Below are 57,671 nucleotides of genomic sequence, written 5' to 3'. Positions count from 1 at the left end.
TCGGACCGCTGACGGCGGAGGGCCTCACGATCACCGTCACCGATCTGGTGTCGGCGCCGTACATCGAGATCACCCTCGCGATGATGCGGAGCTTCGGCGTCGAGGTCACCCGCGGCGGCCCCGGCGACACCGTCTTCACGGTGCCGCCCGGCGGCTACCGGGCCACCACGTACGCCATCGAGCCCGACGCCTCAACTGCCGGCTACTTCTTCGCGGCGGCGGCGCTCACGGGCCGCGAGGTGACCGTCCCCGGCCTCGGACAGGGCGCCCTCCAGGGGGATCTGGGCTTCGTCGACGTGCTGCGCCGCATGGGCGCGGAGGTGCACATGACGGCCGACGCCACCACGGTCCGCTCCACCGGCCGGCTCCGCGGCCTCACCGTCAACATGCGCGACATCTCCGACACCATGCCGACGCTCGCCGCGATCGCCCCCTTCGCCTCGGGGCCCGTCCGCATCGAGGACGTCGGCAACACCCGCGTCAAGGAGTGCGACCGGCTGGAGGCGTGCGCCGGGAACCTGCGGCGCATGGGCATCACGGTCACGACCGGACCGGACTGGATCGAGATCCAGCCGGGCACCCCGCGCCCCACGGAGATCACGACCCACGGCGACCACCGCATCGTCATGTCCTTCGCCGTCACCGCTCTGCGGACGCCCGGTATCACGTACGACGATCCGGGCTGCGTACGCAAGACGTTCCCCCGGTTCCACGAGGTCTTCGCCGGGTTCGCCGACCTCCTGAACGGATAGGGCTCCGGGCCGGAACGGCCTCCGGGCACGAGCCGGTGCGGGGCGGCTAGGCTGCGCGGCATGATGTCCGCCTCCGACGTACTGTCCGTCCTTTCCGTGGCACGCGAGGCCGGGGCGGATGTGGTGATCGCCGGCGGCTGGGGTGTCGACGCGCTGCTCGGCGAGGAGACCCGCGGCCACAAGGATCTCGATCTTCTGCACCGCCGCGAGCAGGAACCCGCTCTCGTCGCCGCCCTGACGGCGGCCGGATACGAGGAGACGCTCGACTGGCGCCCCGCACGGTTCGTCCTCAGCCACCCGTCCGGGCCGGAATTCGACCTGCATCCCTTGCAGTTCGCCCCCGACGGGTCGGCGATCCAGTCCTCGCTCGATCCGGAGAAGCCCTTCCGCTACCCGGCGGAGTGCTTCGTCACCGGCACCATCGGGGGGACGCGGGTGCAGTGCCTCTCGGTCGCGCAGCAGGTCGAGTTCCACCAGGGATACGAGCCCGGCGAGGCGGACCTGCACGACATGGACCGGCTCCGCAGGGAGTTCGGTGTGGCCACGCATTTCTGAGCCGCCCGGCGGAGCACCGGCCCGCACGAACGACGAAGCACCAGGGAAAACGGGGACCAGGGAAATGGGGACAGGCATGTACGGGGCGACGAGACTGCGGGGCCGACGGCGCCGGCTGGCGGTGGTGGGGACGGTGGCCGCGATGGCACTGGGCATCGCCGCGTGCGGCAGTGACGACGACAGTGCGACCGGCTCCGCCGGTGCGAAGAAGGACGGCAAGGCCTCGGCGGCGCCCTCCGCGCCGACGGCACCCGACGAGGCACGCCTGAAGGCCGCGTCCTTCACCGACGGCGAGAAGGTCGGCACGTACACGGCCTCCGAGTACGTCCTCGACGGCCCGCTCGGCGACGCGTACACCGCCGTCCCCGACGGCTGCCAGCCGCTGGTCAGCCTCTCCGGCGAGGTCAGCGACCCGGACCCGGCCGCCGAGGTCCAGCGCAAGGTCGACGTCCCGGACGAGATGCTCGGAGTCACCGTCGACGTCACCCTGCGCAGCTACGCGGGCGGCGGCGCCGCCACCGTCATGAAGGCCCTCGACAAGGCCGGACGCGACTGCGCCGGCGGCTTCACCGAGCAGCGGGCCGTCGCGGCCGCGAAGTACCTGAAGGCCGAGCCCGCCAAGGCCCCCGCCTTCGCGGCCGAGGCCGACGAGGCGAAGGCGTACCGCTTCACCATCCTCGACGTGAAGGGGCAGCAGAAGCTGTACGAGTACCTCACCGTCGTACGCTCCGGCTCCACGACCCTCTCCTTCCGGGCGGAGATCACCTCCACCGAGGACATCGGCGGGGTGCCGCCCGAGGTGATGGCCGCCCAGTGGGCGAAGTTCCGCGCGGCGAAGGGCTGAGGGCTCGATGAACGAGCAGCGACCACGCGGCGCGAGGGACGCGCTGTCCGTGCACACAGCCGATGCGGTGACAATGGGGGGCATGAGCGACAGCCCCGCCCCCCTCGCCGACCCGCACCTCGTCTTCGACGCCGTGGAAGGCCGCCGGGATCTCGTCATCCTCGGCTCCACCGGGTCCATCGGCACCCAGGCCATCGACCTGGTGCTGCGCAACCCCGACCGCTTCCGTGTCACCGCGCTCTCCGCGGCGGGCGGCCGGGTCGCCCTCCTCGCCGAGCAGGCGCGCCGGCTGAGGGTGCGCACGGTCGCCGTCGCCTCTCCCGACGCGGTACCGGCCCTGCGCGAGGCCCTGCGCGAGGAGTACGGAGCGGAGGAGCAGCCTCCCGAGATCCTGGCCGGACCCGACGCCGCCACACAGCTGGCCGGCAGCGACTGCCACACCGTGCTGAACGGGATCACCGGCTCGATCGGTCTCGCCCCCACCCTGGCCGCGCTGAAGGCGGGCCGCACGCTGGCGCTCGCCAACAAGGAGTCGCTGATCGTCGGCGGCCCCCTGGTCAAGGCGCTCGCCGCCCCCGGCCAGATCATCCCGGTCGACTCCGAGCACGCCGCGCTTTTCCAGGCGCTCGCGGCCGGCAAGCGCGCCGATGTCCGCAGGCTCGTCGTCACCGCGTCCGGCGGCCCGTTCCGCGGACGTACCAGGAGCGAGCTCGCCGACGTCACACGCGAGCAGGCCCTCAACCACCCGACCTGGGCCATGGGCCCGGTCATCACGGTCAATTCGGCCACCCTGGTCAACAAGGGTCTCGAGGTCATCGAGGCGCACCTCCTCTACGACATCCCCTTCGACCGGATCGAGGTCGTGGTCCACCCCCAGTCGTACGTGCACTCCATGGTCGAGTTCACCGACGGCTCCACCCTCGCCCAGGCCACCCCGCCCGACATGCGCGGTCCGATCGCCATCGGCCTCGGCTGGCCGCAGCGCGTCCCCGACGCGGCACCCGCCTTCGACTGGACGAAGGCCTCCACATGGGAGTTCTTCCCGCTCGACACGGAGGCCTTCCCGTCCGTCGGCCTCGCACGGCACGTGGGTACGCTCGGCGGCACCGCCCCGGCGGTGTTCAACGCGGCGAACGAGGAGTGCGTGGACGCGTTCCTGGACGGGCGACTGGCGTTCAACGGCATCATGGACACGGTCACCGCGGTGGTGTCCGAGCACGGAACGCCCGCGACGGGAACTTCGCTGACGGTCGCGGACGTCCTTGAAGCGGAAGCCTGGGCCCGGACCCGGGCCCGGGAACTCTCGGCCAAGGCCACCGCGGAGGCGCGCGCATGAGTATGACGACGATCCTGCTGACGATTCTCGGCATCGCCGTCTTCGCCGTCGGCCTGCTGTTCTCCATCGCCTGGCACGAGCTGGGCCACCTGTCGACGGCGAAGCTCTTCGGTATCCGCGTCCCCCAGTACATGGTCGGCTTCGGCCCGACCGTCTGGTCGCGGAAGAAGGGCGACACGGAGTACGGGATCAAGGCCATCCCGGCCGGCGGCTACATCCGCATGATCGGGATGTTCCCGCCGGGACCGGACGGGAAGATCGAGGCACGCTCCACCTCGCCGTGGCGCGGCATGATCGAGGACGCCAGATCCGCCGCCTTCGAGGAGCTCGAACCGGGCGACGAGAAGCGTCTCTTCTACACGCGCAAGCCGTGGAAGCGCGTCATCGTCATGTTCGCCGGCCCCTTCATGAACCTGATCCTGGCCGTGGCGATCTTCCTCGGCGTGGCCATGACCTTCGGATTCCAGACGCAGACGACCGATGTCGCGGGCGTCCAGAAGTGCGTGATCTCCCAGAGCGAGAAGCGGGAGACCTGCAAGAAGTCCGACCCGGTCTCGCCCGCGCAGGCCGCCGGCCTGAAGGTGGGCGACAAGATCGTCGCCTTCAACGGCGAGAAGATCGACGAATGGTCCGTCCTCTCCGACAAGATCCGCGACACGATCGGTCCCGCCACCATCACGGTCCAGCGCGACGGGCAGGAGAAGACCCTCCACGCCGTGCTCAAGAAGAACGCCGTGCTGAAGAAGGACTCCGACGGCGAGGTGGTCCCGGGGAAGTACGTCTCCGCCGGCTACCTCGGTTTCGCGGCCCAGAGCGAGATCGTCCCGCTCTCCTTCGGTGACTCCGTCGTCCGCATGGGCGACATGATCGAGAACGGCGTCGACTCGATCATCGCCCTGCCGTCCAAGATCCCGGCCCTGTGGGACGCGGCCTTCTCGGACGGCGAGCGCGCGGACGACTCCCCGGTGGGCGTCGTCGGCGCGGCCAGGATCGGCGGCGAGGTGATGACGCTGGACGTACCGGCGCAGAACCAGGTCGCGATGATGCTGTTCCTGCTGTCCGGCTTCAACCTCTCGCTGTTCCTCTTCAACATGCTGCCGCTGCTGCCGCTCGACGGCGGCCACATCGCGGGGGCCCTGTGGGAGGCGCTGCGGCGCAACGCCGCGCGGATCTTCAAGCGCCCCGATCCCGGCCCGTTCGACGTGGCCAAGCTGATGCCGGTGGCCTACGTGGTCGCCGGGGTGTTCATCTGCTTCACCCTGCTCGTCCTGGTCGCCGACGTCGTCAACCCGGTCAAGATCTCCTGACCGGCCCGTCCTGGGGGGCGCCTGTACCCCGAGTGACGGCGGATGCGCACGGTGCGTCCGGGACCCCATGATTTGCCCGGGTTCCCGGACGCGGTGTGCTTCACGCCGTGCTCGGTGCCGTAACCTCGAAGGCCGGAGCCCGCCGACTTCGGGACCTCGATCCACACCTTGGGGATGCTCAGCGCATGACTGCGATTTCTCTCGGAATGCCCACCGTTCCGACCCAGCTCGCCGTACGGCGGGTCAGCCGCAAGATCCAGGTCGGGTCGGTGGCGGTCGGTGGGGACGCGCCGGTTTCGGTGCAGTCGATGACGACGACGCGTACGTCGGACATCGGTGCCACGCTCCAGCAGATCGCGGAGCTGACCGCCTCGGGCTGTCAGATCGTCCGCGTGGCGTGCCCGACCCAGGACGACGCGGACGCACTCGCGACGATCGCCTCGAAGTCGCAGATCCCGGTGATCGCCGACATCCACTTCCAGCCGAAGTACGTGTTCGCCGCGATCGACGCGGGCTGCGCGGCGGTCCGGGTGAACCCCGGGAACATCAAGCAGTTCGACGACAAGGTCAAGGAGATCGCGCGGGCGGCGAACGACGCCGGCACGCCGATCCGGATCGGCGTGAACGCCGGTTCGCTGGACGCGCGACTGCTGAAGAAGTACGGCAAGGCCACGCCCGAGGCGCTGGTGGAGTCGGCCCTGTGGGAGGCGTCCCTCTTCGAGGAGCACGGCTTCCGGGACATCAAGATCTCGGTCAAGCACAACGACCCCGTCGTGATGGTCAACGCCTACCGGCAGCTCGCCGCCCAGTGCGACTACCCGCTGCACCTGGGCGTGACCGAGGCCGGCCCGGCGTTCCAGGGCACCATCAAGTCGGCCGTCGCCTTCGGCGCCCTGCTGAGCGAGGGCATCGGCGACACGATCCGCGTCTCGCTGTCCGCGCCGCCGGCCGAGGAGGTCAAGGTCGGGCTCCAGATCCTGGAGTCGCTGAACCTGAAGCAGCGGCGGCTGGAGATCGTGTCCTGCCCGTCGTGCGGCCGTGCGCAGGTCGACGTGTACAAGCTGGCCGACCAGGTGAGCGCGGGGCTCGAGGGCATGGAGGTCCCGCTGCGCGTCGCCGTGATGGGCTGTGTCGTCAACGGCCCCGGCGAGGCACGCGAGGCCGACCTGGGCGTCGCCTCGGGCAACGGCAAGGGCCAGATCTTCGTCAAGGGCGAGATCATCAAGACCGTGCCCGAGTCGAAGATCGTCGAGACCCTCATCGAGGAAGCCCTCAAGATCGCCGAGCAGATGGAGAAGGACGGCATCGCCTCCGGTGAGCCCGAGGTCTCCATCAGCTGACCCCCATGCCTTCCACGACAGCGCCCCGCCGGAGCGACCCTCCGCGCGGGGCGCTGCCCGTGAGCGACGTCACCGGGGATCGCAGAGGCTGTTCACGGCCACGAGCGGCGTGCCCCAGCCTCTTTGGGTACAGTGCGGAAATCAGCAGACCGCATGGTGAGGCCCCCTCGTGTTGACGCAGACCACCACCCGGGTCCTCGAACCCAGCGACCTCGGCGCCGCCCTCGCGGTGCTGGAGAGCGAACCCGTAGCCAACGCCTTCGTGACCTCCCGGGTCCAGATCGCGGGCCTCGACCCCTGGCGCCTGGGCGGCGAGATGTGGGGCTGGTACGCCAACGGCCACCTGCGGTCGCTCTGCTACTCGGGAGCCAACCTCGTCCCGATCTGCGCCACCCCCGAGGCCGTCCGCGCCTTCGCCGACCGCGCCCGCAGGGCCGGCCGCCGCTGCTCCTCGATCGTGGGACCGGCCGGGCCCACCGCACAGCTGTGGCGGCTCCTCGAACCGGGCTGGGGCCCCGCCCGCGAGGTCCGGGCCAACCAGCCGCTCATGGTCACCGAGAGCCCGTCCGCGGACGTGGCACCCGACCCCCTGGTCCGCCGCGTCCGCAAGGACGAGATGGACGTCCTCATGCCGGCCTGCGTCGCCATGTTCACCGAAGAGGTCGGCATCTCCCCGCTCGCCGGTGACGGCGGACTCCTCTACCAGGCCCGCGTCGCCGAGCTCATCGGCGCCGGCCGCTCCTTCGCCCGGATCGACGACGGCAAGGTCGTCTTCAAGGCCGAGATCGGCGCCACCACCGCACAGGCCTGCCAGATCCAGGGAGTCTGGGTCGCCCCCGAGTACCGCGGCCGGGGTCACTCCGAGACCGGCATGGCAGCCGTCCTGCGGTACGCGCTGGCCGACGTCGCACCGATCGTCAGCCTCTACGTGAACGACTACAACACCCCCGCGCGCAAGGCGTACCGGCGCATCGGCTTCCGCGAGACCGGCGCGTTCATGAGCGTCCTGTTCTGATCCCGTCGCCGGCCCGCCCCGGCCCGTACCACGCACCCCGCCACGGACAGTAGGGTCTGCTCATGGCAGCAGCTTCCGGGGGAGGACCCCACACCACCGGCGTCCGGATCGAACCGATCGATCTCGCCGCACGCGTGGACGAGGCGCTCGCCGTGCAGGCCGTCGCCTTCGGACTCGGCCCCGAAGAGATCGAGGTACGACGCCACATCGTCCTCAGACACCTCGATCACCCCCGCGCCCGCGCGCTCGGCGCCCTGACCCCGGACGGCGGCCTCGTCGGGTTCGTCTACGGCATGCCCAACGAGCGCGGCCACTGGTGGTCCACCGTCGTCGAGCCCCACCTGCGGGCCACCGGCTCGGCGGACTGGCTCGACGACTCCTTCGTGATCACCGAACTCCACGTCCACCCGGAGTTCCAGAACCGGGGCGTCGGCCGCGGTCTCATCACCACCATCACGGACGCCGTCGACCAGCCCCGGTCGATCCTCTCCGCCATCGACACGGAGAGTCCCGCCCGCGGTCTGTACCGGTCGCTCGGCTACCGGGACCTCGCCCGGCAGGTGCATTTCCCCAGCGCTCCCATGCCGTACGCGGTCATGGGTGCACCCCTTCCGCTGCTCCGCCCCGGGCGCGCCTGACACAATCGATTTCCGCCCGCCGGTGCCGCCCGGCTAACCTCCTGCACATCACCCTTCCGAGCAGGAGTTCATCATGGCCCAGGTCCAGCGCATGTCCCGATTGATGATCAAGACACTGCGCGACGACCCGGCGGACGCCGAGACGCTCAACCACAAGCTCCTCGTCCGCGCCGGATACGTACGCCGCACGGCGGCCGGCATCTGGTCCTGGCTGCCGCTCGGCAAGAAGGTCCTGGAGAACATCACCCGCGTCGTCCGCGAGGAGATGGACGCCATCGGCGGCCAGGAGGTACTGCTCCCCGCGCTCCTGCCCAAGGAGGCGTACGAGGCGAGCGGCCGGTACGACGAGTACGGCGACCTGCTGTTCCGGCTCCAGGACCGCAAGGGCGCCGACTACCTCCTCGGCCCGACGCACGAAGAGGTCTTCACCCAGGTCGTCAAGGACATGTGCTCGTCCTACAAGGACCTGCCCGTGATCCTGTACCAGATCCAGACCAAGTACCGCGACGAGGCCCGCCCCCGCGCCGGCGTGCTGCGCGGCCGCGAGTTCCAGATGAAGGACTCGTACTCCTTCGACACCACCGACGAGGGCCTCGCCGAGGCGTACCAGCTGCACCGCGGCGCCTACATCCGGATCTTCGAGCGGCTCGGCCTCGACCACCGCATCGTCTCCGCGGTCTCCGGCGCCATGGGCGGCTCCGCCTCCGAGGAGTTCCTCGCCCCCGCGCCCGCCGGTGAGGACACCTTCGTCGACTGTCCGAACTGCGACTACGCCGCCAACACCGAGGCCGTGACGTTCAACGCCACCCCGGCCGACGGCTCGGCGACCGGCCCCGTCGAGGAGCTGGACACCCCCGACACCCCGACCATCGAGACCCTCGCCGCACACCTCGGCGTCCCGGCCTCCGCCACCCTGAAGAACCTCCTGGTCAAGGTCGACGGCGAGATCGTCGCCGTGGGCGTGCCCGGTGACCGCGAGGTCGACCTCGGCAAGCTCGGCGAGCACCTCACCCCGGCGGTCGTCGAGCTCGTCACCGCCGAGGACTTCGTGGGCCGCCCCGACCTGGTCCGCGGCTACGTCGGACCGCAGGGTCTGGAGAAGGTCCGCTACATCGCCGACCCGCGCGTCGCCGCCGGCACCGCCTGGATCACGGGTGCCAACAAGGAGGGCAAGCACGCGAAGAACGTCGTCGCCGGCCGTGACTTCGAGGTCGACGACTACCTCGACGTCGTCGTCGTCGAGGCGGGCGACCCCTGCCCCAACTGCGGCACCGGCCTCCAGGTGGACCGCGCCATCGAGATCGGCCACATCTTCCAGCTCGGCCGCAAGTACGCCGACATCTTCTCCCTCGACGTGCTCGGCCAGCAGGGCAAGCCCGTCCGCGTCACGATGGGCTCGTACGGCATCGGCGTCTCCCGCGCGGTGGCCGCACTCGCCGAGCAGACCGCCGACGACAAGGGGCTGTGCTGGCCCCGGGAGATCGCCCCGGCCGACGTGCACGTCGTCGCCGCGGGCAAGGCGCTCCAGACGGAGCTCGCCCTCGACGTCTCCGAGAAGCTGAACGCCGCCGGCCTGCGCGTCCTGGTCGACGACCGCCCGGGCATCTCGCCCGGCGTCAAGTTCACCGACTCCGAGCTCATCGGCGTCCCGAAGATCCTGGTCGCCGGCCGCCGCTCGGCCGAGGGCGTCCTGGAGCTGAAGGACCGCCGCACCGGCGAGCGCGAGGAGCTCACGGTCGACGAGGCCATCGCCCGCCTCACCGAGCAGGGCTGACCGCTCCGCGACATGGCGAAGGGCCCCGGCACGGAGATCCGTGCCGGGGCCCTTCGCCATGCGGGCTTCTACAACCAGCCCGCGAACTCCAGCGTCACTTCGCCCTCCTGGCGGCGCCCGGCCGCCAGCGCACGGGTGCCTGACTCCACCGCGCGGAACAGCGTCCAGCCGTGCAGCCGCTCCCGGTCGACATCCAGGGCGTCCGCGAGCTTCTTGATCCTGCGCCGGGCGGTCATCGCACCGCCGGGAGAGGCGATCAGGTCCTCGACCCGGTCCCGCACCAGCCGTGCCAGATCGTAGGCGCGCTCGCCGACCACCGGCTCGGGGCCGACCGTCAGCCAGGGCGCGCGTTCGCCCGAGAGCACCTTGCTCTGCCGGAAGTTGCCGTGCAGCAACAAGGTCTCGGGGGAGTGGGCGACCAGTTCCTCGCGTGCTGCCAGGGCCGCCGAGACCAGGGGCTCCAGGGCGGGATCGTCCGTCGCCGACGCCCGCATGGCCTCGATGCGGAGCCCCGTCCGCCCGGTGACCGTCTCGAAAGAGTGCTCGGGGGGCGGTTCGATCCAGAGCCGCCGCACCGTTCCGGCCGCCTCCAGGAGCGCCTTCGCCTCCGGAAGCGAGCGCAGCGACACCTCGGGATGCAGCCGTTCCAGCAGCAGCGAACCGCCCGCGGTCTCCGCCTCCGCGGCCTCGTCGGTGGCGGCGATCAGCTGGACCGCGCCCCAGCCCTTCCAGTGCGCCAGCGCCGCCCGTTCGAGCGCGGGTGCCGCGCCGGCGGGGGCGAGCTTCAGCGCTGCCGGGGTGCCGTCGGTGTCCCGTACGAGCAGGACCAGGCTGCTGCGCCCGCCCGGGGCGGCGACCCGTTCGACGGTCAACTCCCGCCCGGTCGAGGCCAGTGCCTGTTCGGTCAGCCCGGGTAGCTCCGCGAGCCAGTCCCCGGCGGCCGTATCCCCGTACGACTCGCCGAGCGCTCGCACCAGACGCTGCGGCGGTTCAAAACCCATACGTGCCGTGTTCCCTTTCAGAGGCTGCTTCAGTGCGTCGTGCCGGTTCCGGCCTGCGCGTCGGACCCGGCCTTCGCGCGGGCCCCGGTCGTCTCGTCCTGCGCACCGGTCCCGTCGGTACGGGACCCGTCCGCGGCCCGCTCGGCGAGCCCGGGAAAGGGTACGCCGCTGCCGCGCCAGCGGACCGCGCGCACCGCGGCCTCCCGCAGGGCGTCCGCCGCCGAGCGGCGCAACGGCCCCTCGGAGGCCCGTACGAGGTCGGAGTAGACATCCGCGACCCGGTCCTCCAGCACGGCGGCCAGGCGCACCGCCGCTGCGGCGTCCGGTACCGCGAACGGCAGAGCGTACGCGGGGCCCGCGGCCACCGGGTCACCGCCCAGGTCGCGCACGGTGCGCACCAGCGCGTCGCGCCGGGCGCGGTGGGCGTGGTGCGCGGCGGTGGCCTCGGCGCGGCGGGCCGCGGCGACCCGGCCGCCGGCCACTCCGTACCCGTACACGGCCGCGTGTTCGGCGGCCAGCGCCGCCTGCGCGGCCTCCAGCGTCCCGTCCTCGCTCATGCCTTCGTCTCCTTGGCCAGTTCGGTCAGCAGGTAGGCGTGGGCCGAGGCCGCCGCCGCGACCGACGCGAGCAGCCGGGCCAGCTCCGGCGGAGCCTTCATCAGGGCCTGGGTGTGCGAGGCCGCGGCACGGCGTTCCGCGGCGGCCAGCTCCCGGACCGCCGCCCGGGCGTCACCGGTGCCGGGCCGGGTCCGGACGAGGCCGAGCGCGTCGCCGGGGCCCAGGGCCGTGATGTGGGCGCGGACGGCGTCCCGCAGCGGGGTCAGCCCGGCCGCGGTCGCCGGATGGCTGCGGACGACGGTCTCGTACTGGGCGAACAGCGAGGTGCTCACGCCGCGGGCCTGCGCCCGCAGCGAGGTCTCCGCCCGGTCGGCCGACGAGCGGTCGGCCGCGGTCCGTGCGCCGGCCCGTGCGGACCCCTTGCGTCCGGCGCTCTCGTCGTCCCCGCCGCTGCCACAGCCGGCCAGCACCGCCCCCATGGCGATCGCTCCCGTCGCGGTCAGCGCGCCCCTGCGCGTCGTCCCCGTGCGCCGCACTTGTTCTCCTTCGGGCCTGGACCTGTCTTGACTGGATCTGTCCGGAAGTGATCACGCGTTGGCGAGCGTACCCGCGCCTGGGGGGCCGGCGGACAGCAACACCCCTTGGGACCGGATACCCTTTGACCAGACACGCGACGATCCCCACAACAGCACACGCGGCCGAGGAGTCACCCGGATGAGCACCACCCAGAGCGAGAGGCTGCGCGGGCTGGTCGAACCGCTCGTCAGCGCCGAGCAGCTGGATCTGGAAGAGATCGAAGTGTCCCGGGCCGGCCGCCGCCGGGTGCTGCGGATCATCGTGGACTCCGAGGAGGGCGTGGAGCTCGACGCCTGCGCGGATCTGAGCCGCGCGATCTCCGCCAGGCTCGACGAGACCGACGCGATGGGCGAGGACGAGTACGTCCTGGAGGTCAGCTCTCCCGGTGCCGACCGCCCGCTGACGGAGCACCGCCACTACGTACGTGCCACGGGCCGCCTGGCCCGGCTGACGCTCAACGAGGGCGGCGAGCTGGTGGCCCGCATCCTCGCGGTCGACGAAGAGGGCCTCGATCTCGAGGTGCCGGGCGTCAAGGGCCGCAAGCCCACGTCCCGCCGGATCGCCTTCGACGAGATCGCCCGGGCGCGCGTGGAGCTGGAATTCAACCGCAAGGACAAGAAGGAAGAGGAGGCGTAGCCGTGGACATCGATGTGAAGCTTCTGAAGGGCTTGGCGCAGGACAAGGAGATCCCGTTCGACGTGCTCGTCGAGGCGATCGAGTCGGCCCTCCTCATCGCGTACCACCGTACGGACGGCAGCCACCGCCGGGCGCGTGTGGAGCTGGACGAGCGCGGCCACGTGACCGTGTGGGCCAAGGAGGACCCGGCCGACCTCGAGGAGGGCCAGGAACCCAAGGAGTTCGACGACACCCCGTCGGGCTTCGGCCGGATCGCCGCGACCACCGCCAAGCAGGTCATCCTCCAGCGTCTGCGCGACGCCGAGGACGACCGGACGTTCGGCGAGTACGCGGGCCACGAGGGCGATGTCGTGACCGGCGTCGTCCAGCAGGGCAAGGACCCGAAGAACGTCCTGGTCGACATCGGCAAGCTGGAAGCCATCCTGCCGGTGCAGGAGCAGGTGCCGGGCGAGGAGTACACCCACGGCCTGCGGCTGCGCACCTACGTCGTCCGCGTCGCCAAGGGCGTCCGCGGTCCGTCCGTGACGCTGTCGCGGACCCACCCCAACCTCGTGAAGAAGCTCTTCGCGCTGGAGGTTCCGGAGATCGCCGACGGTTCCGTCGAGATCTGCGCGATCGCCCGCGAGGCCGGCCACCGTTCCAAGATCGCAGTCCGCTCCACCCGCTCGGGCCTGAACGCCAAGGGCGCCTGCATCGGCCCGATGGGCGGACGTGTGCGCAATGTCATGGCCGAGCTGCACGGCGAGAAGATCGACATCGTGGACTGGTCGGACGACCCGGCCGAGATGGTCGCCAACGCGCTGTCGCCCGCACGGGTGAGTGAGGTCGAGGTCGTTGACCTCGGCGCGCGTTCCGCCCGGGTCACCGTGCCCGACTACCAGCTGTCGCTGGCGATCGGCAAGGAAGGGCAGAACGCCCGTCTCGCCGCCCGTCTGACGGGCTGGCGCATCGACATCCGCCCGGACACCGAGACCGACGCCGAGCGCGACGTCGCGGACCGTGAGCGGGCCGAGCGGGCCCGGGAGCGCTCCGAGCGGCGCTGACCCGACGACGGTCCCGAAGGCCCGTCCGGACCCCCGTCCGGACCGGGCCCGACGGGACGACAAGGAATAGATCCCGGCGCCACGCCGCTGAGATCACGACAACATCCGTTCGATTTTTGCCCCAAAGGGGTGAGGTCGGTACGGGGAGGTAGACTCAAACGTGTCTGGCCGGACGCACGCCCGCGCTTGCCCCGAGCGAACCTGTGTGGGATGCCGGGAGCGAGCGGCCAAGAGCGAGCTGCTGCGCATCGTGGTGGACGGGGATGCATGCCTCCCTGATCCTCGCGGTACGCTGCCCGGCCGGGGTGCCTATGTACACCCCGTCTCCGTCTGTCTGGACCTGGCGGTTCGCCGCCGGGCCTTCCCCCGGGCCTTCAAGGCCAAGGGGCCGTTCGACCCCGCTGCGGTGCAGCGGTTCGTCGAGCGGGTGACACCGTAAGAAATTGAACGGCACGGGTCCCCGTGCGGTCAGGTACCTCGCGAGTTGGAAGTAGGTCGAGATTGCGATGAGCACTCGATGAGTACGCGATGAGTACGCCCATGAAGTAGCGACGGTCCGGCGGTAACCCGGACCTAAAAGGAGCGAAGTGGCTAAGGTCCGGGTATACGAACTCGCCAAGGAGTTCGGGGTTGAGAGCAAGGTCGTCATGGCCAAGCTCCAAGAACTCGGTGAATTCGTACGTTCGGCGTCCTCGACGATCGAGGCGCCGGTTGTACGCAAGTTGACTGACGCACTGCAGGGGCCCGGTGGCAACGCCGGCAAGTCCGCTGCAAAGCCTGGCGCGCCCCGTAAGGCCGCCCCTGTGAAGCCCGCAGCGCCCTCCCCGGCCGCTGCGGCACGTCCCGGTGCCCCGAAGCCCGGCGCACCGGCTCCCAAGCCGGCCGCTGCCGAAGCCCCGGCGAGCACCACCCCCGCTGCGCCTTCCGCGCCGTCGGCGGGCCCGCGTCCGGGTCCCAAGCCCGCGCCGAAGGCCGCCCCGGTCACCCCGGTGCCCGCAGCCGAGTTCTCGGCTCCGGCTCCGGCCCAGCCGGCAGCACCGCAGCAGCAGGCCCCGCGTCCCGCGGGTGCCACCCCGGGTCCCCGTCCCGCCGCTTCCCGTCCGGCTCCGGCCGGCGGTCAGCGCGACGGCGGCCGCGACGGTGGCCAGCGTGACGGCGGCCGCGGTGGAGAGCGTGGCGCCGAGCGCCCCGCACGCCCCGCAGGCCAGGGCGCCCCGCGCCCCGGCGGCGCCCGTCCGGCGGGTCCCCGTCCGGGCAACAACCCCTTCACCTCCGGTGGCTCGACGGGCATGGCCCGTCCGCAGTCGCCCCGTCCCGGCGGCGCCCCGCGCCCCGGTGGCGGCTCGGAGCGCCCCGGCGCCCCGCGTCCGCAGGGCGGCCCCGGCGGCGCCCCGCGCCCGCAGGGCCAGGGTGGAGCACGTCCGAGCCCGGGCGGCATGCCGCGCCCGCAGGCTCCTCGTCCCGGCGGCGCCCCCGGCGCCGGCGGTAACCGTCCCAACCCGGGCATGATGCCGCAGCGTCCCGCTGCCGGCCCGCGTCCCGGTGGTGGCCCCGGCGGTGGCCGTGGTCCCGGTGGCGGCGGCGGTCGTCCCGGCGGCGGTGGCGGCGCAGGCCGTCCCGGTGGCGGCGGCGGCTTCGCAGGCCGTCCGGCCGGTCCCGGTGGCGGTGGCGGCGGTTTCGCCGGTCGTCCCGGTGGCGGCGGTGGCGGTGGCGGCGCAGGCCGTCCCGGTGGTGGCGGCGGCTTCGGCGGTCGTCCCGGCTTCGGTGGACGTCCCGGCGGCCCCGGTGGCCGTGGTGGCACACAGGGCGCCTTCGGCCGCCCCGGCGGTCCCGCGCGTCGTGGTCGCAAGTCGAAGCGGCAGAGGCGCCAGGAGTACGAGGCCATGCAGGCCCCGTCGGTGGGCGGCGTCATGCTGCCTCGCGGCAACGGACAGGCCGTCCGGCTGTCGCGCGGTGCCTCCCTCACCGATTTCGCCGAGAAGATCAACGCCAACCCGGCGTCGCTCGTCGGCGTGATGATGAACCTCGGCGAGATGGTCACTGCCACGCAGTCCGTCTCCGACGAGACGCTGAAGCTCCTCGCGGACGAGATGAACTTCGTCCTCGAGATCGTCAGCCCCGAGGAGGAGGACCGCGAGCTGCTCGAGTCCTTCGACATCGAGTTCGGCGAGGACGAGGGCGGCGAAGAGGCCCTGGTCTCCCGTCCGCCGGTCGTGACCGTCATGGGTCACGTCGACCACGGTAAGACCCGACTGCTGGACGCGATCCGCAAGACGAACGTCATCGCGGGCGAGGCCGGCGGCATCACGCAGCACATCGGTGCGTACCAGGTCGGCGCCGAGGTCAACGGCGAGGACCGCCGTATCACCTTCATCGACACCCCGGGTCACGAGGCGTTCACCGCCATGCGTGCACGTGGTGCGAAGTCCACCGACATCGCGATCCTCGTGGTGGCGGCGAACGACGGTGTGATGCCCCAGACGATCGAGGCGCTGAACCACGCCAAGGCGGCCGACGTGCCGATCGTGGTCGCGGTCAACAAGATCGACGTCGAGGGTGCGGACCCGACGAAGGTGCGCGGTCAGCTCACCGAGTTCGGTCTGGTGGCCGAGGAGTACGGCGGCGACACGATGTTCGTCGACATCTCCGCCAAGCAGGGCCTCAACATCGAGGCTCTTCTGGAGGCCGTCGTCCTCACCGCCGACGCCTCGCTCGACCTGCGGGCCAACCCGGAGCAGGACGCTCAGGGTATTGCGATCGAGTCCCACCTCGACCGCGGCCGCGGTGCCGTTGCGACCGTCCTGGTCCAGCGAGGCACCCTGCGGGTCGGCGACACGATGGTGGTCGGCGACGCGTACGGCCGAGTCCGCGCGATGCTCGACGACAAGGGCGAGAACGTCGAGGAAGCGGGTCCCTCGACCCCCGTCCTCGTGCTGGGTCTCACCAACGTCCCGGGTGCCGGCGACAACTTCCTCGTCGTCGACGAGGACCGTACGGCCCGTCAGATCGCCGAGAAGCGTGCCGCTCGTGAGCGCAACGCCAACTTCGCCCGCAAGGGTGTCCGGTTCTCCCTGGAGAACCTGGACGAGGCGCTCAAGGCCGGTCTGGTCCAGGAGCTCAACCTCATCATCAAGGGCGACGCGTCCGGTTCGGTGGAGGCTCTCGAGTCCTCGCTGCTCCAGCTCGACGTCGGTGAAGAGGTCGACATCCGGGTCCTGCACCGCGGTGTGGGTGCGGTCACCGAGTCGGACATCGACCTGGCGACCGGCTCCGACGCCATCGTGATCGGCTTCAACGTGCGCGCCGCAGGGCGTGCCGCGCAGATGGCCGACCGCGAAGGGGTGGACGTCCGGTACTACTCGGTCATCTACCAGGCGATCGAAGAGATCGAAGCGGCCCTCAAGGGCATGCTCAAGCCGGAGTACGAAGAGGTCGAGCTCGGTACGGCGGAGATCCGCGAGATCTTCCGCTCGTCCAAGCTGGGCAACATCGCCGGTGTGCTGGTCCGGTCCGGCGAGGTCAAGCGCAACACCAAGGCGCGCCTGCTGCGCGATGGCAAGGTCATCGCGGAGAGCCTCAACATCTCCGGTCTGCGCCGCTTCAAGGACGACGTCACCGAGATCCGCGAAGGCTTCGAGGGCGGTATCAACCTCGGAAACTTCAACGACATCAAGATCGACGACGTCATCGCGACGTACGAGATGCGCGAGAAGCCGCGAGGCTGACCCGTACCTCAACAGTCGGGGCCGGTCGACGGGACGTATATCCGTCGATCGGCCCCGGCCGTTCCGTGTACGGTTCTTGTGTCCCTGCCAGTCAACGGCGGGGCGCGAACCCGAACCGGCGGGACATCCGGACACACATGTATGTGGGGACACTGTCCTTCGATCTGCTGCTCGGCGACGTACGGTCGCTGAAGGAGAAGCGCTCCATAGTCCGTCCGATCGTTGCCGAGCTCCAGCGCAAGTACGCGGTGAGCGTGGCGGAGACGGGCGGGCAGGACCTCCATCGCAGGGCCGAGATCGGCCTCGCCGTGGTCTCCGGGGAAACCGGACACCTCACAGACGTACTCGACCGGTGCGAGCGTTTGGTCGCCGGCCGGCCGGAGGTGGAGCTGCTGTCCGTACGGCGGCGGCTGCACAGCGACGAAGACGATTGAGCAAGGCGAGAAGGAGACGGACCAGTGGCCGACAACGCGCGGGCTAAGAAGCTGGCGGACCTCATCCAGGAGGTGGTCGCCGAGAAACTGCAGCGTGGAATCAAGGACCCGCGCCTGGGTACGCACGTGACCATCACGGACACCCGCGTCACCGGCGACCTGCGGGAGGCCACGGTCTTCTACACGGTCTACGGCGACGACGAGGACCGGGCGAGCGCGGCGGCCGGGCTGGAGAGCGCGAAGGGCATCCTGCGCTCCGCGGTCGGCTCGGCGGCGGGGACGAAGTTCACCCCCACGCTCTCCTTCGTGGCGGACGCGCTGCCGGAGAACGCCAAGGCGATCGAGGACCTCCTCGACCGCGCACGGGCCTCCGACGCCAAGGTGCGCGAGGCGTCCTCGGGCGCCACGTACGCGGGCGACGCGGACCCGTACCGCAAGCCGGAGGACGAGGACGAGGACTCACCTTCCGCATGACGCAGAACAAAACGCCGGACGGCCTTGTCATTGTCGACAAGCCGTCCGGCTTCACTTCGCACGACGTCGTCGCCAAGATGCGCGGCATCGCCCGGACCCGCCGGGTCGGCCACGCCGGCACGCTGGACCCGATGGCGACCGGCGTACTCGTGCTCGGCGTCGAGAAGGCCACCAAGCTCCTCGGCCATCTCGCGCTGACCGAGAAGGAGTACCTCGGTACGATCCGGCTCGGCCAGGACACCGTCACGGACGACGCGGAGGGCGAGATCACCTCGTCCACCGACGCCTCCGGTGTGACGCGCGAGGGCATCGACGCGGGCGTCGCCGCCCTGACCGGCGCCATCATGCAGGTGCCGTCCAAGGTCAGCGCCATCAAGATCGACGGCAAGCGGTCCTACGCACGGGTGCGGGGCGGCGAGGAGTTCGAGATCCCGGCCCGTCCGGTGACCATCTCGTCCTTCCACGTCTACGACGTCCGTGAGGCCGTTGCCGAGGACGGCACCCCGGTGGTCGACCTGGTCGTCTCGGTCGTCTGCTCGTCGGGTACGTACATCCGGGCCATCGCCCGCGACCTCGGGGCCGGGCTCGGCGTGGGCGGGCATCTGACCGCCCTGCGGCGTACCCGCGTCGGTCCGTACGGTCTCGACGCCGCGCGGACGCTCGACCAGCACCAGGAGGAGCTCGTCGTGATGCCGGTGGCCGAGGCCGCCGACTCGGCGTTCCCCCGCTGGGACGTCGACGAGAGGCGGGCCAAGCTGCTGCTCAACGGGGTGCGGCTCGACATGCCCGCGTATCCGCCGGGTCCGGTCGCGGTCTTCGGACCCGACGGGACGTTCCTGGTCCTCGTCGAGGAACAGCAGGGCAAGGCCAAGAGCCTCGCCGTCTTCGCCTGACGGCCGGGGCCCGTCGTGGCCCCGTCGTGTGGCCCCGCCGTGGAGCGGGCAGGGCCCCTTTGCCCGCCCCACGCCCCCCACCGGAGTCTGTCCGGCGAACGCCCCTGATTCACCCCAACGGGCAGGCGCTCGGAGTGAATCGGGGGTGCAAACGGGGCGCTTTTACCCTGATTGCTCTTCGTGCCGATCACCGTCGCCCTACGGTCGGATCATGGGATGCGGGGACCGGGCGACGCTGGTACGACTGTGCGATCCGGCGGGCCGGCCGCGGGGGACGGGCTTCGTCGCGGACGGCCGGGGAACGGTGGTGACCAGTCACGAGGCGGTCGACGGTCTCCCGTACCTCCTGCTGCACGGCGCGGACGGCCGCAACTGCCGTGTCGAGGCCCACGACGTCACCGCACTGCCGGAACTGGACCTCGCGCTCCTGCCCACCGGCGGACCGGACGCGCTCGGCGTGCCGCCGCTGCCGATCGCCCCGCGGGAACGGATCGGCGCCGGCGCCTATGTGACGATCGCCGCGCACGGTGTCCGCGAGGCACGCGTCCTCGGCGTGACCGAGGCGACGTACACCGCGGGCGGCCGCACCCACACGATCGGCCGGGCCCTGGAACTGGCCCTCGGTACGGACGGCAGCGATGCGCTCCGGCTCCGCGGCGCGGCCGTCGGCGGGCCCGTCTTCGACCCGGACAGCGGCGCTGTCATCGCGGTCCTGGGCACCGCCCTGCGCACCGGGCACGCCGCCGCCGGCTGCGCGGTGCCGCTGGCCGGCCCGGACCGCGACGGCCCGCTGGGCGCGCTGCTGCGGCGCAACGCGACGGAGGTACCCGGATACGGAACCGATCTGAACGTGGCCGGGGCGCTCCAGCTCACCGCCATGTCGGTCGGCTCCGCGGGCGGCCCGAGCGCCTGGCCCGACCCGGTGGAACGGCCCGACGCCCTCGCGGAGTTCAACGACTTCGCGGCGGTGGGCCGCGACGGGGACGAACCCGCGGTGGTCCTCGGCCTGGTCGGGGCGCCGGGCACCGGCCGCACCACGGAACTCGCCGCGCTCGCCGCCCGACGGACCCGGGGATCGGTGCCCGCGCCCACCCTGTGGCTGCGCGGCGCCGACCTGCTGGCCGACGACACCTCCGTGGCCGACGCGATCGCCCGCACACTCCGGCAGGCCGGGCGCATCGTCGCCGCCGCCGGAGCCACGGGAGACATGGCGGCCGCCACCGCCGAGCGGGTCGCCGGGCTGGCCGCGGACGCCGGCAGCCCGCTGCTCGTCCTGCTGGACGGCCCCGAGGAGATGCCGCCCGTCCTGGCGCACCGGCTGGCCCGGTGGACGGCGGGCTCGGCCGACTGGCTGCGCGCGCACGGGGCGCGCCTGGTCGTCGCCTGCCGGCCCGAGCACTGGGAGACCGCGGGCGCGCTCTGGCCGCCGGAGGCGCTGCACCGCCCGGCCCGCCCGGCCAGGCGGCTGCCCCCGGCGGTCCGCATCGGCGACCTGACCGTGGGTCAGGCCGAACGGGCCGGAGAGCGGTACGGCCTTCCGCCCGACGCGCTCGCCGTGGGCCACGACCGGCATCCGCTCACGCTGCGGCTGCTCGCCGAGGTGCGCGGGGCCCTCCCGGCGGGCGCCCCCGGACGCCCCGACACCGAAGAGGTCTTCGGCGCCCACCTGGACCTCATGTGCCTGCGCATCGCGGTCCGGATCGCCGCCCAATGGCGTCCCGCACCGCACGGCACGGCGGTGCGGCGGCTGGCGGCGCGGGTGGCGGGCCAGGTCCACGAGGCGGCCCGGCGCTGCCTGGGGCCGGGGCAGGGGGAGCTGGACCGGGCCGCGTTCGAGGAGGTCTTCCCGTGGCGCACGGGCTGGGCGTCGGCGGTGCTGGCGGAGGGCCTGCTGGTCCCGGCGGGAGCGGGCTACCGGTTCGCCCACGAGGAGCTGGGCGACTGGGTCCAGGGCGCACATCTGGACCTGGACGCGGCGCTGCGCGCCCTGGTGCACCGGTGGCATGCGGACGCGGCTGCGGGGGAGGGCACGGAGCGGGTGCCGCATCCGCGCCGGCCGGGCGTGCAGGCCGAACCTCAGGGGCCCGCGCCGGGGCAGCCGCACACACTGCCCGTGCCGCGCCACCGGATCGGCCCGGTGATCCAGGCGCTCCTCCTCCTGGGCCGCCGCCAGGGCCCGGCCGCGCTGGCGCACCGGCTGGCCGACCTGATCGAGGCGCTCGACCGGCTGTCGGCGGGGGAGACCGCCCAGGCCGTGGTGGTCGACACGGGCGCGCCCTTCCCCGACGCTCGCTGGTGGGCCGGGCATCTGCTGGCCGAGACGCTGCTGCGGGTCCCCGACGCCCGGCCGCACCTCGGGGTGCTCCGGCTGCTCGCCGGGCGGATCGTCCGCAGCTCCACCGATGCGGGCGGCTCCGGTGCGCGGGGTGCGTACGCCGAGTTCGGGCCGTGGTTCTGGCGGCGGCTGCGGCTGCCCGAGGCGGACCGGATGGATCTGTTCCGCCGGCTCGTCCCCGCCGACGGGCCGCCGCGCACCGAAACGGACGGCGACGGCGAACGATTCCTGGACGCCGTGGCCCGCCGGCTCGCCGCCCATCCGCGGACGCTCCAGCCGCTCCTGTGCGCCTGGTTCACCGACGAGCGCCCGCTCGCGGCCGATGCCGGCGTCGTCCCGCGGCCCACCGTCGCTGCGGCCGCGCAGGCACTCCTCCACGCCCGCCGGGACCTCGCCGTGGACGACCTTGCCGACGCGCTCGTCTCCTGCGGTCACCCCCGCGCCGACGAACTGCTCGCCGCGCTGGCCGAGGACGAACCGGCGGCGCTCTGCCGGGCCGTCGAACGGTGGTCGCGCGACGACGACCGCCGGGCCCGCCGGATCGCCGCGGCTTCGTACGGAGCGCTCGTCGCCCCGCAGCTGACACAGGACAGGGACCGCGCCCTGCTGCGCCGATCCGCGCTCGCCCTGCTGGCCCGCCCTGCCGACACCGATCTGCACGGCTCCGTGCTCGCCCTGCTCGTGGCCGATCCGCAGACCCGGGACCGCTATCTGCCGCAAGCCCTCCGGGCCTTCGTCGCGGACGGGCCGAAGGTGTCCGCCGCCGCGCTCGCCGTCGCGCTGCCCACCCATCCGGAGCCGGTGCTCGCCGCGTACCGGGAGCGGCTCGTACGGCCCGGGGACGGGGCGGGCGAGGCGCTCCGCGCGCTCGCCGGGATCGATGCCCCCGCGCTGGCGCTGCACACCGCGGGGCTCGTCCGCGCCTATGTCGACAGCCACCCCGCGGACACCTCGCACACCGCCGCGTACCTCGACCGCAGGCTGGAGCAGGGGCCCGCCGCCCGGGCGCTGCTGCTTCCCCTGCTGACCGGACTGCTCCGGGACCGTCCGGCGGCCCCGCCGGTCCGGGGTGCGCTCGCCGGGGTCCTCGCCTCACCCGGCAGCCCCGCGTCCCAGCCGTCGCGGGACAGCCTGCTGGAGGTGCTGCTGGACTTCGAGCAGGGCGGCGGCCACCGGGACCCGATCGTGCTGCAGGCCCTGCTGCGGGCCGCCGCGACCGGCTGCGGGGGGCGGCCACCGGTCCGCACCCGGGCGCTCGTCCACCGCACCGGGATGCTGCTGCTCCGTACCCCGGAGGGGGCCGGCCTGTTCGACCGGCTGCTGGTCGCACTCGCCCGGGACGTACCCGGGTTCGGCGCCCTGGTCGTCGAGTGGCTGGCCGACGCCCCGCAGGAGTGGGCGGCGGTCATCGGCCCGAGCGCGCGGCGCACGGTGGAGGGGTTCGAGGGCGTCCCGGGATCCCCGATGACCATGCCGATGCAGGCCGCAGGGCGTGAGCATGGCAGTCTTAGACCTGCGTAAGAGACAAACCCACGTACACAGGTTCGGGCGAGGAGCGGTCAGAGTGCAGCGCTGGCGTGGCTTGGAGGACATCCCCCAGGACTGGGGACGCAGCGTCGTCACCATCGGCTCCTATGACGGGGTGCACCGCGGACACCAGCTGATCATCGGCCGGGCCGTCGAGCGGGCCCGCGAGCTGGGGGTGCCGTCGGTCGTGGTGACGTTCGACCCGCATCCCAGCGAGGTCGTCCGCCCCGGCAGCCATCCGCCGCTGCTCGCTCCGCACCACCGCCGTGCGGAACTGATGGCCGATCTCGGCGTGGACGCGGTGCTGATCCTTCCGTTCACCACCGAGTTCTCGAAGCTCGCTCCGGCCGACTTCATCGTGAAGGTGCTCGTCGACAAGCTGCACGCCCAGCTGGTCATCGAGGGCCCCAACTTCCGGTTCGGTCACAAGGCCGCCGGAAACGTGCAGTTGCTCACCGAGCTCGGTGACACCTACGACTACCGCGTCGAGGTCATCGACCTGCGGGTGCGCGGTGAGGCCGGCGGCGGCGAGCCGTTCTCCTCGACCCTGACCCGGCGCCTGGTCGCCGAGGGGGACGTGGCCGGCGCCGCGGAGATCCTCGGCAGGCCGCACCGCGTCGAGGGCATCGTCGTCCGCGGTGCGCAGCGGGGACGTGAACTCGGCTTCCCCACCGCGAACGTGGAGACCCTGCCGCACACCGCGATCCCGGCCGACGGCGTGTACGCGGGCTGGCTGGAGGTGGACGGCGAGGCGATGCCCGCCGCGATCTCGGTCGGCACCAACCCGCAGTTCGACGGCACCGAGCGCACGGTGGAGGCGTACGCGATCGACCGCGTGGGCCTCGACCTGTACGGCCTGCACGTCGCCGTGGACTTCCTCGCGTATGTACGCGGCATGCTGAAGTTCGACTCGATCGACGACCTGCTCGTGGCGATGGCCGCCGATGTGAAGCGGTGCAGCGAGCTGATCTCCGCCTACGACCGGGGCTGAGAGCCTCTCCCGCCCCTACGGCTCCGGCCGGGACCGCCGGCACGCGGTCCCGGCCGGAGCCGTATCGGCAGGAGTCAGCTGTTGAGTTCCTCCAGCGTCTTTCCCTTGGTCTCCACGGCGAACAGCGCGATCGCCGCGCCGACCGCCGCCACACAGCCCAGCTGGGTGAAGACCATGGTGAGACCGGCGCCGGAGCTGATGATCGCGCCGACCACGATCGGTCCCAGGATGACGCCGAGCCGGTTCCACACCCCGCCGAACGACGCTCCGCGTGCCCGGCTGCGGGTCGGGTAGAGCTCGGGCGTGTAGAGGTAGAGACTCACGTTGGTGGCGAAGACGAAGAGCGTGGTGACCGAGGCCCACATCGCGACCTGGCCACCGGACGAGGCACCGGAGACGGCCAGCGAGAACAGGGCGACGGCCGCCCCGCCGAGGCCGACGGTCAGGGACACCCGGCGTCCCACCCGGTCGATGACGAGCGCGACCAGCAGACAGCCGATCAGGCCGGTCACATTGCTCAGCAGCGCGTAGTTGAGCGCGGTGCGCAGATCGAGGCCGAACTCCTTGGTGTAGAGCGAAGGCAGCCAGGTGGCGATGCCGTGGTTGACGTAGTACGCGACGAACCACAGCGCGGACACCACGGCCGTGCGCCGCAGGTAGCGGCCCGTGAAGAGATCCCGCAGCCCGCCCCGGGAGGTCTCGACGGCCGTCGCCGGGCCCGGTTCGGGGAGCGGGGCGCCGGTCGACTTCGCCACGTCCTTCTCGATCCGCGTGATGACCTGTTCGGCCTCCGTGACCCGGCCCCGGGAGAGCAGCCAGCGGGGCGACTCCGGAACCTGGCGGCGCAGGACGACGACGAGGAGGACGGGCAGGGCGCCGATCACGAACATCACCCGCCAGCCGAAGCTGGGCACCACCCAGCTTGCGACGAGCGTGGCCGTGGCGAGGCCGGCCGGGAAGATGAGTTCGTAGAGCAGCACGAACCGGCCCCGGTGATCCGCCCGGGCGATCTCGTTGATGTACGTGGCGGCGACCGGCACGACACCGCCGATGCCGAGGCCCTGAACGAACCGGAAGAGCGTGAAGAGCGCGAAGCCGGGGGAGAACGCGACGGCGAGGCTGGCCAGCGCGGTCACGGCGACACCCAGCGCGACGGTGTTCACCCGGCCGATCCGGTCGCCCAGCCAGCCGGCGACGAGGGCCCCGAGCAGCATGCCGACGGAACCGCTGGTGACGATCATCGTGCCCTGGCCGGTGCTCAGCTTCCACTGTTCGGTCAGGACGGGCAGCGCGGAGGCGGTCAGCAGCTGGTCGAACGCCTCGAAGAAGGTGACGGTTCCGATCAGTGTGCGGACCTTGATGTGCCAGCGAGAGCTCGGCAGGCGTTCGAGTCTGGCCGAGACGGAGCTCACGGCGGGGCCGTTGGCCACGATTGACATGGGGATCCTTCCGCGAACAGGAGTTGCGGTGACCCTAGGAAGAAGTGTCTTAGTGGTCAATAACTAAGTGCTTAAATGTTATGCGGGGTTTCCGGGGCCGGAGTCCGGAGACGGGCGCCGGTTGTATCGTGAACACCTCACCGCTGCGCCGGGCGTGGTGTGTCCGGAAGGAGGCGCGGGGGGCGCGGCACCGCACCGTCCTCCCATCGCACATGACTCGTAGAGCACCGGGCCGCCCCGACGCGGTCGACCTCGTCCTTGAGCAGTGGAAGCGTGAACTCCCCGCCCTGGACGCCTCACCCATGGAGGTGCTCGGCCGGCTCCATCGCAGCTTTCTGCGGTACCAGGGGCTGCTGTCCGAGCTCTTCGAATGCTTCGACCTGAACATGGCCTCCTTCGATGTGCTGGCGGCTCTGCGCAGGTCAGGGCCACCGTACCGGCAGACCGCCGGACAGCTCGCGGACATCGCGCTGGTCACCACGGGTGGCATCACGCTGCGGCTCGACCGGCTGGAGAAGGCCGGTCTGGTGACCAGGGAGCGTGACGCGAAGGACCGCAGGGTCGTGTACGCGTGCCTCACCGAGCGGGGTGCCGAGGTCGTCGACATGGTCGCCGTCGCACACTTCGCCAACGAGGAACGGATGCTCGCCGAACTCTCCGACGCCGAACGGCGCCGACTGGGCGAGCTGCTCGGCAAGCTCGAACGCTCTCTGGAGACGGCGGAACGGACACCGCCCGACCGGGCCGCGCTGATGGCGTCCGTGCGGCGGGATCCGATGCATAATCCATAGCACTCACTGTCTGAGTGCTCAGGCTTTACCCCAGGAGGACGTGCCGGAGGCCGGTGTACCGGCCCGGAGGAGGTTCGTACCGTGCGTGAGCTGCTGTCGGAACTGCGCGCCTGGGACGAGGCCGGAACGCCGTTCGCGCTGGCGACCGTCGTCTCCGTCCGCGGCAGCGCTCCACGGGCGCCCGGCGCCATGATGGCCGTGACCGCCGACGGCGCGGTGGCGGGCAGTGTCTCCGGGGGCTGCGTCGAGGGAGCGGTGTACGAGGTGGCGGGCGAGGTGCTCGTCACGGGTGCCCCACAGCTCCAGTCGTACGGGATCACCGACGACGAGGCCTTCGGCGTGGGCCTGACCTGCGGCGGAACCATCGATGTCCTGGTCGCCCCCTACACGGCGGCGGCCGACCGCTCCTGGCTCCGGGAGGTGGGGGAGACCGTCGCACGGGGCGAACCCGTCGCCGTGGCCACGGTCCTTCCGGACGGCGCCCGTGCGAGCGCGCGGCGGGTGGTCCGGGCGGACCGGGCCGAAGGGTCGTTGGGGGACGAGGGCCTCGACGCGGCCGTCACCGACGACGCCCGGGGTCTCCTCGCCCAGGGCGCGACCGGGCGGCAGTGGTACGGGATCCACGGCGAGCGCCGGATGCAGGACGTGTCCGTCTTCATCCAGACGTACGCCCCACCGCCCCGCATGATCGTCTTCGGCGCCATCGACCACGCGGCGGCCACCGCCCGTATCGGGTCCTTCCTCGGCTACCGGGTCACCGTGTGCGACGCCCGCCCGGCCTTCGCGACCCGCGAGCGCTTCCCGACCGCCGACGAGGTGGTCCGCGCCTGGCCGCACACCTATCTGTCGGACACGGACGTCGACGAGCGCACCGTCCTGTGCGTGCTCACGCACGACCCGAAATTCGATGTGCCCCTGCTGGTCGCCGCGCTGCGCACGCCGGCGGCCTACATCGGGGTGATGGGCAGCCGGCGCACCCATCGCGACCGGCTGGCACGGCTCCGGGACGAGGGCGTGGGCGACGCGGACCTCGCCCGGCTGGCCTCGCCCGTCGGGCTGGATCTCGGGGCCCGCACACCGGAGGAGACGGCCGTCTCGATCGCCGCGGAGATCATCCAGCACCGCTGGGGCGGCACGGGGCGCCCGCTCGGTGAACTCTCCGGCGCGATCCACCACCACGGCCGACGGTAGCGGGCGGGCCCCGAACCGGAGGCCCGCCCGCACTCCCTAAGTCCGCGCCACCGCCGCCGCGCTCGCCCAGTGGCACGCCACCTGCGTCTCGCCGCCGCCCGCGAGCACCGGCAGGTCCTTCGTGCGGCAGGCGTCCGCGACCCCCGCCCGCTCCGCCTCGCCCGAGGCCAGGACCTGGCAGCGCAGATGGAAGCGGCAGCCCGACGGCACCTTGGACGGGTCCGGCGGCTCACCGGTCAGCACCACCGGGTCGCCCTCGGCCTCCGGCAGCACCGACAGCAGCGCCTGGGTGTACGGATGCTGCGGAGACGTGAGGATCTGCTCCACGTCGCCCGTTTCCACGATCCGGCCGAGATACATCACCGCCACCCGGTCCGCGATGTTCCACGCGAGACCGAGGTCGTGCGTGACCACCAGCGCGGACAGGCCCAGTTCGTCCCGCAGGCGCAGCAGCAGCGCCAGGATCTCGCCGCGCACCGACGCGTCCAGCGAGGCCACCGGCTCGTCCGCCACGATGAGTTCGGGCTCCAGCACCAGTGCGCCCGCGATCACGACCCGCTGGCGCTGACCGCCCGACAGCTCGTGCGGGTAGCGGAGGAAGAACCGCTCCGGAGGCCGCAGCCCCGCCCGGGAGAGTGCGTTCGTCACGGCCTCCCGCTCGTCGCCGCCGTACCGGTGGATCCGCAGGCCCTCGGCCACCGCGTCGTACACCGTGTGCCGCGGGTTCAGCGAACCGCTGGGGTCCTGCAGCACCAGCTGGACCCGCTTGCGGTACGCCTTCAACGCCCGGCTTCCGTAGTCGAGCGGCTTCCCGTCGAAGGTGACCTGCCCGCCCGTCGGCGGGACCAGGCCGAGCAGCGACCGGGCCAGCGTCGTCTTGCCGCATCCCGACTCGCCGACCAGTGCGACGATCTCGCCAGGCCTGATGTCCAGGTCGACCCCGTCCACGGCACGGGCCGGGTCGGCGCCGTGCCTGCCGGGGAACGAGACCCGCAGATCCCGCGCACTGAGCAGGTCCGTGGTGGTGGTCATGATGTGCTCCTTGCTTCCTCGGCACCCTGCGGGGCCACGGCCCCGTCCGGCCCGACCAGCACGCAGGCGGCCTCCCGTCCGGGCCCCGCCACCCGCAGCTGCGGGTCCTGCGTGGTGCAGGAGTCCAGCGCCACCGTGCAGCGGGGATGGAACGTGCAGCCGGCCGGCAGCGCCGACGGGTCGGGCGGGTCGCCCGGCAGCCCACGGGGCGCGAACCGCGAGGCCGGGTCCCCGATCCGCGGGAAGGCACCCGACAGGGCCTTGCTGTACGGGTGGTGCGCCCGCTCGTAGACCTCGGACGCCGGGCCCTGTTCCACGACCCGTCCCGCGTACATCACCGCGAGCCGGTCGCAGGTGTCCGAGAGCACCGCGAGGTCATGACTGATCATGATCAGTCCGAGGTCCTGCTCGGAGACCAACTGTTCGATCAGCCGCAGGATCTGGGCCTGGATCATCACGTCGAGGGCCGTCGTCGGCTCGTCGGCGATGATCAGGCCCGGATCGCAGGCGAGTGCCATCGCGATCATCACGCGCTGCCGCTGCCCGCCGGAGAGCTCGTGCGGATAGGCGTCCGCCCGCGCGGCGGGCAGACCCACCTGCTCCAGCAGCTCACCGGCACGCTTGCGTGCCGCGGCCTGCGTCGTCTTCCTGTGCAGGACGATCGGCTCGGCGATCTGGTCCCCGATGCGGTGCACCGCGTTCAGCGAGTGCATCGCGCCCTGGAAGACGATGGAGGCGCCCGCCCAGCGCACGGCCCTGACCTGACCCCACTTCATGGCGAGGACGTCCTCGCCGTTCAGCAGGATCTCGCCGGTGACCTTCGTGCCCGCGGGCAGCAGCCGCAGCAGCGCGAGCGCCAGCGTGGACTTCCCGCACCCCGACTCACCGGCGATGCCGAGCTTCTTGCCCGCGTCGACCTCCAGGTTCACCCCGCGGACCGCCCGGGCCCCGCCGGCGTACGTCACCGTCAGATCGCGTACCTCGAGAAGAGGCGTCTTACGGATGCTCGTCGTGCTCAACGGGCCACCCCCAGCTTGGGATTGAGGACGGTCTCGATGGCGCGCCCGCACAGCGTGAACGCCAGGGCCACCAGGGCGATGGCGATGCCGGGCGGTGCCAGGTACCACCAGTCGCCCGCGCTCACCGCACCGGCTTCGCGCGCGTCCTGGAGCATGCCGCCCCAGGAGGTGATGGTCGGGTCACCGAGGCCGAGGAAGGCCAGCGTGGCCTCCGTCAGGATCGCGCTGGAGATGACCAGCGTGGTCTGCGCGAGCACCAGTGGCATCACGTTCGGCAGGACGTGCCGCAGCATGATGTGTCCGTGCCCGCCGCCCAGCGCGCGGGCGCGCTCGATGTAGGGGCGGGACTCCACGGCGAGGGTCTGCGCCCGCACCAGCCGGGCGGTCGTCGGCCAGGTCGTGACGCCGATCGCGATGATGACCGTCCACAGGGAGCGGTCCATCACGGTGGCGAGCGCGATGGCCAGGACCAGGGTCGGCATCACCAGGAACCAGTCGGTGACCCGCATGAGGACCGTCGAGTACCAGCCGCGGAAGTGCCCCGCGACGATCCCGACGACCGTGCCGATCGCCACGCAGAGGAAGGCCGCGAGCAGCCCCACGGTCAGCGAGACACGAGCCCCCCACACCACCAGGGCGAGGACACTGCGGCCGAACTGGTCGGTCCCGAGCGGGAACTCGGCACTCGGCGACTCCAGCGCACCGCCCGGTGCCTCGGTGACGCTCTGCGCGTTCGCGCCGGTCAGCACGGGTGCGCATACGGCGATCAGCGCGATCAGGACGAGCCCGGCAAGGCCCCACAGGCCACCGGGGTGGCTGCGGTACGCCTGCCAGAACCGGGCCACGGACCGCCGCTTGCGGGCGCGGGCCAGCGCGCCCGCGCTCTTGGTCGCCTCGGGCCCGGATTCCTCGGGTGCGGGGGCCTCGGCTCCCGGTGTGGACGCGGGCATGGATTCGGTCGTCATCGGCCCACCCGGGGATCGAGCAGCGGATACAGCAGATCGGCCAGGGTGTTCGCCAGGATCACCGCGGTGGCGAAGAGGAAGAACAGCGCCTGGACCAGCGGAAGGTCGGGGACGCTCAGCCCCTGGTAGAAGAGCCCGCCCAGACCCGGCCAGGAGAACACGGTCTCTACCAGGATCTGTCCCGCGACCACATGGCCCAGGTTGACGAACATCAGTGTGAAGGTCGGGAGCATCGCGTTGGGGACGGCGTGCCGGCGGCGGACGGTGTCGTCGCGCAGGCCTTTCGCGCGCGCCGTCGTCAGATAGTCGCTGCCCATCTCGTCGAGGAGCGAGGAGCGCATCACCAGGAGCGTCTGCGCGTAGCCGACCGCGACCAGGGTGATCACGGGGAGCACCATGTGGTGCGCGACGTCGAGCACGTACGCGAAGCCCGACTCGTTGCCCGACTCCAGCCCGCCGGTCGGGAACATACCCGGAATCGGGCCGATGCCCACCGAGAAGACGATGATCAGGAGCAGGCCGAGCCAGAACGAGGGCACGGAGTAGAGCGTGAGCGCGAGCGCGGTGTTGAAGCGGTCGCTCTTCGATCCGTTGCGCCAGGCGGTACGGGTGCCGAGCCAGATGCCCAGCGCGCTGTAGAGGACGTACGCCGTGCCGGTGAGCAGCAGCGTCGCCGGGAGCGCCTCGGTGATCTTGTCGATGACCGGGGCGTGGTACTGGAACGAGGTGCCGAAGTCACCGGTGAGCGCGTCGCCCACGTAGCTGGTGAACTGCTGCCACATCGGCTGGTCGAGACCGAGTTGGCGACGCAGCGATTCGAGCTGCTCGGCGGATACGGGCCGCCCGCCGGTCATCTGCTTCACCGGGTCGCTGGGAATCAGCCGGAAGAGGAAGAAGCTGGTGACCAGTACGGCGAACAGGGAGACGGCCGCGCCGAAGATCTTGCCGGCCACGTACGTGAGATAGGCCTTGGTGTTGCGCGCCCGTGGGCCGCGGGCGGCCGGGGGCGCGGCGGGAGCCGGGCCGTCCGTGTCCGCATCCGCCTGTTTCACGAGCGCCGGAGTGCTGTCAGCTGTCATAGGAACTCTCGTTACTCGTGCTGCACTTGGAGGGATCGGCCGGACGGGGCCCTGATGCCAGGACCCCGCCGGCGTTCGCTCTCATGCCGTCCGCGGGAACTGCCCGCGGTCCGTGGTCCTACTCGCGCTCGTCCGCGGTGGTGCGACGGCGCCGGGAGAGGAGGAACCCGCCACCGGCGAGGACCACCACGGCGACGACGATGCCGATGACGATGCCCGTGGAGGACGAGCCGGAGTCACTGTCACCGGTTCCGTCACCGCTGCCGGCCGGAACGGCCGACCACCAGCTCCAGTACCCGTCCTGGCCGTAGATGTTGCCGGCCGCCTCGGGCATGGTCGTGATCGACTTGATCTGGTCGGTGCGGTAGGCCTCGACCGCGTTCGGGTACGCGATGACGCTCATGTACCCGGAGTCGTACAGCCACGACTGCATCTGCCCGACGAGGTCCGCCCGCTTGGCGGTGTCGTACTCGGCGAGCTGCTTCTTGTACAGCTCGTCGTACGTCTTGTCGCAGATGAAGTTGTCCGTGGCAGCGCTCGCCTTGGCCTTGATCGGCAGGGCGGCGCAGGTGTGGATGCCGAGGACGAAGTCCGGGTCCGGGTTGACGGACCAGCCGTCGAAGGCGAGGTCGTACTCACCGGCGTACCAGGGCACGGAGACGTCGTCGAGGCAGTCGACCTTGAGACCGACGCCGAGCTTGCCCCACCACTCCTTGAGGTACTTGCCGATCGCCTTGTCGTTCGGGTCCGTCGCGTGGCACAGGATGCGCAGGTCGAGCGCCTTGCCGTCCTTGCCGACGCGCTTGCCGTCCTTGAGCGCGTAGCCCGCCTGGTCCAGGAGCTTTCCGGCCTTGGCGGGGTCGTACGCGAGGCTCTGGTCCGCCGACGGCTGCCAGGCGTACTCCGAGAAGCGCGGCGGAATGTACCCCTGGCCCTCGACTGCGTGGCCCTGGAAGACCTTGTCGATGATCGTCTTGCGGTCGATCGACAGGAACAGTGCCTGGCGGACCTTCTGGTCGAGCAGCGCCTTGTTGCCGTTGCCGAACTTCTTGCCGTCCTTGGTCTGCGCGCCCGGGTTGGTCGCCAGCGCGAAGAAGCGGCGCCCCGGACCCTCGTTGACCTTGATGTTCGCGTCGCCCTTGAGCGAGTTGGCCTGGGCGGGCGTCAGCGCGGGGGAGCCGGCGACGAAGGAGACCTCGCCCTTGCGGAGTGCGGCGACCGCGGCGTCCTGGTCCTTGTACGTCTTGAAGACCAGCTCGTCGAACTTGGGCTTGCCGCGCCAGAAGTCCTTGTTGGCCTTGAGCTTCACGTACTGGTCGACCTTGTAGTCGCTCAGCACGAAGGGCCCGTTGCCCACGACGGGGAAGTCCTTGTCGTTGTTGAACTTCGAGAAGTCCTTGACCTTCTCCCAGACGTGCTTGGGGACGATCGGCACATCGAGCGCGGCCATCGTGGCCTGCGGCTCCTTGAGCTCGATGACCAGCTGCGTCGGGCTGGGAGCCGTCACCTTCTTGAAGTTGGTGACGAAACTGCCGTTCGCCTGGGCGGCGGCCTCGTCCGTCATCATCTTGTTGAAGGTCCAGGCCGCGTCCTCGGCGGTGGCCTGCTTGCCGTCCGACCACTTGGAATTACTTCGAATGGTGTACGTCCACGTCAGCTTGTCGGCCGACGGCTCCCACTTCGTGGCGAGACCCGGGACGGCGTGGTTGTCCTTCGGGTCATAGTTCGTCAGGAAGTCGTACATGAGCCGGGAGACGCTGGTGCTCAGCAGCTTCTGGGCGAGGAACGGACTCAGGGAGTCGACGCTCTGCGCGACCGCGACGGTCAGTGTCTTGTTGCCGCTGTCGGCGGCCTGGGCCTGCTGGGGCGCGGCCCCGAGGGGCATGCCCGGTACGACGGCCCCTGCTGTGAGAGCAAGGGCTGCTGCGCCGGACGCCACGAGGGTACGCAGACGTGAGCGTGGCTGGGCTGAGGGTGGTGGAACTCTTTCGACCATGGTCAGGGACCTCGCGTCATGACTCGCACGGAGAAGGCGGGTTGATCTGTGGTTCGCCAGCTGGTGAAGCGAAGGTTTATCAGCGGTGGTCGAGCCGCGTCAACGGTCACCGAAACGGCGTGTGGTCTGCGGGAATGCAATGAGGGTCCACATCGTGGAAGCGATGTGGACCCTCATTGGTTCAGACCTCTGACGCCTTACTGCTGAGGCGCTGGCGGCGGCTGTGGAGGCTGCTGCTGCCACCCCGCGGGCGGGACGGGACCCTGGAGTTCGGGGTGCGCGGGCTGACCCGGCTGACCAGGCTGTCCGTCGTGCTGCTGCGGCGGTGGCGGACCGGCCTGACCGGCCGTCGACTGCGCCTGGGAGGGCAGCGACTGCTGCCAGTTCTGCCCGGCGCCGGGCGCCTGCTGCGGCTGTCCGCCGTAGGGCTGCTGCTGCGGGTACGGCTGTCCGGGCTGCTGCGGCGGCTGGGGCTGCTGGGGTGCGTACGGCTGCTGCCCGGGTGCCGGCATCTGCTGGCCGGGCATCTGCTGGCCGGGCATCGGAGGGGCGTACTGCGGCGGCGGGTTGCTGCCGCTCGACGTCCACAGCCCCTGCTGCTGCTGGGCGCGCGCGAAGTCCTCGGCGACCAGGGCGGAGAGGTGGAAGTACGCGTCCCGGGTCTTCGGGCGCATCATGTCGAGGTCGACCTCGGCACCGGCCGACAGGTGTTCGTCGAACGGGACGACGACCACGCCGCGGCAGCGCGTCTCGAAGTGCTGGACGATGTCGTCCACCTTGATCATCTTTCCGGTCTCGCGGACCCCGGAGATGACGGTCAGGGACCGCTGGACCAGCTCCGCGTACCCGTGCGCCGACAGCCAGTCCAGCGTGGTGGAGGCGCTCGACGCGCCGTCGACCGACGGGGTCGAGATGATGATCAACTGGTCGGCGAGGTCCAGCACACCGCGCATCGCGCTGTAGAGGAGCCCGGTACCCGAGTCCGTGAGGATGATCGGGTACTGCTTGCCCAGCACCTCGATCGCGCGCCGGTAGTCCTCGTCGTTGAACGTGGTCGAGACCGCCGGGTCCACGTCGTTGGCGATGATCTCCAGGCCGGAGGGCGCCTGCGAGGTGAACCGCCGGATGTCCATGTACGAGTTGAGGTGCGGGATCGCGTGGACCAGGTCACGGATGGTGGCCCCGGTCTCGCGGCGGACCCGGCGGCCGAGCGTGCCGGCGTCGGGGTTGGCGTCGATGGCGAGGATCTTGTCCTGCCGCTCGGTGGCCAGGGTCGCGCCCAGAGCGGTCGTCGTCGTGGTCTTGCCCACGCCGCCCTTGAGGCTGATCACTGCGATCCGGTAGCAGGAGAGCACCGGCGTGCGGATCAGTTCGAGCTTGCGCTGCCGCTCGATCTCCTCCTTCTTTCCGCCCAGCTTGAAGCGGGACGCGCCGGACGGGTTGCGACTGCTCTTCGCCTTCTGCTTGCCCCGGACGAGCCGGTCGGAGGAGAGCTCGACCGCGGCCGTGTAACCGAGGGGTGCGCCCGGCACGGAACGCTCGCGCTGGTCGTGGGTGACCGGCGTGGGCCAGGCGCTTCCGGCGCGGGGGTCGGCGGGCGGTACCTGGGGCGGTCCCTGCGGCGGGAGTTGCTGGTGGTGCGGCGGCTGGGGGTGCTGCTGCTGTTGGTGGTGCGGCGGCTGCTGCTGCGGGGGAATCTGGGCGGGCAGATTCGGGGTGGCCTGAGCAGGCGGCTGGGCGCCCTGAGGGAATCCGTATCCGCTCTGCGGCTGCTGCGGGGCCTGAGGCAGCTGAGGCAACTGGGATGCCTGAGGTGCCGGCGGGGGAACGGCCGCACCCTGCTGCTGCCCGGGCCACTGGTGCGCCTGAGGCGGTTGGGGCGCGGGAGCCGCGGGCGGCGGGAGCTGCGCCGGAAGTGCCGCCCCCGGCCGGTCCTGCTGGGGCTGCGGCGGCTGGGGCTGCGGAAATCCGTAGCCGCCGTCCGGTGCCGGGGCTGCCGGCCGGTCCTGCTGCGGGAAGGGGGAAGCTTGCGGGAAGGGGGAAGCCTGCGGGCTCGGGGCGGCCTGGGGGGCCGGGGCCTGCGGGAATCCGTAGCCGCCCTGCCCGGCGTCGGCCGGAGGCGTCGGGGGCCAGTGGGAAGCGGGCCGGGGTGCCTCGGGCTGCGGTGCGGCGGGCTGGAACGACGGCGGCAACGGCGGCAGTCCGCCCGGCGCCGGCGCGGGACTCCAGGGTGCGGGCGCCGCGTCCTCGGGTGCGCCGGCGGGCGGTGCGTCGAGGGGGGCCGCATCCGTGGGAGCGGGCGGGGGTACGGCGTCCGAGGGTGCCGAGTCCGCGGGTACGGCGTCGGCGGGCTCGTCGGAGTGCGGGGCGTCGTCGGAGCCGTCGTGGCTCGCGGCGCCGTCCGCCGGAGCGGCGTCGAAGGGTGCGTCGGCGTCGGCCTCGCGGGGTTCGTCCTCCGAGGCGGAGAGCGGCGGGGGGCCGGACGGCGTCGAGGACGGCGAGGAGTCCGGATCCGCGTCGGCCTCCCCGCAACCGTCCCGCACCTCGTCCGCCACGTCGTCGCTGTCACCGGCAACGGCATCGTTCGCGGCGGGCGAGGAACCGGCCGCCGGGCTGCTGTCCTCCGGCTCGGCACCGTCCTCGGCGGCGCTCTCGGCATCGGCCTTCGCCGCGGCCTCGCGCTCGGCGATCTCCCGCTTCAGCGCGGCGGACGAGAACCTCATCGTCGCGCCGCTCTCCACGTCGCCGCCCCCGAAGGGATCCGGCGCACCGCCCGCGTCCGGCGCCGGATGCTCGGCTGCGGCACCGTGGGCCGGGGCCGGGGGTGCCGGAGTCCAGTCGGGTTCGAAACCGCTCCCGGCCGGCAGTCCGGGCACGGACACCGGAGCTCCGCTGGGCGGCGGGGGCGGTGCCAGGTGCGTTCCGGCGCCGCCCGACGAGTCGCCCGGCGCATTCTGCGTGTACCAGGCGGGCGGGGTGTAGTCGATGGTGAACTCACCCGTCATCTCGGCGGGCTCCGCGTCGGACGACTCGTCGACGGGCTTGTTCCAGCCCCCGCGCATCTCGTCCCGATCGCCGTTCACTTTGCCTCCTGGTGTGGTCGAGCACCCTTGTGCCGTGGTGGGTGGGGGCGACCGTTCCCTTAGGTCCTGACCTCGTGCGAACCGCCCGGCTCTCCCCCTGGGACGCGCGTTGCCTGCCCGCAGGTTCTTCTGCCGCGCCCGGACCCACCCTAATCGCCATCGGGCTCGCCACGGCAGGCCGTACGGCACCGCGGCTGCTGTCCCGTACGTCACGTACTGCCCCCAAGTGGACTGAGTGCGGCCGGGAGTGAGGCGTAAAGCGGTCAAACATGCACATCTGCGCTGGGAAACCTGAACAATTCGTACACGTCCTGGTGGGTCGTCAGTCCATCCTGCGGGCGTCGCCCAGCAGTCCCGATTCGGCATCGGTCGCCCGGATCATCACGAACTGCCGGTCCCGCCGGGTGCACCAGAGGGTGACGCCGTCCGTCAGAGTGGACAGGGCCCGGGTGTCGTCGGGACCCAGACACATGAGATGCCCGATCTGTTCGGCTTCGTCGGGAGAGACCCGCTGAATGCCGACCACGGACGACTTCTCCATCAGTCCGGCCGCCACCGGACTCAGAAACGGCAGCAGTGTCACCACCGACTGCCACGGACCGGACGCCACCCGCCCGCGCGGTGGCCTTATGCCGCAGTCCCGCACCACGACGACCGGCGATCCGGCCGACGGGCCCTGCGGCGGCACCCGCCCCACCTCGTGCAGGGCGATGCCGGCCCCGTCACCGCCCGCGGCCCGCACCAGACCCTCCCAGGCCGGGGCCCGCCCCGTCTCGACCACGATCCGGGCGCCGGTCGCCGCCGCCCGCAGCGCCAGCACCTGCGCCGTCCAGAGCCCGCCGATCAGCGTGACGTCGTACGGAGTGGGCCGGACGATGCCCAGCACGGCGGGGCGCCCCTCGCCGTCCACGCCGACCACCACGCCGTCGTCGCCGACCGGCAGGGCGAGCGAGGCCAACTGCTCGGGGCGGACCGTGTGCCGGGGACGCCGAGGGCCGGCCGCACCGAACCCCAGCCGCCCACGGCCCCGTACGGGTACGGACATCAGCGGGTACCTCCGAGGGGCAGGGTGGCGAGCACCCCGGGCAGCTGCTCCCGGTCGAGCCGCACCAGCGAGGTCTTCACGCCGCGAGCCGTGCGCTCCAACTCATGCCGTGCGGCCAGGAGTTCCCGGTCGTCGCGGCCGGTGACGCGGACGTGGCCGGTCACCGTGACCTCCTGCCGGTCGCCGTGCCCCAGCGTGAGGCTGAACGTGGTGGCCAGGGCCGGGACCGAGGTGAGCAGCGCGACAAGCTGGGGCATCGGCGCGCCGCCCCCGCCCAGTTCCGGCCATCGGCGCACCCAATACGTGGTGTGCGGCCGGTCGTCGCACCACCAGGTGCGCGAGGTCTCCCGGGTACGGCGGGCGGGCGACCCGTCCCGGCCCGCCCGGGCGGTGACCGACGGGCTCGCGCCGGCGGATGTGGCGATCGCCGCGCCGAGTTCCTGTTCCGTGAGCACCGTCGCGGTCAGCCCCGCTCCGGCCAGCCTGCCCGCCAACTGGCCGGCCGCGCGCACCAGGCACTTCTGCGCCCCGGTGAGGCCGCCGCCCCGCGCCCGTACGGCCTCCGGACAGAGCTCCGGGGCCAGCTTCAGCGCGATCCACGTGATCCGGACCGCCGGAGAACCCGTCCTGGCCTGCAGGGGTGCGTAGTTGCGGGCCGCGACCGACTGCTCGGGCAGATGCGAGGCGGGCGCCGGCTGGGTGTGCTGCACGATCTGTGCCGACTCCAGCCGGATGCCGTCGACGTCGAGCGCGTCCCGTACGAGTGCCAGGGGAAGCGGCCTCGCGGACCGGTCCCGGCGCAGCGCCGTGCCGTCCGCGTCGATCCTGAGGACGGCCGTCAGATACGTACCGTCGCCGATCATGCCGACCGGACGCCGGTCACGCCCCACGAACGAGTGGGTACGCAGCGCCGGTTCGCACTCCGTCACGGGAGCGATGCCCGGTTCGATGCCCTCGGCCGGTTCCACCGACGCGGCTCTGCGCTGACGGGCGCGCAGCGCCAGGACCGCGTGCAGCAGCGCGGGCAGGGAGCGGCGCCGCCGACGCGCGACGGCGAACAGCACCAGCACGGCCGCCGCAACCGAGGCCGGGGCCAGCAGCAACGGCTCCACGACCCAGGCGCACAGCAGCAGCGCCCCCGCGATCTCGAACAGGACGAGTTGGTGGAGCCGCAAGGCTCCGGTCCGGCCGCCCCAACGCGCGATGCCCTGCCCCCGGCCGTCGGCCGAGGGGCCCGGCGCCGCGGTCCGAGGGCCTCCGGGAGGCCGTGTGGAGGCGGCCGGAGCCGTCCGCGTCGTGGAAGCCGTCATCGCGGCACCCCCCGTTCATCCGTCCCGGCGCCTTCCGGGCCGGCCCGTGCCAGGCTCGTCCCACCGTGGTCTCCGGTGGGGTGAATCACCCTACCCGGCCCACAACACCGTTGGATCTACAGGCATAGTAGGGAGCCGGTCCGGCATCGGGGGGTCCGGCACGGGACGCCGGCCGCGGCCGTTCCCGGTGCCGTGCGGTCGGACACGGGAGACGGACGGACTCATGGCATCGCGGCGCGACGACCTCAACGCGTACACCTTCGCGAAGCGGCGCATGGTGGCCGCATTCCTCCAGCCCTCGCCCACCGGATCCGACGAGGGCGCCCCGCGCCCGCTGCGCGCGGTCCTTCCGGGCCTCGTCGCCGGTGCCCTGATCGTTGCCGGATTCGGCGCCTACGGCATGTTCAGGCCGGCCGCCCCCAAGGACTGGGACAGCCCCGGCACCAAGGTCATCGTCGGCAAGTCGTCGACCACCCGCTACGTGGTGCTCACCACCGGCAGGGGCGCGGACCGGGAGACGCTGCTGCACCCCGTGCTGAACCTCGCCTCGGCCCGGCTGCTGCTGACCCCGCAGAACTACGGCGTCATCCAGGTCGACGACGACATCCTCGACGCGGGCAAGCCCCCGCGCGGGCCCGTACTCGGCATCCCGTACGCCCCCGACCGGCTGCCCGAGACGGAGGACGCGGGCACCGCCAAGCGCTGGGCCGTCTGTGTGCAGCCCGGCAGCAGGGGCACCAGCGTGCAGAAGGCCGCCTTCGTCCTCGCCGCACGCGACGACGCACTGACCGAGGGAGCCGGCAGGCTCACCGGCGGCCAGGTCCTCTACGTCAGGGGACAGGACCGCACCCGCTACCTCGTCGACGCCCGCGGCACGAAGTACCGCATCGACGAGACCCCCGCCGACCTCGGCCATCTCACCGGCGCCCTGGTCGGCAGCGCGCAGCCGCAGCCCGTCACCGACGACTGGCTGGCCACCCTGCACGAGGGTAGCCCCGTCGCCTTCCCCCGGATTCCCGGCACCGTCGGTGCCCCCGCGCACATCGAGGGTCACCTGTCCGCGCAGGAGAACCGCGTGGGCACGGTGCTGCGTACCAGGAACGGAGAGGGGACCGCCTACTACGTCGTCCTGGACGGCGAGGTCCGGCCGGTCTCCGAGTTCACCGCCTGGCTGATCGTCAACTCCCCGCAGACCGCGCCCCTCGACCTGGCCGGCGAGGCGCGCCCGGCCGGTCTCCAGGACTTCGTCCCCGGTTCCGAGCCCTTCGCGGGCCAGGCAGCGCACTGGCCCGCGCACCGAGCCGTCCGCGTCAACGCCACCGACGCGGGTGCCGCCGGCCGCGACACCGTCTGCAACGTGCTGCGCCGCACCGACGGCACGGGCCGCACGACGCTGAGCACCTGGGCCGGTACCGCGTTTCCCGCCTCCGTCGGGGCCGGCGGCACGAGCACATACGTCACCCCGGGCAGCGGCCTCCTCTACACCCAGGTCCGCGAAGGACAGGGCAGCCCGGACGGATCACTCTTCCTGGTGACTGACACCGGACTGCGGTACGCGGTTCAGGCGAACGGGGACAGCGACGCCGAACGGTCCGGCATCGGCACCGGCGGAGCGCAGGACGGGCAGGAGGAGCGCCCCGAACCCAGCCAGGCACAGATCAGGCTCGGATACGGGAAGGTGACACCCGTCCCCGTCCCGATCGCCTGGTCGGAGTTCCTCGCCAGGGGCCCCCGGCTCGACACCAACAGCGCCCGCAGGCCCCAGGGTTCCTGAGGGACCGGCAGAGCGGCGGAACACCAGTGGACAGACATGGGGGAGCGCACGCGATGCCGTACCGGAAATACCGGAAATGGGTCCTGCCGGCGGCGGCCGCCGCCGCGCTGGGCGCACTCGCGGCGCCGCAGGCCGCGTACGCCGTTCCCGGCCCGGGCGGTCTGCGCCTCGACGGTGTCGGTGCGTGCGACTTCCCGATGAAGGAGCAGTTCGCGGGGCGCCCGTGGCCGCTCCAGCGGGTGCTTCTCGACGAGTTGTGGCAGGACACGCGGGGCAAGGGCATCCGTGTCGCCGTCATCGACACCGGAGTGGACGACACCAACCCGCAGCTCAGGGACGCCGTGGATGCCTCCGCGGGCATCGACTACACGGGAGGCGGCGGGAGCGACGGGACCGTGGACGAGGTCGGTCACGGCACCAAGGTCGCGGGCATCATCGCCGCCCGCCCGCGCACCGGCACCGGGTTCGTCGGGCTGGCGCCCGAGGCCACCGTCATCCCGATCCGCCAGAACGACGGGCGGCGGGGCGGCCTGGACCGTGCGATGGCCGCCGCGATCGACCACGCGATCGCCAAGGGCGCCCAGGTCATCAACATCTCCCAGGACACCACCAGGCCACTGGCCGACGACTCGCTGCTCGGCCGGGCGGTGGCGCGGGCGGTCGCCGAGGACGTCGTGGTGGTCGCCGCCGCGGGCAACGACGGCATGGACGGCCGGCGGAGGATGACCTACCCCGCCGCCTTCGACGGTGTCCTCGCCGTCGCCGCGTCCGACCGCAACAACGAACGTGCGCCCTTCTCCCAGGCAGGGGAGTTCGTGGGGATCGCCGCGCCCGGGGTCGACATCGTCTCCACCGTCCCGGGCGACGGCCAGTGCACCGACAACGGCACCAGCTTCGCCGCGCCCTACGTCGCCGGAGTCGTCGCGCTGATGCGCGCCAAGTACCCGGACTGGACGGCGGCACAGATCATCGCCCGCATCGAACAGACGGCGGAACGCTCCGTCAACGGGCGTGACGCCTTCGTCGGATGGGGTGTAGTCGATCCGGTCCGCGCGCTGTCCGGTGACGACGCCCCGCAGGACGCCCCCCACCCGGACGCGGCACCCGCCGGGGCCCGGGCTCCCGAGCCCGCGCACCTGGCGATGTCGGAGACCTCGCAGCAACGCAGCAAGCGGTACGCGACCTATGCGCTGGCCTCGGCGGCCGTGCTCGTGGGTGTGGTGGCGGGCGCGGCGACCGTGGCGCGCGACCTCCGCCGACGCCGCGTTCCGCGCCACCGCTGACCCGTACGGAAGCCTCTTCCCGCCGCCGGGACGTCCTGGGGCGAGGCGCCGAAGTGGCTAGGGTGATCACGGACTTCACATGAGTGACGGGGTGTCAGGAATCGGCCGGAGGCTCCACCGAAACCGGTGCGACCACCCCTGCTCAGCTTTCCTTCGTACCCCTTCGCATCCCATCGCGCACCGAGAGAGGACCTCCGCATGACCAACCCCGCGGGCGGTTTCGGACTTGCCGACGAGCCGGTCATCCAGGCCAGGAACAAGATCGTCAAAACCGCCGAGGCGGTCTCCGCGCAGTCCAGGGAACTGGCCGACATCCTCGCGACGGCCGGGGCCGGGTGGACCGGTGCCGGCGCCTCGGGATTCACGTCCGCGCAGCTCCTGATCAACGAGGACCACGACGAGATCCGCCGGCTGCTGAACGTGCTGCTCCACGCGGTGGGCAGCACAAGGAACCTCAGCAACGCCAACGACGACGAGGTCCGCGCGGCCTTCAACGCGGTCAGGACACCGGCCTCGGCGGGCAGCGCCTCGGGCCTCGACGGCGTCTGACCCGACCCTCCCTTTCCCCGCAGCCGAGCCAGAGGAGATCCTGATGGGCCACGACCCGCACACCAAGGTCAGGTACGAAAGCGTCCAGGAGATGGCGAACCGCATCCGCGTGGTGTCACAGAACATCTGCCGCGACCTGGAGGAGATGGACGGCGCGCTCAAGGTGGTCACCGACACCTGGGACGGCGAGGCCCACACCGCCTACGTACTGCTCCAGAACAAGTACCGCGGCAAGGCGGACGACATGAAGGGCCGCCTGGAGCACGTCGCGAGGATCATCGAGAACGGCAAGGACAACTACCGCGCCACGGACCTCAGGGCCTCACGCCTGTTCACCGAGGCGTACTGAAACAACCGCGCAGGGCCGCGCACAGCAGAGGGGCACGTCCACCCGGACGTGCCCCTCTGTCATACGGGACCCAGGTTCACCGGACGTGCCCCTCGTGTCGTACATACGGGAGCGCCCTTCACCCGGACGTGCCCCTCCCGCCATACGGAGACGCACGTTCCGGTGAATGTGCCTCTTCCCGCATGCCACGCCTTCCGCGCAGGCCACGCCCTACGTGAGGTCGAACTCGCCGTCCCGGGCGCCCAGGACGAACGCACGCCACTCGGCCTCCGTGTACCGCAGCACGGTGTCCGGGTCCAGCGAGGACCTCATCGCCACGGCCCCGCCCGGCAGATGCGCGATCTCGACGCGCTCCTCCGCCTCCTCGGTCCCGGGCGCACTCAGCCATTCCACCCCCGAGATGTCGAGTGCGTACAGCTCGTCCTTCTCCGCCTGCGTGCCCATGGTCAACGGTTCCTCTCCGTACGTGGCTCTGCACGGCACCGTACAGGCACCGCAGCGGCCTTTGGCCAGGTCGCCGATTCCCCGGCGGACGGCACCTTTCTGTGCTTCCCCGGTGCCCCGCGCGCCCGCCTCATGGCCGCTCCGGAAGCCTTCCCGTCTGCACCAGGGGGTTGCCACGCCGCCTGGTGGCGAAGTACCCGCGCCCCGGCGGCATGGGATGCCCGCGGACCGCCCCGACGAGGTCGCCCTCGGCCGGACTGCCGGACAGCACGACTCCTTGGGCCCCCAGTTCCTTGATCCGCTGCATGAACGTCTCGTACATCGCACGCGACGCCCCCGCCGAACTGCGCGCGATGACGAAACGCACCCCGGTGTCCCGGGCGAACGGCAGGTACTCCGCCAACGGAGCCAGCGGACCGCCCGCGCCCGTCGCCACCAGGTCGTAGTCGTCGACGACGATGAAGATCTGCGGACCGGTCCACCAGCTCCGGTCCCGCAACTGGCGCGGCGTCACGTCCGCGGGCGGCTGCCGCCGGGCGAACACACCGGCCAGCGCCTCCATATGGGTACCCAGCGCGTCCGCCGTCGGCGCGTACTCCAGGAGATGGCTCTCCGGCAGCGCGCCCAGCAGACCCCGCCGGTAGTCCCCGACGACGAGCTTCGCCTCGTCGGGGGAGTACCGCTCCGCGATCTGCTTCGCGATCAGCCGCAGCAGATTGGTCTTGCCCGACTCGCTCTCGCCGAAGACCAGGAGGAACGGATCGGTGTCGAAGTCGACGAACACCGGCTCCAGATCCGTCTCGGCGATCCCGATCGCGATCCCGCGGTCCGGGAACTCGAACCCCTTCGGCAACCGTTCCGCGGGCAGCTTCAGCGGCAGCAGCCGTACGGAGGGTGCCGGTGCGCCCGTCCAGTTCGTCCGCACCGTACCGACGAGCGCGGCGGTCGCGTCGGCGAGGCCCGTCGCGTCGGTGACGGAGTCGATGCGCGGCAGCGCGCCCATGAAGTGCAGCTTCTCCGCCACCTGGCCGCGGCCCGGCACCCCGGCGGGCACCCGGCCGGCGACCTTCCGGTCGAACTCGGAGTCCATGACGTCACCGAGCCGCAGTTCGAGCCGCCCGAGGATCTGGTCCTTCAGCCCGGCGCGCACCTCCATGTACCGCGCGGCCGAGAGCACCACGTGGACCCCGTAACCCAGACCGCGTGCGGCGATGTCCGTGACGACCGGTTCCAGCGACTCGTACGCGGTCCGGAAACCGCCCCAGCCGTCGATGACCAGGAACACGTCCCCCCACGCCTCACCGGGAAGCTCGCCGAGCGCGCGCCTGCGCCGGTACGTGGCGACGGAGTCGATGCCCCGCGCGCGGAAGAGCTCCTCGCGCCGGGCCAGTACCCCCGCCACCTCCGCGACCGTGCGCCGCACCCGCTCCGGATCCAGCCGTGAGGCGATCTGCCCCACATGCGGCAGCTCCGCCAGCGGGGCGAGTCCGCCGCCACCGAAGTCGAGGCCGTAGAACTGCACCTCCCGCGGGGTGTGCGTGAGCGCGAACGACGCGATCAGCGTCCGCAGCAGCGTCGACTTCCCCGACTGCGGCCCGCCGACCACCATCAGATGTCCCGCAGCCCCGGAGAAGTCGCGGTACAGCACCTCGCGCCGCTGCTCGAACGGCTTGTCGACCAGGCCGAGCGGGACCGTCAGCCCACCGGGCCGGGTGTACCCCGTGGCGGTGAACCCGCGCCCCTCGGCCGGCGCGAGCCCCGGCAGCAGCTGGTCCAGCGCCGGAGCCCGGTCCAGCGGCGGCAGCCACACCTGATGCGCCGGCACCCCCCGGCCCTCCAGTCGGCGCACGACCACGTCGAGCACGGTGTCGGCGAACGCGTCCGGATGAGCCCGCACCGGCACCGCCGGCCGGACGCTCCCGCCGGGCTCCGCGCCCTCCACCGGCACCGGCATCGCACGGAACAGCGCGGCCCGCCGCGCGGCCGGCACCTGCCCCGCGGCGGGCCCCGCACCACCCCGGCGGTACGCCCCCGACACGTACGCCGCCTTGAACCGGGTCATCTCCTCCGTACCGGACTTGAGATAGCCCGAGCCCGGCACGGACGGCAGGTGGTACGCGTCCGGCACCCCCAGCGCCGTCCGCGACTCGGCGGCCGAGAAGGTCCGCAGCCCGATCCGGTACGAGAGGTACGTGTCCAGACCGCGCAGCTTTCCCTCCTCCAGCCGTTGCGAGGCCAGCAGCAGATGCACACCCAGCGAACGGCCGATGCGGCCGATCTGGATGAACATGTCGATGAAGTCGGGCTTGGCGGTGAGCAGTTCGGAGAACTCGTCGATCACCAGAACCAGCGAGGCCAGCGGCTCCAGCGCCGCCCCCGCCGCCCGGGCCTTCTCGTAGTCGTGGATGTTGGCGTAGGTGCCCGCCGAGCGCAGCAGCTCCTGCCGGCGCTGGAGCTCCCCACGGATCGCGTCGCCCATCCGGTCGACGAGGGCCAGGTCGTCGGCCAGGTTGGTGATGACCGCGGCCACGTGCGGCAGCTGCGCCATACCGCTGAACGTCGCCCCGCCCTTGAAGTCCGCGAGCACGAAGTTCAGCGTCTCGGAGGGGTGCGTGACCGCGAGCCCCAGCACCAGCGTCCGCAGCAGCTCCGACTTGCCGGAGCCCGTCGCGCCGACGCACAGCCCGTGCGGCCCCATGCCGTCCTGCGCCGCCTCCTTGAGGTCCAGCATGACCGGCAGCCCGTCCTCGCCGACCCCGATGGGCACCCGGAGCCGCTCGGAGACCGGCCGCGGCCGCCAGGTGCGCGCCACATCGACCGCGTCCGCGTCGCCGAGGTCCAGCAGCTCGGTGAAGTCCAGGTCGGACAGCAGAGGTTCGCCCTCCTTGCCGCCACCCGTCCGCAACGGCGCCAGCTGCCGCGCCAGTGCCTCGGCCACGGGCAGCGAAATGCCGTCCGGTACGCCCTCGTACGCCGCACCCCCGGCCGGCTCCAGCCGCAGCAGCCCCGGCCGCACCATCACGGTGAGCCCGCCCCGGACAACGGCGGGCTCACCCTCCACCACCTCGACGACGGTCACACCCTGCAGCCCCTCCGGCGCCGCGAGCACCGAGTCCGGCGCCACCCGGCCACCGTCCAGGACCACCACGATGTGCGGCTGGTCCGGCAGCGGCGCGCTCTCCCGGCCGAACCGCGGCCGGCCCTCCAGCCGCCCGGCCAGCAACGGCTCCAGAGCGGCCCAGTCCGCAGCGAACAGCCGCTTCGCACCGGCCCCGTCGACCTCACCGGGCACCTGCGTGTGCGGCAGCCACTTCGTCCAGTCCCAGCGCGCCACCGCGTCCGGCCCCGCCACGACCGCGACCACCAGATCATCCGGAGCGTGCAACGTCACCAACTGGGCCACCACCGCCCGCGCCAGCGACTGCGCCGACTCCGGCGGACCGCACACCGTCACCCGGTGGAACGCCCGCACCGGAAACGCCACCGGCAGGCCCTCCAGCGAGCCGTGCACCGCCAGGAACCGCCGCAGCGCCCCCGCGCACACCGGCTCCGGATCGTCGGCCGGATCGGTGTCCGGCGCCGACAGGGGCGTCGACAGCGCCTGGACCCCGAGCCCGACCCGCACCTGCCCGAAGTCCTCGTCACCGGACCGCCGTTCCCAGACCCGGACGCCCTCCGCCACCACCGACCACAGCTGCTCGGGGCCGGGATGCAGGTACCACTGCGCATCACGCTGGGCGCGCGCCGTCCGCCGCGCCGCGCGCCGAGTCTGCGCCAGGTACGCGAGGTAGTCGCGCCGGGCATCCGCCAACTGCCCCTGCGTTCCGCGCCGGTGACGGACCACCTGGGCGACCACCATGGCGAGCGTCGAGACCAGCATCAGCACACCCATGATCCGCATGAACGGCGGTGCCTGCGGCGAGAAGAAGAAGACCACCGACGAACCCATGCCGAGCACCGGCAGCACCTGCATCAGCAAGCCCTCGCGCTGCCCGCGCGGCAACGCGGGAGGGGCCTTCAACGTCAGCCCGTCCGCGGGCGGTTCCGGCGGCAGGGCCCGCGGCGGACGCTTCACGACGATCTGGCTCACCGGTGCATCAAATCCCTCGGTACGGACGGGCCGGAGGCCGGACGGACCCGCACCGGCGCCCCCGTGGCTGCCTCCGCCCACGGACTGGCCTCCGCGCGACCGCGATCCTACTTCCCGGACACCGACGCGGATTCCGGGATTCACCCGTCCCGGTAGGGTTGCGCGCGCATCGTGCGCGACCGCGAAACCGGGGGGACCGGACCGTCATCGCGCGCAGCCGCCGACCGGGGGGACCAGACACGTGAGTACGACCGCAGCGACCGGCTTCTGCCGCGTCACTGTCGTGGCGCCCGACAACCGGATCGACGTCGCGCTGCCCGAGGACCTCGCCGTCGCCGACATCTGCCCGGAGATCCTCCGCCTCACCGGCCGGACCCAGGCCGTCGCCACCCCCACCGGCCACCACCTCGTACGAGGCGACGGCACGGTCCTCGACGGCGCCCGCACCCTCGCCGCCCAGCAGGTGCTCGACGGCGAGATCCTGTCCCTGCGCCCGTTCGCCGAATCGCTGCCGCCCGCCGTGTTCGACGACGTCTCGGACGCCGTCGCCTCCGCCGTCGCCCGCGACCGCCACCTGTGGAGCGACGACCTGCTGCGCGGCGCAGGCCCGGCGGGCGCCGCACTGCTGCTCGCCCTGATGGGCTTCGTCCTCTGGTCCGCCGACCCGGTCCACCACGACATGCACAGCCTGCCCGGCGTCATCGCGGGCGCCGCCGGCGTGCTGCTCACCGCCTTCGCCGGGGTGCGCGCCCGGGTCTACGGGGACCGGGTCACGGCCGTCGCCCTCGGCCTCGGCGCGCTGCCCCTCGTCCTCATCGCCGGCTCCGGCATCATCGGCCCGGACACCGGCCAGGGTCCGGGCAGGCTTCAGCTCCTGCTCGGCTGCGTCGCCGTGCTCGTCGCCTCGGTGGTCCTGGTCGCCGTCACCCCGGGCGGCGACGCGCCGTTCGTCGCGGCGGCCCTCCTCGCCACCGCGGGCACCCTGGCCTCCTTCGCCGCGATCCTCACCGAGTCCTCGGCCGCCGCGGCGGCCGCCGTCTGCTCCCCGGCCGCCATCGGGCTCGTCGCCTTCCTGCCCGGCCTCTCGGCCCGCTTCGCCCGCCTCCCCATCGGATACGCCCCGCAGCGCACCGCCCGGGCCGGCTACGACGACCCCTTCGCCGATCCGGACGCCGGCCACCGCGACGCCCCCGTCGACGCCGCGCACATCGCGGAGCGGACGCGGCGCGGCCACGAGCTCCTCCTCGGTCTCGTCGGCGGCTGCGCGGCCCTCGTCGTCGCGTCCGCCGCGGTGCTCGGCTTCTCCGGCGACACCTGGGCCCAGCTCCTCGCCCTGGCCACGGGTGCGGCCATGCTGCTGCGGGCCCGCCTCTTCCGCTACACCTCGCAGGTCGTCTGCGTACTCGCGGCCGGCCTCGGCGCCCTCGCCCTGCTGATCACCGGACTGGCGCTGAATCCGCCCGCCGGCCCGGTGGCGGAGCTCGCCCGGTACGGGGACCGCGGCGACCTCGACCTCCGTACGGTCTGGCTCTGCGCGGCCGTCGCCGCCGGAGTGACCCTGCTGACCGCGGCCGGCCTGATCGTTCCCCGCAAGGGGCTCTCCCCGTTCTGGGGCCGGATCCTGGACCTGGCGGAGAGCGCGCTCCTGCTCTCCCTCGTCCCGCTCTGCCTGGCGGTCCTGGACGTCTTCGCGCGCGCCAGGGCTCTCACGGGCTGACGCTGTCGGGGCCGCTCCGGGCGGCTGGTAGTCTGGCTGTGGCCGTTTGTGTACGCGTTCCCGGTTGATTCTGGGGACTGCGCTCATCGGACCTTCGCTCCCGAGTCACTCAAGCTCCCCTGAGATCAAGACCAGGGGCACTCGTGGGCGCATCGAACACCAAGAGGAGTACCGCGTGCCGCTCGACGCCGCTACGAAGAAGCAGATCATGACCGAGTTCGCGCAGAAGGAGGGCGACACCGGTTCCCCCGAGGTTCAGGTCGCCATGCTTTCGCGCCGCATCTCGGACCTGACGGAGCACCTCAAGACGCACAAGCACGACCACCACTCCCGTCGTGGTCTGCTGATCCTGGTCGGCCAGCGTCGCCGCCTCCTGCAGTACCTGGCCAAGAAGGACATCCAGCGCTTCCGTGCGCTCGTCGACCGCCTCGGCATCCGCCGTGGCGCGGCCGGCGGCGCCAAGTAAGGACGCTGTGACAGGGAGCGGTTCCCACTTCTAGGGGGCCGCTCCCTTTGCCGTACGTGCGGTACCGGGGGCAACCTCAGTAACCTGGACGTACAACAACAGACGAGGAGAGGCGCGCCACGGCCGCCGCCGGTCCTCGGTAGTGGCCCCCGGGACAACGCCCGGGAGCTTCGATCGAAGACCGGCCCCGCACACACGGTGCGCTTCTCCGCACCGTCCTGCGCCACACGGGCGTCAGGACGAAAGACGACGAGTATGGAGAAATCACTAGTGGAGAACGAGACCCACTACGCCGAGGCCGTTATCGACAACGGAACCTTCGGCACCCGCACCATCCGCTTCGAGACGGGCCGCCTGGCCAAGCAGGCCGCCGGCTCCGCCGTCGCGTACCTGGACGACGACACCATGGTGCTGTCGGCCACCACCGCTTCCAAGCGGCCCAAGGACCAGCTCGACTTCTTCCCCCTCACGGTGGACGTCGAGGAGCGGCAGTACGCCGCCGGCAAGATCCCCGGCTCCTTCTTCCGCCGGGAGGGCCGTCCCTCCGAGGACGCGATCCTCACCTGCCGCCTGATCGACCGCCCGCTGCGCCCCTCCTTCAAGAAGGGCCTGCGCAACGAGATCCAGATCGTCGAGACGATCATGGCGCTCAACCCCGACCACCTGTACGACGTGGTCGCGATCAACGCCGCGTCCGCTTCCACGATCCTGGCGGGCCTGCCCTTCTCCGGCCCGATCGGCGCCACCCGCGTCGCCCTGATCAAGGGCCAGTGGGTCGCGTTCCCGACGCACACCGAGCTCGAGGACGCCGTCTTCGACATGGTCGTCGCCGGTCGCGTCCTGGAGGACGGCGACGTCGCGATCATGATGGTCGAGGCCGAGGCCACCGAGAAGACCATCCAGCTCGTCCAGGACGGCGCCGAGGCCCCGACCGAAGAGGTCGTCGCCGCCGGTCTGGAAGCCGCGAAGCCCTTCATCAAGGCGCTCTGCAAGGCCCAGTCGGACCTCGCCGCCAAGGCTGCCAAGCCCACCGGTGAGTTCCCGGTCTTCCTCGACTACCAGGACGACGTCCTGGAGGCCCTCACCAAGGCCGTCAGCACCGAGCTCGCCAAGGCGCTCACCATCGCCGGCAAGCAGGAGCGCGAGGCGGAGCTCGACCGCATCAAGGAGATCGCGGGCGAGAAGCTCCTCCCGGCCTTCGAAGGCCGCGAGAAGGAGATCTCCGGTGCCTACCGCGCGCTGACCAAGAAGCTGGTCCGCGAGCGCGTCATCAAGGACAAGGTCCGCATCGACGGCCGTGGCGTCACGGACATCCGTACGCTCGCCGCCGAGGTCGAGGCCATCCCGCGCGTGCACGGCTCGGCGCTGTTCGAGCGTGGCGAGACCCAGATCCTGGGCGTCACCACTCTCAACATGCTCCGGATGGAGCAGCAGCTGGACACCCTTTCCCCGGTGACCCGCAAGCGCTACATGCACAACTACAACTTCCCGCCGTACTCCGTCGGTGAGACCGGCCGCGTGGGCTCGCCCAAGCGCCGCGAGATCGGCCACGGTGCCCTCGCCGAGCGCGCCATCGTGCCGGTGCTGCCGTCGCGCGAGGAGTTCCCCTACGCGATCCGCCAGGTCTCCGAGGCGCTGGGCTCCAACGGCTCGACGTCCATGGGCTCGGTCTGCGCCTCCACCATGTCGCTGCTGAACGCCGGTGTGCCCCTCAAGGCCGCCGTCGCCGGTATCGCCATGGGTCTGATCTCGCAGGAGATCGACGGCAAGACCCACTACGTCGCCCTCACCGACATCCTCGGTGCCGAGGACGCGTTCGGCGACATGGACTTCAAGGTCGCCGGTACCAAGCAGTTCGTGACCGCGCTCCAGCTCGACACCAAGCTCGACGGCATCCCCGCCTCGGTCCTGGCCGCCGCGCTGAAGCAGGCCCGTGACGCACGCCTCCACATCCTCGATGTGATGAACGAGGCCATCGACGTCCCGGACGAGATGTCCCCCAACGCCCCGCGGATCATCACCGTCAAGATCCCGGTGGACAAGATCGGTGAGGTCATCGGCCCCAAGGGCAAGATGATCAACCAGATCCAGGAGGACACCGGCGCCGACATCACGATCGAGGACGACGGCACCATCTACATCGGTGCCCAGCAGGGCTCGCAGGCCGAGGCCGCGCGCGCCACGATCAACGCGATCGCCAACCCGACCATGCCGGAGGTCGGCGAGCGTTACCTGGGTACGGTCGTCAAGACCACCACCTTCGGTGCCTTCGTCTCCCTGATGCCCGGCAAGGACGGCCTGCTGCACATCTCGCAGATCCGCAAGCTCGCCGGTGGCAAGCGCGTGGAGAACGTCGAGGACGTGCTCGGCGTCGGCGCCAAGGTCCAGGTCGAGATCGCGGAGATCGACTCCCGCGGCAAGCTCTCCCTCATCCCCGTCATCGAGGGCGAAGAGGACGAGAAGAAGGACGACACCGACAAGTGACGTCCCGTAGTTCCGTGACGACGGCCCGCCCCTCCTCGGAGGGGCGGGCCGTCGCCCGTACCCAAACGCTTCTCAAGGGCACCAACGGCATCGGCACGGTCCGCCGCACGGTCCTCCCCGGCGGCCTGCGCATCGTCACCGAGACGCTGCCCTCCGTACGCTCCGCCACCTTCGGTATCTGGGCCAACGTCGGATCACGCGACGAGACCCCGACGCTGAACGGCGCGACGCACTACCTCGAACACCTCCTCTTCAAGGGCACCGCCAAGCGCAGCGCCCTCGACATCTCGTCCGCGATCGACGCGGTCGGCGGCGAGATGAACGCCTTCACGGCGAAGGAGTACACCTGCTACTACGCGCGGGTCCTCGACACGGACCTGCCGCTGGCCATCGACGTCGTCTGCGACATGCTGACCGGTTCCCTGATCGCCTCCGAGGACGTCGACGCGGAGCGCGGCGTCATCCTCGAAGAGATCGCGATGACGGAGGACGACCCGGGCGACTGCGTGCACGACCTGTTCGCGCACACCATGCTCGGCGACACCCCGCTCGGCCGCCCGGTCCTGGGCACCGTCGACACGATCAACGCCCTGAACCGGGGCCAGATCGCCCGCTTCTACAAGAAGCACTACGACCCCACGCACCTGGTCGTCGCCGCGGCCGGCAACGTCGACCACGCCACGGTCGTACGCCAGGTCCGCAAGGCCTTCGAACGCGCCGGTGCGCTGTCCCGCACCGACGCGGTCCCGACGGCCCCGCGCGAAGGCTCCCGCACGCTGCGCACCGCGGGCCGGGTCGAACTGCAGAACCGCAAGACCGAGCAGGCCCACGTGGTCCTCGGCATGCCGGGACTGGCCCGCACCGACGAGCGCCGCTGGGCGCTCGGCGTACTCAACACCGCCCTCGGCGGCGGCATGAGCTCCCGCCTCTTCCAGGAGGTACGGGAGAAGCGCGGCCTCGCCTACAGCGTCTACTCGTACACCTCGGGCTTCGCGGACTGCGGACTCTTCGGCGTGTACGCGGGCTGCCGGCCCAGCCAGGTCCACGACGTCCTCAAGATCTGCCGCGACGAGCTCGACCGCGTCGCGTCGGACGGGCTCGACGACGAGGAGATCAGCCGCGCCATCGGCCAGCTCTCCGGCTCCACGGTCCTCGGCCTGGAGGACACCGGCGCCCTGATGAACCGGATCGGCAAGAGCGAACTGTGCTGGGGCGAGCAGATGTCGGTCGACGACATGCTGGCCCGCATCGCGCAGGTCACCCCGGACGACGTCCGCGCGGTGGCGGGCGAGGTTCTCGGACACCGCCCCTCGCTCTCCGTCATCGGCCCGCTCAAGGACAAGCAGGCCGACCGGCTCCACGAATCAGTCGCCTAGTCACTCAGCCACCTAGTCACCCCGTCACCCGAAAGAAGCAAGCATGAGCAAGCTGCGCGTGGCCGTTCTCGGTGCCCGGGGCCGTATCGGCTCCGAAGCGGTACGAGCGGTCGAGGCCGCCGACGACATGGAACTGGTGGCCGCGCTCGGCCGCGACGACAAGCTGGAGTCCCTGACGGACTCCGGTGCCCAGGTCGTCGTCGAGCTCACCACCCCCACGTCGGTGATGGACAACCTCGACTTCTGCGTCCGGCACGGCATCCACGCCGTGGTCGGGACCACCGGCTGGACCGACGAACGGCTCGCGCAGCTGGACACCTGGCTCTCCGGCTCGCCGGGGACCGGTGTGCTCATCGCGCCGAACTTCTCCATCGGCGCGGTCCTCACCATGAAGTTCGCCCAGCAGGCCGCCCGCTACTTCGAGTCCGTCGAGGTCATCGAGCTGCACCACCCGAACAAGGCCGACGCCCCCTCCGGCACCGCCGCGCGCACCGCCCAGCTGATCGCCGAGGCCCGCCGTGAGGCGGGCTGCGCGCCCCAGCCGGACGCCACCGCGACGGCACTGGACGGGGCACGCGGCGCGGACGTCGACGGGATCCCGGTCCACTCGGTCCGGCTCCGTGGCCTCCTGGCCCACCAGGAGGTGCTGCTCGGCGGTGAGGGCGAGACCCTCACCATCCGGCACGACTCCCTGCACCACAGCAGCTTCATGCCGGGCATCCTGCTCGGAGCACGCCGCGTGGCGACCACTCCGGGCCTGACGTTCGGCCTGGAAAACCTCCTCGACCTGAACTGACTGAGTCCACCGCCATGCGCGCAAAGATCACTTACGCCGTCACCGCTGCCGTCCTGGTCTTCTACTTCCTCCTGGTCGGCAGCCGAGGTGTCCTGCTCATCAGGCACGGCACGCTGCTGACGGTGACCTTCGGGGTCGCCGTGCTGATCCTCCCGGTGATCGGCATCTGGTTCCTCTGGAAGAACACCCAGTTCGTCCGGAGGGCCAACGCCCTCGCCGCGGAACTCGACGCCGAGGGCGGTCTGCCCGTCGACGACCTGGCCCGTACCCCGAGCGGGCGTATCGACCGGGGCTCCGCCGACGCGGTGTTCGCCCGCCGCAAGGAGGAGACGGAGGACGCGCCGGACGACTGGCGCTGCTGGTTCCGCCTCGCTGTGGCCTACCAGGACGCCCGGGACACCCCCAGGGCCAGGAAGGCCATGCAGCGGGCCATCGCCCTGCACAGAGCCCGTACACCGGCCTCAGCGGCCCCGTCCGGCACCTAGCACGTTCTGCCCGCACACAACGAGACCGTCCGGCGTTCCTTTGCGAACGCCGGACGGTCTCGTTGTGTGCGGAGGGGCAGGCCGGCCCTCAGTGCTGCCGGTACTCGTCGCCCCACGCCTCGATCGTGTCGGCGGCCCGGTCGAACGCCTCACCACGCGCCAGGAAGTCCGCGTTGGAGTCCGTGAGCAGCGGCGGAACCGCGTCCCCGCCCTTGCGTACGACGATCAGGGCCTGGCCCTGCACCGTGCGCGGGAACCCGAGCCACTTGACCGGCTGCTGCACCGTACGCACCGCGGCGGCGCGGCTCCACGGCACTGTCGTCGTCCGGAAGAAAGCCACCCGGCGCACGCCGTGCCGGCTGACCCAGGCGCCGATCCGCAGCATCCGCAGGGCGCAGATGATCACCGCGAGAGCCAGGGCGAGGCACGCACCGGCCCCGGGCATCGCCCCGGCGAACGCCGTGATCATCCCGGCGAACAGGATGAACGAGGCAAGCAGCAGCAGTCCGGCCGCGGCCGCGACACGCCAGGGCCCGGGGCGGTAGGGGCGCCGCCAGCTGTCGTGGTCGTCGAACGGCAGCGCGACATCCTCAGCGCTCGCGTCAAATGCGCGGTCGGCCGTCAGAAAGGGCAGGGGCACGACTGATCCTCACTCACAAGCACGCTCGATTGCTGTGCCCGGTGAGGCTACCGAGGAGGCTACCGGCCGGACCACCCCAGGGGGCCCGTACGAGTCAGCGCCCGTGTGCGGCCTCGGTCTGCTGACTGTGCTGCGCCGACTGCTCGGGAGCCAGGGCGGGCAGGCCGAGCAGGAGTGATCCGGCGAGCCCGGCGACCACGACGAGGCCGGTCAGGATGCTGCCTGCCTTCTCGGAGAGGGAAGCGCGCTCCCGCGGGGGCGGTGTGACGTTACTGCGGAACCGGTCGGCCTCGGCTACGAACGAGAACGGGACGGATTCACGCCGGCGGAACATGAGGTAACTCTCCTTGAACTCTGATTCGGGTGGTGCTACTGAGTCAGACGCATGGCGAGCCCGATCGGTGCCCCGAATCGCCGGATTGGTGGAAGAAATCCCGGGACGGGCGGTGCGGACGGCGTTGTCAGTGGTGGCCCGTAGAGTGGGCGCCGCCCGAGCGACGCCATTGGAAGGACCCCGCCGGTGACCGAGACCCCCGAGCCCGCAAAGCCCAGCTTCCGCAGCGATGTCACCGTTGACCTGGTGAAACACGCCGCCGGTGACTCCGATGTGCTGTTCGCCGCCCGTGTTTCGACGGCAGGTGAGCAGTCCCTCGAAGAGGTCACCAAGGATCCTGAGCGCTCCAAGGGGCTCATCAACTACCTGATGCGGGACCGGCACGGCAGCCCGTTCGAGCACAACTCGATGACCTTCTTCATCAGCGCCCCGATCTTCGTGTTCCGCGAGTTCATGCGGCACCGCGTGGGCTGGTCGTACAACGAGGAATCGGGCCGCTACAGGGAGCTGGAACCGGTCTTCTACGTCCCGGGGGAGTCCCGCAAGCTCGTCCAGCAGGGCCGTCCCGGAAAGTACGAGTTCGTCGAAGGCACCGAGGCCCAGGCCGAGCTCACCGGCCGTGTCATGGAGGACTCGTACCGCCAGGCGTACGAGGCCTACCAGGAGATGCTCGCGGCGGGAGTGGCCCGCGAGGTCGCCCGTGCGGTCCTCCCGGTCGGCCTGTTCTCCTCGATGTACGCGACGTGCAACGCCCGCTCGCTGATGCACTTCCTCGGACTGCGTACGCAGCACGAGCTCGCGAAGGTTCCGTCGTTCCCGCAGCGGGAGATCGAGATGGTCGGCGAACAGATGGAGGCGCACTGGGCGGAGCTCATGCCGCTCACCCATGCAGCCTTCAACAAAAACGGACGCGTTGCCCCGTAAGCGGTGTCCGTATTGCGGCGTTTCGTGAAGTTCATCTAGGCTGATCAAACGGACCCGGCACTGCTTGAACCCCCGAGCAGGCAGTGCCGGGCTCCTCTTGCTTGTCCCCCCGAGGGGACAATGAGCGCCGAGCAACGAGTAGCGTGTTACCCATGGCTCCGATCTCCACTCCGCAGACCCCCTTCGGGCGGGTCCTCACCGCTATGGTCACGCCCTTCACGGCGGACGGCGCACTCGACCTCGACGGCGCCCAGCGGCTCGCCACCCATCTGGTGGACGCAGGCAACGACGGCCTGATCATCAACGGCACCACCGGCGAGTCCCCGACCACCAGCGACGCGGAGAAAGACCAGCTCGTACGGGCTGTGCTGGAGGCGGTCGGAGACCGGGCGCACGTGGTCGCCGGCATCGGAACCAACGACACCCGCCACAGCGTCGAACTCGCCCGCACGGCCGAGCGCACCGGCGCCCACGGCCTCCTCGCGGTCACGCCGTACTACAACAAGCCTCCGCAGGAGGGCCTCCTCCGGCACTTCAGCGCGATCGCGGACGCCACCGGCCTGCCGGTGATGCTCTACGACATCCCCGGCCGCAGCGGTGTCCCGATCGACACGGAGACCCTGGTCCGGCTGTCCGAGCACCCGCGCATCGTGGCGAACAAGGACGCCAAGGGCGACCTCGGCCGCGCCAGCTGGGCCATCGCACAGTCCGGCCTGGCCTGGTACTCGGGTGACGACATGCTGAACCTGCCGCTCCTGTCGGTCGGCGCGGTCGGCCTGGTCTCCGTCGTGGGCCACGTCGTCACGCCGGACCTGCGGTCCCTCGTCGAGGCCTACATCGGCGGAGACGTGCAGAAGGCAACCGAGATCCACCAGAAGCTGCTGCCGGTGTTCACGGGGATGTTCCGCACCCAGGGTGTGATCACCTCCAAGGCCGCGCTGGCCCTCCAGGGCCTCCCCGCAGGCCCGCTGCGCCTCCCCCTGGTGGAACTCACCGCACAGGAAACGGCACAGCTCAAGATCGATCTCGCCGCCGGTGGGGTACAGCTGTAACCACAGACTTCACAACTGAATACGCGAAGAACGATTCGCAACAGAGCAACACCAAAGACAACAGCAAGTGCACGAATGACATGCGCGCCACGTGCCCAAGCGGTACGTGGCGCGCGTGGTAAGGAGAGTCTTTTGAGTCATCCGCATCCTGAACTCGGCACCCCGCCGAAGCTCCCGAAGGGCGGCCTGCGGGTCACCCCGCTGG

49 protein-coding genes (2 of these 49 cut by a window edge) are annotated in these 57,671 nt (G+C 71.6%); 33 read left to right on the top strand and 16 right to left on the bottom strand.

Going from position 1 to position 57,671, the window contains the following annotated elements; genetic code table 11:
- The 9 genes from aroA to OG959_RS08250 all read left to right on the top strand — a co-directional run.
- Positions 1-752: the 3' portion of a 3-phosphoshikimate 1-carboxyvinyltransferase gene (gene aroA, locus OG959_RS08290; RefSeq protein ID WP_326657564.1), read on the top strand. Its footprint begins 496 nt before the window's first position; 752 of the gene's 1,248 nt are visible here — the last part of the coding sequence; the start codon falls outside the window, past its left edge; the stop codon is at positions 750-752.
- A gap of 60 nt (positions 753-812) precedes the next feature.
- A complete protein-coding gene (locus OG959_RS08285) occupies positions 813-1,307 on the top strand; it encodes a nucleotidyltransferase domain-containing protein (RefSeq protein WP_326657562.1) in 495 nt (164 codons plus the stop codon).
- Positions 1,308-1,371: 64 nt separating this feature from the next.
- Positions 1,372-2,151, top strand: coding sequence for a hypothetical protein (locus tag OG959_RS08280; RefSeq protein ID WP_326657561.1), 780 nt, complete (start codon positions 1,372-1,374; stop codon positions 2,149-2,151).
- Between the two features lie 82 nt (positions 2,152-2,233).
- Complete coding sequence (dxr, locus tag OG959_RS08275; protein ID WP_326657559.1) at positions 2,234-3,487, top strand: 1-deoxy-D-xylulose-5-phosphate reductoisomerase; 1,254 nt, start codon at positions 2,234-2,236, stop codon at positions 3,485-3,487.
- The gene (locus tag OG959_RS08270) at positions 3,484-4,794 is read left to right on the top strand and encodes a M50 family metallopeptidase (RefSeq protein ID WP_326657558.1); all 1,311 of its coding nucleotides are present in this window, start codon (positions 3,484-3,486) and stop codon (positions 4,792-4,794) included. Before dxr ends, OG959_RS08270 begins: the two co-directional genes overlap by 4 nt.
- Before the next feature lie 185 nt (positions 4,795-4,979).
- Positions 4,980-6,134 (top strand): flavodoxin-dependent (E)-4-hydroxy-3-methylbut-2-enyl-diphosphate synthase, encoded by a 1,155-nt coding sequence (gene ispG / locus OG959_RS08265; protein WP_219571918.1) that lies wholly within the window; start codon positions 4,980-4,982, stop codon positions 6,132-6,134.
- A gap of 172 nt (positions 6,135-6,306) precedes the next feature.
- Positions 6,307-7,149 (top strand): GNAT family N-acetyltransferase, encoded by an 843-nt coding sequence (locus OG959_RS08260; protein ID WP_219571935.1) that lies wholly within the window; start codon positions 6,307-6,309, stop codon positions 7,147-7,149.
- Between the two features lie 62 nt (positions 7,150-7,211).
- Complete coding sequence (locus OG959_RS08255) at positions 7,212-7,787, top strand: GNAT family N-acetyltransferase (RefSeq protein WP_326657556.1); 576 nt, start codon at positions 7,212-7,214, stop codon at positions 7,785-7,787.
- Positions 7,788-7,860: 73 nt separating this feature from the next.
- Positions 7,861-9,561 (top strand): proline--tRNA ligase, encoded by a 1,701-nt coding sequence (locus OG959_RS08250; protein WP_326657555.1) that lies wholly within the window; start codon positions 7,861-7,863, stop codon positions 9,559-9,561.
- Between the two features lie 68 nt (positions 9,562-9,629).
- Here OG959_RS08250 and OG959_RS08245 read toward each other — a convergent pair whose 3' ends face one another.
- The 3 genes from OG959_RS08245 to OG959_RS08235 are packed head-to-tail and all read right to left on the bottom strand — an operon-like array spanning position 9,630 to position 11,655.
- Positions 9,630-10,562 (bottom strand): aminoglycoside phosphotransferase family protein, encoded by a 933-nt coding sequence (locus OG959_RS08245; RefSeq protein WP_326657554.1) that lies wholly within the window; start codon positions 10,560-10,562, stop codon positions 9,630-9,632.
- A 29-nt stretch (positions 10,563-10,591) separates the two neighbouring features.
- Entirely contained in the window at positions 10,592-11,119 is a 528-nt protein-coding gene (locus tag OG959_RS08240) for a DUF4439 domain-containing protein (protein ID WP_326657553.1), read from the bottom strand.
- Positions 11,116-11,655: a hypothetical protein gene (locus OG959_RS08235; protein ID WP_326657552.1), complete on the bottom strand. Its 540-nt coding sequence runs from the start codon at positions 11,653-11,655 to the stop codon at positions 11,116-11,118. Before OG959_RS08235 ends, OG959_RS08240 begins: the two co-directional genes overlap by 4 nt.
- Positions 11,656-11,833: 178 nt before the next feature.
- Between OG959_RS08235 and rimP the strand changes: the two genes are divergently transcribed.
- The 9 genes from rimP to OG959_RS08190 all read left to right on the top strand — a co-directional run bounded on the left by rimP (position 11,834) and on the right by OG959_RS08190 (position 23,753).
- Entirely contained in the window at positions 11,834-12,331 is a 498-nt protein-coding gene (rimP, locus tag OG959_RS08230) for a ribosome maturation factor RimP (RefSeq protein ID WP_326657551.1), read from the top strand.
- Between the two features lie 2 nt (positions 12,332-12,333).
- Positions 12,334-13,374, top strand: a complete 1,041-nt coding sequence (gene nusA / locus OG959_RS08225; RefSeq protein ID WP_219571906.1) for a transcription termination factor NusA — start codon at positions 12,334-12,336, stop codon at positions 13,372-13,374.
- 160 nt (positions 13,375-13,534) lie between these two features.
- Entirely contained in the window at positions 13,535-13,813 is a 279-nt protein-coding gene (locus OG959_RS08220; protein ID WP_326657550.1) for a YlxR family protein, read from the top strand.
- A 148-nt stretch (positions 13,814-13,961) separates the two neighbouring features.
- Entirely contained in the window at positions 13,962-17,099 is a 3,138-nt protein-coding gene (gene infB / locus OG959_RS08215) for a translation initiation factor IF-2 (RefSeq protein WP_326657549.1), read from the top strand.
- A 137-nt stretch (positions 17,100-17,236) separates the two neighbouring features.
- Complete coding sequence (locus tag OG959_RS08210; RefSeq protein ID WP_136329549.1) at positions 17,237-17,533, top strand: DUF503 domain-containing protein; 297 nt, start codon at positions 17,237-17,239, stop codon at positions 17,531-17,533.
- Positions 17,534-17,557: 24 nt separating this feature from the next.
- A complete protein-coding gene (gene rbfA, locus OG959_RS08205; protein ID WP_326657547.1) occupies positions 17,558-18,007 on the top strand; it encodes a 30S ribosome-binding factor RbfA in 450 nt (149 codons plus the stop codon).
- Complete coding sequence (gene truB / locus OG959_RS08200; RefSeq protein ID WP_326657546.1) at positions 18,004-18,900, top strand: tRNA pseudouridine(55) synthase TruB; 897 nt, start codon at positions 18,004-18,006, stop codon at positions 18,898-18,900. Before rbfA ends, truB begins: the two co-directional genes overlap by 4 nt.
- A 211-nt stretch (positions 18,901-19,111) precedes the next feature.
- A complete protein-coding gene (locus OG959_RS08195; protein WP_326657545.1) occupies positions 19,112-22,756 on the top strand; it encodes a serine protease in 3,645 nt (1,214 codons plus the stop codon).
- Positions 22,757-22,799: 43 nt separating this feature from the next.
- Positions 22,800-23,753: a bifunctional riboflavin kinase/FAD synthetase gene (locus tag OG959_RS08190; protein ID WP_326657544.1), complete on the top strand. Its 954-nt coding sequence runs from the start codon at positions 22,800-22,802 to the stop codon at positions 23,751-23,753.
- Between the two features lie 74 nt (positions 23,754-23,827).
- On the opposite strand, the gene OG959_RS08185 is transcribed toward OG959_RS08190, so the two are convergent.
- Positions 23,828-25,192: an MFS transporter gene (locus OG959_RS08185; protein WP_326657543.1), complete on the bottom strand. Its 1,365-nt coding sequence runs from the start codon at positions 25,190-25,192 to the stop codon at positions 23,828-23,830.
- Positions 25,193-25,404: 212 nt separating this feature from the next.
- On the opposite strand from OG959_RS08185, the gene OG959_RS08180 reads away from it, so the two are divergent.
- Positions 25,405-25,983, top strand: coding sequence for a MarR family winged helix-turn-helix transcriptional regulator (locus tag OG959_RS08180; RefSeq protein ID WP_326657542.1), 579 nt, complete (start codon positions 25,405-25,407; stop codon positions 25,981-25,983).
- An 81-nt stretch (positions 25,984-26,064) separates the two neighbouring features.
- Positions 26,065-27,174 (top strand): XdhC family protein, encoded by a 1,110-nt coding sequence (locus OG959_RS08175; RefSeq protein ID WP_326657541.1) that lies wholly within the window; start codon positions 26,065-26,067, stop codon positions 27,172-27,174.
- Positions 27,175-27,210: 36 nt separating this feature from the next.
- Here OG959_RS08175 and OG959_RS08170 read toward each other — a convergent pair whose 3' ends face one another.
- The 8 genes from OG959_RS08170 to eccE all read right to left on the bottom strand — a co-directional run bounded on the left by OG959_RS08170 (position 27,211) and on the right by eccE (position 38,703).
- The gene (locus tag OG959_RS08170; RefSeq protein WP_326657540.1) at positions 27,211-28,206 is read right to left on the bottom strand and encodes an ABC transporter ATP-binding protein; all 996 of its coding nucleotides are present in this window, start codon (positions 28,204-28,206) and stop codon (positions 27,211-27,213) included.
- A complete protein-coding gene (locus OG959_RS08165; RefSeq protein WP_326657539.1) occupies positions 28,203-29,225 on the bottom strand; it encodes an ABC transporter ATP-binding protein in 1,023 nt (340 codons plus the stop codon). Before OG959_RS08165 ends, OG959_RS08170 begins: the two co-directional genes overlap by 4 nt.
- Complete coding sequence (locus tag OG959_RS08160) at positions 29,222-30,190, bottom strand: ABC transporter permease (protein ID WP_326657538.1); 969 nt, start codon at positions 30,188-30,190, stop codon at positions 29,222-29,224. The genes OG959_RS08165 and OG959_RS08160 overlap by 4 nt, the downstream gene beginning before the upstream one ends.
- A complete protein-coding gene (locus tag OG959_RS08155; RefSeq protein WP_326657537.1) occupies positions 30,187-31,269 on the bottom strand; it encodes an ABC transporter permease in 1,083 nt (360 codons plus the stop codon). The genes OG959_RS08160 and OG959_RS08155 overlap by 4 nt, the downstream gene beginning before the upstream one ends.
- Positions 31,270-31,387: 118 nt before the next feature.
- Positions 31,388-33,265, bottom strand: coding sequence for an ABC transporter substrate-binding protein (locus OG959_RS08150; protein ID WP_326657535.1), 1,878 nt, complete (start codon positions 33,263-33,265; stop codon positions 31,388-31,390).
- 197 nt (positions 33,266-33,462) lie between these two features.
- Positions 33,463-36,348 carry an SCO5717 family growth-regulating ATPase gene (locus tag OG959_RS08145; RefSeq protein WP_326657533.1) on the bottom strand — a complete coding sequence of 962 codons (2,886 nt, stop codon included), beginning with the start codon at positions 36,346-36,348 and terminating at the stop codon, positions 33,463-33,465.
- A 322-nt stretch (positions 36,349-36,670) separates the two neighbouring features.
- Complete coding sequence (locus OG959_RS08140; protein WP_326657532.1) at positions 36,671-37,393, bottom strand: hypothetical protein; 723 nt, start codon at positions 37,391-37,393, stop codon at positions 36,671-36,673.
- Positions 37,393-38,703 (bottom strand): type VII secretion protein EccE, encoded by a 1,311-nt coding sequence (gene eccE / locus OG959_RS08135; RefSeq protein WP_326657531.1) that lies wholly within the window; start codon positions 38,701-38,703, stop codon positions 37,393-37,395. The genes OG959_RS08140 and eccE overlap by 1 nt, the downstream gene beginning before the upstream one ends.
- A 223-nt stretch (positions 38,704-38,926) precedes the next feature.
- Between eccE and eccB the strand changes: the two genes are divergently transcribed.
- The 4 genes from eccB (at position 38,927) to OG959_RS08115 (ending at position 42,658) form a co-directional block, all read left to right on the top strand.
- On the top strand, positions 38,927-40,477 hold the full coding sequence (gene eccB / locus OG959_RS08130) for a type VII secretion protein EccB (protein WP_326657530.1): 1,551 nt from the start codon (positions 38,927-38,929) through the stop codon (positions 40,475-40,477).
- A 53-nt stretch (positions 40,478-40,530) separates the two neighbouring features.
- Entirely contained in the window at positions 40,531-41,760 is a 1,230-nt protein-coding gene (mycP, locus tag OG959_RS08125; protein ID WP_326657529.1) for a type VII secretion-associated serine protease mycosin, read from the top strand.
- Between the two features lie 198 nt (positions 41,761-41,958).
- On the top strand, positions 41,959-42,309 hold the full coding sequence (locus OG959_RS08120) for a WXG100 family type VII secretion target (protein ID WP_326657527.1): 351 nt from the start codon (positions 41,959-41,961) through the stop codon (positions 42,307-42,309).
- Between the two features lie 43 nt (positions 42,310-42,352).
- Positions 42,353-42,658 carry a WXG100 family type VII secretion target gene (locus tag OG959_RS08115; RefSeq protein ID WP_219573470.1) on the top strand — a complete coding sequence of 102 codons (306 nt, stop codon included), beginning with the start codon at positions 42,353-42,355 and terminating at the stop codon, positions 42,656-42,658.
- 210 nt (positions 42,659-42,868) lie between these two features.
- On the opposite strand, the gene OG959_RS08110 is transcribed toward OG959_RS08115, so the two are convergent.
- Together OG959_RS08110 and eccCa are read right to left on the bottom strand one after the other, a co-directional pair.
- On the bottom strand, positions 42,869-43,102 hold the full coding sequence (locus OG959_RS08110; protein ID WP_148021251.1) for a DUF397 domain-containing protein: 234 nt from the start codon (positions 43,100-43,102) through the stop codon (positions 42,869-42,871).
- Between the two features lie 130 nt (positions 43,103-43,232).
- On the bottom strand, positions 43,233-47,192 hold the full coding sequence (eccCa, locus tag OG959_RS08105; RefSeq protein WP_326657525.1) for a type VII secretion protein EccCa: 3,960 nt from the start codon (positions 47,190-47,192) through the stop codon (positions 43,233-43,235).
- 241 nt (positions 47,193-47,433) lie between these two features.
- Here eccCa and eccD point away from each other — a divergent pair, with 241 nt between their 5' ends.
- The 6 genes from eccD (at position 47,434) to OG959_RS08075 (ending at position 54,516) form a co-directional block, all read left to right on the top strand.
- Positions 47,434-48,909: a type VII secretion integral membrane protein EccD gene (gene eccD, locus OG959_RS08100; protein WP_326657524.1), complete on the top strand. Its 1,476-nt coding sequence runs from the start codon at positions 47,434-47,436 to the stop codon at positions 48,907-48,909.
- 175 nt (positions 48,910-49,084) lie between these two features.
- Positions 49,085-49,375, top strand: coding sequence for a 30S ribosomal protein S15 (gene rpsO / locus OG959_RS08095; protein ID WP_018551846.1), 291 nt, complete (start codon positions 49,085-49,087; stop codon positions 49,373-49,375).
- Between the two features lie 270 nt (positions 49,376-49,645).
- Positions 49,646-51,859 (top strand): polyribonucleotide nucleotidyltransferase, encoded by a 2,214-nt coding sequence (locus OG959_RS08090; RefSeq protein WP_326666273.1) that lies wholly within the window; start codon positions 49,646-49,648, stop codon positions 51,857-51,859.
- On the top strand, positions 51,856-53,235 hold the full coding sequence (locus OG959_RS08085) for a M16 family metallopeptidase (RefSeq protein WP_326657523.1): 1,380 nt from the start codon (positions 51,856-51,858) through the stop codon (positions 53,233-53,235). The genes OG959_RS08090 and OG959_RS08085 overlap by 4 nt, the downstream gene beginning before the upstream one ends.
- A gap of 43 nt (positions 53,236-53,278) precedes the next feature.
- Positions 53,279-54,031 (top strand): 4-hydroxy-tetrahydrodipicolinate reductase, encoded by a 753-nt coding sequence (gene dapB, locus OG959_RS08080; RefSeq protein ID WP_326657521.1) that lies wholly within the window; start codon positions 53,279-53,281, stop codon positions 54,029-54,031.
- 14 nt (positions 54,032-54,045) lie between these two features.
- Positions 54,046-54,516, top strand: coding sequence for a hypothetical protein (locus OG959_RS08075; protein ID WP_326657519.1), 471 nt, complete (start codon positions 54,046-54,048; stop codon positions 54,514-54,516).
- A gap of 88 nt (positions 54,517-54,604) precedes the next feature.
- Here the strand turns inward: OG959_RS08075 and OG959_RS08070 are convergent, their stop codons facing one another.
- Together OG959_RS08070 and OG959_RS08065 are read right to left on the bottom strand one after the other, a co-directional pair.
- Positions 54,605-55,156 carry a hypothetical protein gene (locus OG959_RS08070; RefSeq protein WP_326657517.1) on the bottom strand — a complete coding sequence of 184 codons (552 nt, stop codon included), beginning with the start codon at positions 55,154-55,156 and terminating at the stop codon, positions 54,605-54,607.
- A gap of 94 nt (positions 55,157-55,250) precedes the next feature.
- On the bottom strand, positions 55,251-55,490 hold the full coding sequence (locus OG959_RS08065; RefSeq protein ID WP_326657516.1) for a hypothetical protein: 240 nt from the start codon (positions 55,488-55,490) through the stop codon (positions 55,251-55,253).
- A gap of 186 nt (positions 55,491-55,676) precedes the next feature.
- Between OG959_RS08065 and thyX the strand changes: the two genes are divergently transcribed.
- The 3 genes from thyX to OG959_RS08050 form a co-directional block, all read left to right on the top strand.
- Positions 55,677-56,414 carry an FAD-dependent thymidylate synthase gene (gene thyX, locus OG959_RS08060; protein WP_326657514.1) on the top strand — a complete coding sequence of 246 codons (738 nt, stop codon included), beginning with the start codon at positions 55,677-55,679 and terminating at the stop codon, positions 56,412-56,414.
- A gap of 152 nt (positions 56,415-56,566) precedes the next feature.
- Positions 56,567-57,466 carry a 4-hydroxy-tetrahydrodipicolinate synthase gene (gene dapA, locus OG959_RS08055; protein WP_326657512.1) on the top strand — a complete coding sequence of 300 codons (900 nt, stop codon included), beginning with the start codon at positions 56,567-56,569 and terminating at the stop codon, positions 57,464-57,466.
- Positions 57,467-57,598: 132 nt separating this feature from the next.
- A protein-coding gene (locus OG959_RS08050; RefSeq protein ID WP_326657511.1) for a ribonuclease J crosses the window boundary here: on the top strand, positions 57,599-57,671 show its 5' portion. Its footprint extends 1,613 nt past the window's final position; the window shows 73 of its 1,686 coding nt (coding positions 1-73); the start codon lies at positions 57,599-57,601; the stop codon falls past the right edge of the window.

The organism is Streptomyces sp. NBC_00385, assembly GCF_035917155.1.
GTDB lineage: Bacteria > Actinomycetota > Actinomycetes > Streptomycetales > Streptomycetaceae > Streptomyces > Streptomyces poriferorum.
The sequence above is the reverse complement of the archived record's forward strand: the minus strand, read 5'-3'. Positions and strand labels throughout refer to the sequence as shown.

Bases quoted from the DNA above. Each gene is read 5' to 3' on its own strand.
- OG959_RS08240 (WP_326657553.1), bottom strand. From the start codon at position 11,119: ATGAGCGAGGACGGGACGCTGGAGGCCGCGCAGGCGGCGCTGGCCGCC.
- OG959_RS08155 (WP_326657537.1), bottom strand. From the start codon at position 31,269: ATGACAGCTGACAGCACTCCGGCGCTCGTGAAACAGGCGGATGCGGAC.
- ispG (WP_219571918.1), top strand. From the start codon at position 4,980: ATGACTGCGATTTCTCTCGGAATGCCCACCGTTCCGACCCAGCTCGCC.
- eccB (WP_326657530.1), top strand. From the start codon at position 38,927: ATGGCATCGCGGCGCGACGACCTCAACGCGTACACCTTCGCGAAGCGG.
- mycP (WP_326657529.1), top strand. From the start codon at position 40,531: ATGCCGTACCGGAAATACCGGAAATGGGTCCTGCCGGCGGCGGCCGCC.
- OG959_RS08250 (WP_326657555.1), top strand. From the start codon at position 7,861: ATGGCCCAGGTCCAGCGCATGTCCCGATTGATGATCAAGACACTGCGC.
- OG959_RS08255 (WP_326657556.1), top strand. From the start codon at position 7,212: ATGGCAGCAGCTTCCGGGGGAGGACCCCACACCACCGGCGTCCGGATC.
- OG959_RS08270 (WP_326657558.1), top strand. From the start codon at position 3,484: ATGAGTATGACGACGATCCTGCTGACGATTCTCGGCATCGCCGTCTTC.
- dapB (WP_326657521.1), top strand. From the start codon at position 53,279: ATGAGCAAGCTGCGCGTGGCCGTTCTCGGTGCCCGGGGCCGTATCGGC.
- OG959_RS08180 (WP_326657542.1), top strand. From the start codon at position 25,405: ATGACTCGTAGAGCACCGGGCCGCCCCGACGCGGTCGACCTCGTCCTT.
- OG959_RS08285 (WP_326657562.1), top strand. From the start codon at position 813: ATGATGTCCGCCTCCGACGTACTGTCCGTCCTTTCCGTGGCACGCGAG.
- truB (WP_326657546.1), top strand. From the start codon at position 18,004: ATGACGCAGAACAAAACGCCGGACGGCCTTGTCATTGTCGACAAGCCG.
- OG959_RS08075 (WP_326657519.1), top strand. From the start codon at position 54,046: ATGCGCGCAAAGATCACTTACGCCGTCACCGCTGCCGTCCTGGTCTTC.
- OG959_RS08245 (WP_326657554.1), bottom strand. From the start codon at position 10,562: ATGGGTTTTGAACCGCCGCAGCGTCTGGTGCGAGCGCTCGGCGAGTCG.
- OG959_RS08140 (WP_326657532.1), bottom strand. From the start codon at position 37,393: ATGTCCGTACCCGTACGGGGCCGTGGGCGGCTGGGGTTCGGTGCGGCC.
- OG959_RS08170 (WP_326657540.1), bottom strand. From the start codon at position 28,206: ATGACCACCACCACGGACCTGCTCAGTGCGCGGGATCTGCGGGTCTCG.
- rimP (WP_326657551.1), top strand. From the start codon at position 11,834: ATGAGCACCACCCAGAGCGAGAGGCTGCGCGGGCTGGTCGAACCGCTC.
- dxr (WP_326657559.1), top strand. From the start codon at position 2,234: ATGAGCGACAGCCCCGCCCCCCTCGCCGACCCGCACCTCGTCTTCGAC.
- OG959_RS08115 (WP_219573470.1), top strand. From the start codon at position 42,353: ATGGGCCACGACCCGCACACCAAGGTCAGGTACGAAAGCGTCCAGGAG.
- OG959_RS08150 (WP_326657535.1), bottom strand. From the start codon at position 33,265: ATGGTCGAAAGAGTTCCACCACCCTCAGCCCAGCCACGCTCACGTCTG.
- eccE (WP_326657531.1), bottom strand. From the start codon at position 38,703: ATGACGGCTTCCACGACGCGGACGGCTCCGGCCGCCTCCACACGGCCT.
- OG959_RS08120 (WP_326657527.1), top strand. From the start codon at position 41,959: ATGACCAACCCCGCGGGCGGTTTCGGACTTGCCGACGAGCCGGTCATC.
- OG959_RS08185 (WP_326657543.1), bottom strand. From the start codon at position 25,192: ATGTCAATCGTGGCCAACGGCCCCGCCGTGAGCTCCGTCTCGGCCAGA.
- OG959_RS08280 (WP_326657561.1), top strand. From the start codon at position 1,372: ATGGGGACAGGCATGTACGGGGCGACGAGACTGCGGGGCCGACGGCGC.
- OG959_RS08110 (WP_148021251.1), bottom strand. From the start codon at position 43,102: ATGGGCACGCAGGCGGAGAAGGACGAGCTGTACGCACTCGACATCTCG.
- OG959_RS08210 (WP_136329549.1), top strand. From the start codon at position 17,237: ATGTATGTGGGGACACTGTCCTTCGATCTGCTGCTCGGCGACGTACGG.
- dapA (WP_326657512.1), top strand. From the start codon at position 56,567: ATGGCTCCGATCTCCACTCCGCAGACCCCCTTCGGGCGGGTCCTCACC.
- OG959_RS08195 (WP_326657545.1), top strand. From the start codon at position 19,112: ATGGGATGCGGGGACCGGGCGACGCTGGTACGACTGTGCGATCCGGCG.
- OG959_RS08160 (WP_326657538.1), bottom strand. From the start codon at position 30,190: ATGACGACCGAATCCATGCCCGCGTCCACACCGGGAGCCGAGGCCCCC.
- OG959_RS08065 (WP_326657516.1), bottom strand. From the start codon at position 55,490: ATGTTCCGCCGGCGTGAATCCGTCCCGTTCTCGTTCGTAGCCGAGGCC.